Origin of the sequence: Mesorhizobium sp. B2-3-15 (assembly GCF_006442875.1) — a bacterium.
Classification (GTDB): Bacteria; Pseudomonadota; Alphaproteobacteria; order Rhizobiales; family Rhizobiaceae; genus Mesorhizobium; species Mesorhizobium australicum.
Map to the genome: position 1 here is coordinate 449979 of NZ_VFVO01000001.1, position 57671 is coordinate 507649.

49 protein-coding genes and 1 tRNA gene (2 of these 50 cut by a window edge) are annotated in these 57671 nt (G+C 65.4%); 15 read left to right on the forward strand and 35 right to left on the reverse strand.

What is annotated here, in order from left to right; genetic code table 11:
- Both nagA and FJ954_RS02240 read left to right on the forward strand, forming a co-directional pair.
- A protein-coding gene (nagA, locus tag FJ954_RS02235; RefSeq protein ID WP_015314657.1) for an N-acetylglucosamine-6-phosphate deacetylase crosses the window boundary here: on the forward strand, positions 1 to 533 show its final stretch. 640 nt of this gene lie to the left of the window's left edge; 533 of the gene's 1173 nt are visible here — the last part of the coding sequence; its start codon lies beyond the left edge, outside the window; its stop codon occupies positions 531 to 533.
- A gap of 10 nt (positions 534 to 543) precedes the next feature.
- Entirely contained in the window at positions 544 to 1656 is a 1113-nt protein-coding gene (locus tag FJ954_RS02240; RefSeq protein ID WP_140660279.1) for an NAD(P)/FAD-dependent oxidoreductase, read from the forward strand.
- 33 nt (positions 1657 to 1689) lie between these two features.
- On the opposite strand, the gene FJ954_RS02245 is transcribed toward FJ954_RS02240, so the two are convergent.
- The 5 genes from FJ954_RS02245 to FJ954_RS02265 all read right to left on the reverse strand — a co-directional run bounded on the left by FJ954_RS02245 (position 1690) and on the right by FJ954_RS02265 (position 11449).
- On the reverse strand, positions 1690 to 3216 hold the full coding sequence (locus FJ954_RS02245) for a malonyl-CoA synthase (RefSeq protein WP_140660280.1): 1527 nt from the start codon (positions 3214 to 3216) through the stop codon (positions 1690 to 1692).
- Between the two features lie 155 nt (positions 3217 to 3371).
- Positions 3372 to 4109: a GntR family transcriptional regulator gene (locus FJ954_RS02250; protein WP_015314660.1), complete on the reverse strand. Its 738-nt coding sequence runs from the start codon at positions 4107 to 4109 to the stop codon at positions 3372 to 3374.
- Between the two features lie 369 nt (positions 4110 to 4478).
- Positions 4479 to 5156, reverse strand: a complete 678-nt coding sequence (rpe, locus tag FJ954_RS02255; protein ID WP_140660281.1) for a ribulose-phosphate 3-epimerase — start codon at positions 5154 to 5156, stop codon at positions 4479 to 4481.
- Between the two features lie 220 nt (positions 5157 to 5376).
- Positions 5377 to 9225 carry a DUF11 domain-containing protein gene (locus FJ954_RS02260; protein ID WP_140660282.1) on the reverse strand — a complete coding sequence of 1283 codons (3849 nt, stop codon included), beginning with the start codon at positions 9223 to 9225 and terminating at the stop codon, positions 5377 to 5379.
- Positions 9226 to 9235: 10 nt separating this feature from the next.
- On the reverse strand, positions 9236 to 11449 hold the full coding sequence (locus FJ954_RS02265) for a hypothetical protein (protein WP_181177730.1): 2214 nt from the start codon (positions 11447 to 11449) through the stop codon (positions 9236 to 9238).
- Between the two features lie 241 nt (positions 11450 to 11690).
- On the opposite strand from FJ954_RS02265, the gene dnaK reads away from it, so the two are divergent.
- The 6 genes from dnaK (at position 11691) to FJ954_RS02295 (ending at position 17452) form a co-directional block, all read left to right on the forward strand.
- Positions 11691 to 13607, forward strand: a complete 1917-nt coding sequence (dnaK, locus tag FJ954_RS02270; protein ID WP_140619792.1) for a molecular chaperone DnaK — start codon at positions 11691 to 11693, stop codon at positions 13605 to 13607.
- A 222-nt stretch (positions 13608 to 13829) separates the two neighbouring features.
- Complete coding sequence (gene dnaJ / locus FJ954_RS02275) at positions 13830 to 14957, forward strand: molecular chaperone DnaJ (RefSeq protein ID WP_015314665.1); 1128 nt, start codon at positions 13830 to 13832, stop codon at positions 14955 to 14957.
- 104 nt (positions 14958 to 15061) lie between these two features.
- Positions 15062 to 15667, forward strand: coding sequence for a phospholipid N-methyltransferase PmtA (gene pmtA / locus FJ954_RS02280; RefSeq protein WP_140619794.1), 606 nt, complete (start codon positions 15062 to 15064; stop codon positions 15665 to 15667).
- Between the two features lie 174 nt (positions 15668 to 15841).
- On the forward strand, positions 15842 to 16438 hold the full coding sequence (locus FJ954_RS02285) for an NADPH-dependent FMN reductase (protein WP_140660284.1): 597 nt from the start codon (positions 15842 to 15844) through the stop codon (positions 16436 to 16438).
- Positions 16439 to 16464: 26 nt separating this feature from the next.
- Complete coding sequence (pyrF, locus tag FJ954_RS02290) at positions 16465 to 17148, forward strand: orotidine-5'-phosphate decarboxylase (protein ID WP_181177742.1); 684 nt, start codon at positions 16465 to 16467, stop codon at positions 17146 to 17148.
- Between the two features lie 16 nt (positions 17149 to 17164).
- Positions 17165 to 17452, forward strand: a complete 288-nt coding sequence (locus FJ954_RS02295) for a DUF1330 domain-containing protein (protein ID WP_023781950.1) — start codon at positions 17165 to 17167, stop codon at positions 17450 to 17452.
- Here FJ954_RS02295 and FJ954_RS02300 read toward each other — a convergent pair.
- The 8 genes from FJ954_RS02300 to FJ954_RS02335 all read right to left on the reverse strand — a co-directional run bounded on the left by FJ954_RS02300 (position 17449) and on the right by FJ954_RS02335 (position 27075).
- Positions 17449 to 18507, reverse strand: coding sequence for a D-alanine:D-lactate ligase-like protein (locus FJ954_RS02300; protein ID WP_140660285.1), 1059 nt, complete (start codon positions 18505 to 18507; stop codon positions 17449 to 17451). The two genes, FJ954_RS02295 and FJ954_RS02300, sit on opposite strands and share 4 nt — an antisense overlap.
- 138 nt (positions 18508 to 18645) lie before the next feature.
- Positions 18646 to 19527, reverse strand: a complete 882-nt coding sequence (locus FJ954_RS02305) for an SMP-30/gluconolactonase/LRE family protein (RefSeq protein WP_140619798.1) — start codon at positions 19525 to 19527, stop codon at positions 18646 to 18648.
- Complete coding sequence (locus FJ954_RS02310) at positions 19527 to 20165, reverse strand: 2-dehydro-3-deoxy-6-phosphogalactonate aldolase (RefSeq protein ID WP_140660286.1); 639 nt, start codon at positions 20163 to 20165, stop codon at positions 19527 to 19529. Before FJ954_RS02310 ends, FJ954_RS02305 begins: the two co-directional genes overlap by 1 nt.
- On the reverse strand, positions 20162 to 21121 hold the full coding sequence (locus FJ954_RS02315) for a 2-dehydro-3-deoxygalactonokinase (protein WP_140660287.1): 960 nt from the start codon (positions 21119 to 21121) through the stop codon (positions 20162 to 20164). The genes FJ954_RS02310 and FJ954_RS02315 overlap by 4 nt, the downstream gene beginning before the upstream one ends.
- A complete protein-coding gene (locus tag FJ954_RS02320; RefSeq protein WP_140660288.1) occupies positions 21118 to 21885 on the reverse strand; it encodes an SDR family oxidoreductase in 768 nt (255 codons plus the stop codon). The genes FJ954_RS02315 and FJ954_RS02320 overlap by 4 nt, the downstream gene beginning before the upstream one ends.
- A gap of 168 nt (positions 21886 to 22053) precedes the next feature.
- On the reverse strand, positions 22054 to 23403 hold the full coding sequence (locus tag FJ954_RS02325) for an EAL domain-containing protein (RefSeq protein WP_140660289.1): 1350 nt from the start codon (positions 23401 to 23403) through the stop codon (positions 22054 to 22056).
- 208 nt (positions 23404 to 23611) lie between these two features.
- Positions 23612 to 25843: a GtrA family protein gene (locus FJ954_RS02330; RefSeq protein ID WP_140660290.1), complete on the reverse strand. Its 2232-nt coding sequence runs from the start codon at positions 25841 to 25843 to the stop codon at positions 23612 to 23614.
- Positions 25840 to 27075: a glycosyltransferase family 2 protein gene (locus FJ954_RS02335; RefSeq protein WP_140660291.1), complete on the reverse strand. Its 1236-nt coding sequence runs from the start codon at positions 27073 to 27075 to the stop codon at positions 25840 to 25842. Before FJ954_RS02335 ends, FJ954_RS02330 begins: the two co-directional genes overlap by 4 nt.
- 219 nt (positions 27076 to 27294) lie before the next feature.
- Here FJ954_RS02335 and gshB point away from each other — a divergent pair, with 219 nt between their 5' ends.
- The gene (gshB, locus tag FJ954_RS02340) at positions 27295 to 28236 is read left to right on the forward strand and encodes a glutathione synthase (RefSeq protein WP_015314678.1); all 942 of its coding nucleotides are present in this window, start codon (positions 27295 to 27297) and stop codon (positions 28234 to 28236) included.
- Between the two features lie 355 nt (positions 28237 to 28591).
- On the forward strand, positions 28592 to 30124 hold the full coding sequence (locus tag FJ954_RS02345) for a YifB family Mg chelatase-like AAA ATPase (RefSeq protein ID WP_140660292.1): 1533 nt from the start codon (positions 28592 to 28594) through the stop codon (positions 30122 to 30124).
- A 25-nt stretch (positions 30125 to 30149) separates the two neighbouring features.
- Here the strand turns inward: FJ954_RS02345 and FJ954_RS02350 are convergent, their stop codons facing one another.
- The 6 genes from FJ954_RS02350 to FJ954_RS02375 form a co-directional block, all read right to left on the reverse strand.
- Complete coding sequence (locus FJ954_RS02350; RefSeq protein WP_140660293.1) at positions 30150 to 30770, reverse strand: class I SAM-dependent methyltransferase; 621 nt, start codon at positions 30768 to 30770, stop codon at positions 30150 to 30152.
- Between the two features lie 178 nt (positions 30771 to 30948).
- A complete protein-coding gene (locus FJ954_RS02355; RefSeq protein WP_140660294.1) occupies positions 30949 to 33117 on the reverse strand; it encodes a malate synthase G in 2169 nt (722 codons plus the stop codon).
- A 136-nt stretch (positions 33118 to 33253) separates the two neighbouring features.
- Entirely contained in the window at positions 33254 to 35296 is a 2043-nt protein-coding gene (locus FJ954_RS02360) for a hydantoinase/oxoprolinase family protein (RefSeq protein ID WP_140619815.1), read from the reverse strand.
- A 124-nt stretch (positions 35297 to 35420) separates the two neighbouring features.
- Positions 35421 to 36047 carry a CDGSH iron-sulfur domain-containing protein gene (locus FJ954_RS02365; RefSeq protein WP_015314696.1) on the reverse strand — a complete coding sequence of 209 codons (627 nt, stop codon included), beginning with the start codon at positions 36045 to 36047 and terminating at the stop codon, positions 35421 to 35423.
- Between the two features lie 173 nt (positions 36048 to 36220).
- Positions 36221 to 36592: a hypothetical protein gene (locus FJ954_RS02370; RefSeq protein ID WP_015314697.1), complete on the reverse strand. Its 372-nt coding sequence runs from the start codon at positions 36590 to 36592 to the stop codon at positions 36221 to 36223.
- 116 nt (positions 36593 to 36708) lie between these two features.
- Positions 36709 to 36945 carry a DUF1127 domain-containing protein gene (locus tag FJ954_RS02375; protein WP_015314698.1) on the reverse strand — a complete coding sequence of 79 codons (237 nt, stop codon included), beginning with the start codon at positions 36943 to 36945 and terminating at the stop codon, positions 36709 to 36711.
- Between the two features lie 235 nt (positions 36946 to 37180).
- Between FJ954_RS02375 and FJ954_RS02380 the strand changes: the two genes are divergently transcribed.
- Positions 37181 to 38701, forward strand: coding sequence for a winged helix-turn-helix domain-containing tetratricopeptide repeat protein (locus FJ954_RS02380; protein WP_140660295.1), 1521 nt, complete (start codon positions 37181 to 37183; stop codon positions 38699 to 38701).
- Between the two features lie 32 nt (positions 38702 to 38733).
- Here FJ954_RS02380 and FJ954_RS02385 read toward each other — a convergent pair whose 3' ends face one another.
- From FJ954_RS02385 to cysK, 3 genes are read right to left on the reverse strand one after another with little or no spacing between them, the layout of a single operon-like run.
- Positions 38734 to 39090, reverse strand: coding sequence for a hypothetical protein (locus FJ954_RS02385; RefSeq protein WP_023772047.1), 357 nt, complete (start codon positions 39088 to 39090; stop codon positions 38734 to 38736).
- A gap of 49 nt (positions 39091 to 39139) precedes the next feature.
- Positions 39140 to 40627, reverse strand: coding sequence for an aspartate aminotransferase family protein (locus FJ954_RS02390; RefSeq protein WP_140660296.1), 1488 nt, complete (start codon positions 40625 to 40627; stop codon positions 39140 to 39142).
- A 13-nt stretch (positions 40628 to 40640) separates the two neighbouring features.
- A complete protein-coding gene (gene cysK, locus FJ954_RS02395; protein ID WP_140660297.1) occupies positions 40641 to 41726 on the reverse strand; it encodes a cysteine synthase A in 1086 nt (361 codons plus the stop codon).
- Here cysK and FJ954_RS31430 point away from each other — a divergent pair.
- From FJ954_RS31430 to FJ954_RS02405, 3 genes are all read left to right on the forward strand, one after another.
- The gene (locus tag FJ954_RS31430) at positions 41668 to 41886 is read left to right on the forward strand and encodes a hypothetical protein (RefSeq protein WP_181172879.1); all 219 of its coding nucleotides are present in this window, start codon (positions 41668 to 41670) and stop codon (positions 41884 to 41886) included. The two genes, cysK and FJ954_RS31430, sit on opposite strands and share 59 nt — an antisense overlap.
- A gap of 36 nt (positions 41887 to 41922) precedes the next feature.
- The gene (locus tag FJ954_RS02400; protein WP_181177731.1) at positions 41923 to 43923 is read left to right on the forward strand and encodes a BTAD domain-containing putative transcriptional regulator; all 2001 of its coding nucleotides are present in this window, start codon (positions 41923 to 41925) and stop codon (positions 43921 to 43923) included.
- Positions 43924 to 44022: 99 nt separating this feature from the next.
- A complete protein-coding gene (locus FJ954_RS02405) occupies positions 44023 to 44199 on the forward strand; it encodes a hypothetical protein (RefSeq protein WP_023772044.1) in 177 nt (58 codons plus the stop codon).
- A 39-nt stretch (positions 44200 to 44238) separates the two neighbouring features.
- On the opposite strand, the gene FJ954_RS02410 is transcribed toward FJ954_RS02405, so the two are convergent.
- The 11 genes from FJ954_RS02410 to FJ954_RS02460 form a co-directional block, all read right to left on the reverse strand.
- The gene (locus FJ954_RS02410) at positions 44239 to 44547 is read right to left on the reverse strand and encodes a UBP-type zinc finger domain-containing protein (RefSeq protein ID WP_015314705.1); all 309 of its coding nucleotides are present in this window, start codon (positions 44545 to 44547) and stop codon (positions 44239 to 44241) included.
- 70 nt (positions 44548 to 44617) lie between these two features.
- On the reverse strand, positions 44618 to 46297 hold the full coding sequence (locus FJ954_RS02415; RefSeq protein WP_140660298.1) for an FAD-dependent oxidoreductase: 1680 nt from the start codon (positions 46295 to 46297) through the stop codon (positions 44618 to 44620).
- A 151-nt stretch (positions 46298 to 46448) separates the two neighbouring features.
- Positions 46449 to 46533 (reverse strand) — tRNA-Leu (locus FJ954_RS02420).
- Positions 46534 to 46606: 73 nt separating this feature from the next.
- A complete protein-coding gene (locus tag FJ954_RS02425) occupies positions 46607 to 47227 on the reverse strand; it encodes a 2,3-bisphosphoglycerate-dependent phosphoglycerate mutase (RefSeq protein WP_015314707.1) in 621 nt (206 codons plus the stop codon).
- 87 nt (positions 47228 to 47314) lie between these two features.
- On the reverse strand, positions 47315 to 48154 hold the full coding sequence (gene dapB / locus FJ954_RS02430) for a 4-hydroxy-tetrahydrodipicolinate reductase (RefSeq protein ID WP_140619833.1): 840 nt from the start codon (positions 48152 to 48154) through the stop codon (positions 47315 to 47317).
- Positions 48151 to 50010: an ABC transporter ATP-binding protein gene (locus tag FJ954_RS02435; RefSeq protein ID WP_140660299.1), complete on the reverse strand. Its 1860-nt coding sequence runs from the start codon at positions 50008 to 50010 to the stop codon at positions 48151 to 48153. Before FJ954_RS02435 ends, dapB begins: the two co-directional genes overlap by 4 nt.
- 77 nt (positions 50011 to 50087) lie before the next feature.
- On the reverse strand, positions 50088 to 51134 hold the full coding sequence (locus FJ954_RS02440) for a glucokinase (protein ID WP_140660300.1): 1047 nt from the start codon (positions 51132 to 51134) through the stop codon (positions 50088 to 50090).
- 183 nt (positions 51135 to 51317) lie between these two features.
- Positions 51318 to 52403, reverse strand: coding sequence for a penicillin-insensitive murein endopeptidase (mepA, locus tag FJ954_RS02445; RefSeq protein ID WP_140660301.1), 1086 nt, complete (start codon positions 52401 to 52403; stop codon positions 51318 to 51320).
- Positions 52404 to 52467: 64 nt separating this feature from the next.
- A complete protein-coding gene (locus FJ954_RS02450) occupies positions 52468 to 53376 on the reverse strand; it encodes an SDR family oxidoreductase (protein ID WP_140660302.1) in 909 nt (302 codons plus the stop codon).
- On the reverse strand, positions 53373 to 54527 hold the full coding sequence (queG, locus tag FJ954_RS02455) for a tRNA epoxyqueuosine(34) reductase QueG (RefSeq protein WP_140660303.1): 1155 nt from the start codon (positions 54525 to 54527) through the stop codon (positions 53373 to 53375). The genes FJ954_RS02450 and queG overlap by 4 nt, the downstream gene beginning before the upstream one ends.
- Positions 54508 to 55200 carry a glutathione S-transferase family protein gene (locus tag FJ954_RS02460; RefSeq protein ID WP_015314714.1) on the reverse strand — a complete coding sequence of 231 codons (693 nt, stop codon included), beginning with the start codon at positions 55198 to 55200 and terminating at the stop codon, positions 54508 to 54510. The genes queG and FJ954_RS02460 overlap by 20 nt, the downstream gene beginning before the upstream one ends.
- A gap of 232 nt (positions 55201 to 55432) precedes the next feature.
- On the opposite strand from FJ954_RS02460, the gene FJ954_RS02465 reads away from it, so the two are divergent.
- Positions 55433 to 56239 (forward strand): undecaprenyl-diphosphate phosphatase, encoded by an 807-nt coding sequence (locus tag FJ954_RS02465; RefSeq protein WP_015314715.1) that lies wholly within the window; start codon positions 55433 to 55435, stop codon positions 56237 to 56239.
- 118 nt (positions 56240 to 56357) lie between these two features.
- Here the strand turns inward: FJ954_RS02465 and FJ954_RS02470 are convergent, their stop codons facing one another.
- Both FJ954_RS02470 and rsmI read right to left on the reverse strand, forming a co-directional pair.
- Positions 56358 to 56735, reverse strand: a complete 378-nt coding sequence (locus tag FJ954_RS02470) for a YraN family protein (protein ID WP_015314716.1) — start codon at positions 56733 to 56735, stop codon at positions 56358 to 56360.
- An 81-nt stretch (positions 56736 to 56816) separates the two neighbouring features.
- Positions 56817 to 57671 carry the 3' portion of a 16S rRNA (cytidine(1402)-2'-O)-methyltransferase gene (rsmI, locus tag FJ954_RS02475; RefSeq protein ID WP_015314717.1) on the reverse strand. 42 nt of this gene lie beyond the right edge of the window, so only the last 855 of its 897 coding nucleotides appear in the window; the start codon falls outside the window, past its right edge; the stop codon is at positions 56817 to 56819.

Genomic DNA, 57671 nt, shown 5'->3' on the forward strand with positions numbered 1-57671 from the left:
GCGTCGTCACGCACCTGTTCAACGCGATGAGCCAGATCGGCAACCGCGAGCCCGGGCTGGCGGGCGCCGCCATCGACATCGGCGCCTTGTCGGCGGGGCTGATCGCCGACGGCATCCATGTCCACCCCGCCACGATCCGGATCGCGCTCGACGCCAAGCAGGGACCGGGCAGGATCGTGCTGGTCACCGACGCGATGGCGACGATCGGCACCGAGATGAGTTCGTTCACGCTCAACGGCCGCACCATCTACCGCAGGGATGGCAGCCTCAGGCTTGCCGACGGGACGCTGGCCGGTGCCGACCTCGACATGATCTCGGCCATCCGGTTCATGCACCGCACTGTCGGGCTCGAGCTGTCCGAAGTCTTGCGCATGGCCTCGCTCTACCCGGCCCAGGCGATCGGCCAGTCGCACCGGCTTGGCCGCTTCGCCAATGGCACGGCGGCGGACATCGTTGCGCTGTCGGACAATCTTGACATAGGAAGCGTCTGGATCGGCGGCGACAAGGTGTTCGAGGCTGCCGCTCCGCGCTGAGAGCGAGGCCATGCAGACAATCGATTGTGTCGTCGCCGGAGCAGGCGTCGTCGGGCTTGCCGTCGCCAGGGCACTTGCCTTGTCGGGCCGCGAGGTGGTGGTGATCGAAAAGGCCGACGCGATCGGCACCGTCACCAGCTCGCGCAATTCCGAAGTCATCCATGCCGGGCTCTATTATGCGCCCGGCAGCCTGAAGGCCCGGCTGTGCGTCGAAGGGCGCCGGCAGCTCTATGCATACTGCGCCGAACACACTGTCGGCCATCGCCGCGCCGGCAAGCTGATCGTCGCCAGCGAACCCGGCCAGACGCACGGGCTGCGGGCGATCGAGGTCAATGCGAAACGCTGCGGGGTCGACAATCTCCAGCTTTTGACACGCGCCGAGGCCGAAAGCCTGGAGCCGGCGCTGAGATGCGCCGGCGCGCTGCTGTCGCCATCGACGGGCATTGTCGACAGCCACGCGCTGATGCTGTCGCTGCGCGGTGACGCTGAAGCCGCAGGCGCGTCCTTCGCTTTCCTCACCTGCGTTGCCGGGGCGGCGATCGAAGCCGATGGGATCCGGATCGACACGCGTGACGCCAATGGCGAGACCTTCGCCGTGGAGGCAGGCGCTTTCGTCAATACAGCCGGCCTCGATGCGCAGGCGGTGGCCAGTCGGATCGAGGGTTTCCCAAGGGATCTCATCCCCCGGCAGTGGCTGGCGCGTGGCAATTATTTCGCGCTTCCCGGGCGGTCGCCGTTTTCGCGGCTGATCTATCCGGTTCCGGTCGAAGGGGGCCTCGGCGTCCACCTGACGCTCGACCTCGCCGGCAATGCGCGCTTTGGCCCCGATGTCGAATGGATCGACAGCGTGGATTACACTGTCGATCCCAGCCGAAGCGCCGTCTTCTACGAGGCGATCCGCCGCTATTGGCCCGATCTCGCGGATGGCGCCCTGCAGCCGGCCTATGCCGGCATCCGGCCGAAGCTCTCGGGCCCCGGACAGCCAGCGGCGGACTTCGTGATTCAGGGACCGGCCGATCACGGCGTGGGCCGGATCGTCAATCTGTTCGGCATCGAGAGCCCCGGTCTGACGGCGAGCCTGGCGATCGCCGACCATGTCGCCGAACTGTTGTACCCGACCTGAGCCAGCGTTCGCGCGCCGGAGCGCGACATCTGCTTAGCCGGCTTTATTTGAGACGTAGAGATCCTTGTAGCTGTCGCGCAAAAGGTTCTTCTGCACCTTGCCCATCGTGTTGCGCGGCAGGTCGTCGACGAAGATCACCCGTTTGGGATGCTTGTACTTCGCCATGCGGCCGGTGATGGCGTCGAGAATCTCGGCCGCGCTGATCCGCGACGCGGGCGAGCGTACGACGACCGCGGTGACGCCTTCGCCGAAGTCCGGATGGGCAAGGCCGATGACGGCGCTTTCCAGGACGCCGTCGAGCGCGTCGATCTCGCTTTCGAGCTCCTTCGGATAGACGTTGTAGCCGCCTGAGATGATCAGGTCCTTGCCGCGACCGACAATGTGGACATAGCCGTCGGCGTCGATCATGCCGAGGTCGCCGGTGATGAAGAAGCCGTCGGCGCGGAATTCCGCCTTGGTTTTTTCCGGCATGCGCCAGTAGCCGCCGAACACGTTCGGACCCTTGACCTCGATCATGCCGACCTCGCCCTGGGCGAGCGGCTTGCCGGAATCGGGATCGGCGATGCGCAGCGACACGCCGGGCAAGGGAAAGCCGACCGTGCCGGCGCGCCGCTCGCCCTCATAGGGGTTGGAGGTGTTCATGTTGGTCTCGGTCATGCCATAGCGCTCGAGGATGGCGTGACCGGTGCGCTCGCGCCAGGCGTTGTGCGTTTCGGCCAGCAGCGGCGCCGAACCAGACACGAACAGCCGGATGTTTTTCGCCGCCTCGCGATCCAGCCCGTCCTGCTGCAGCAGCCTGGTATAGAAGGTCGGCACGCCCATCAGCGCGGTGGCGCGCGGCAGCAGCGAGACGATGCGGCTCGCGTCGAATTTCTGCTCGAACAGCATCGAGGCGCCGGCCATCAGGGTGACGTTGGTGGCGACGAACAGGCCGTGGGTGTGGAAAATCGGCAGCGCGTGGATCAGCACGTCATCCCTGGTGAAACGCCATTGCTCGACCAGCACCCGCGCGTTCGAGGCGAGATTCTCATGGCTGAGCATGGCGCCTTTCGAACGGCCGGTCGTTCCCGACGTGTAGAGGATCGCCGCAAGGTCGTCCGCGCCGCGCTCCACATCGTGGAACTCGGAAGACTGACGCGATGCCTGGTCCGCGAGGGATCCCTGGCCACCGCGGTCGAGCGTGACCACGACGGCACCGGACGGCTCGACCATCCCACGGATGTCCGCCGACCGTGCCGGATCGCAGACGATCACCCGAGGTGCGGCATCCCCAAAGAAATAGCCGAGCTCGGCCAGCGTATAGGCGGTGTTGAGCGGCAGGAAGACGGCGCCGGCGCGCAAGCAGGCGAGATAGAGCAAAACCATCTCCGGGCTCTTCTCGACCTGCACGGCAACCCGGTCGCCGGGCGCGACATCCATTTGCAGGAGCGCATGCGCAAGCTGCGCCGACCGTGCCAGCATGTCGCCATAGGTGAGCGAGCGTCCATCATCGGTTTCCATCAACAGGCGCCCAGGCGCCGGCATCCGGGACCGGAACGCATCGAACAGATGATTGCTCATGAAATCTTCCCAGGTGACGCCGGCCGCGATCTTGGGCGGCACGCGACGAAGAGTTCGCGTTTCCCAGCCCTGCCGTCAAGGCCGCAGCCGGCTGCCCGGCGTCCACTGAAAAGATTCGAGGGATGGGACGGCAGAGAGCGCCGACCAAACAGCCGTCAACGCTGGGCGCGCTTACCCGGACCGGCGGGTGCCTCGCCTTGCCTGAAGCGTTCCATGCACATGGCGGCGGTCAGCTGGTAGTGATCGATCAGGGCCTGGACGGCACCATCCGCATTGCCGTCCAGCGCATTTTCAGCAATCAGCCGGTGTTCGGCGAAATCGTCGCGCTGGATGCTCTCCCCGTCATTGGCCATTTGCCTGTAGCGGTAGGCGTGATCGGAAAGCTGGTCGCAGAAACCAACCAGCCAGTGCGACCGGCACGCCGAGATCAGCACCCGATGGAAAGTGCGATGCACTTTCTCCCACTCCGGATTGAGCGACGAGCTACTTTGCGGTGAAAGCCGTGAGGCCCGCCCCAGGCGATGCAGCGCCAGCACCAATTGTTCTTCCCATTCGGCGGTGCGGTGGGCAATGGATTCGCGCAGCGCCCGCTCCTCGAGCCAGCAGCGCGTGCGCGTCAGTTCCTCGAGTTCCGTCGCGCTGACCGGCATGATGAAAAAGCCACGCTGGTCATGGCGGCCAAGGAGACCTTCGGAGGCAAGGCGATTGAGGGCTTCACGAACCGGAGAGGCACCGGCGCCATACTTGGAAACGACCCACTCGACGCGCAGCTTGCTTTCGGTTTCAAGAGCGCCGCTGAGAAGATCATCACGCAATTGGTGATAGACCGTGCTGGCAAGCGTGCTCTTGGCTCCTGTGCCGTCGTCGTTCAGATTGGCAGCTCCGTATGTCAAAAGCGACTCCTTGTCCCCTTACTGTCGTCCTGGGCAATTCGAGTCCGAGATTCTCTCTCCGTACGCGTACCATATAGCGTGACGCTTCCGGCACTCAAGCAGAAGATCGCGCTATTGTACTTTAGGACAATGGAATATACCCAATCCGCGGGGCCGATCGCGAGAATTCGAATATTTCTACAACCAGCAGAAGTTTAACGTGTTTTGTATGCACGCAGGATCATCTGTTTCTTGTGCTCCCATGCGAGCATCTTTTCTGTCGCGCGCAAAGACAGCGGACGACTGCCCGAATCAGATCGTCGCGCAACCTGATTCGGATGTACAACGACGCCGATCCGTAGCAATTGGTGCCGGAATGACCGCGCTGTGTCAGCCGGCGGCCTTGTCGGCCGCCGCCCTGATCGCTTCGATATTGGCGCGGTAGGCCTCGACACTGCCACCCCTGAAGATGGCAGCACCGGCCACCAGCACGTCGGCGCCGGCAGCGGTGACCAAGGGGGCGGTTTCCGGCGAGACGCCTCCGTCGATCTCGATGCGGATCGGCCGGTCACCGATCAGCGCCTTGATCCTTCTCACTTTGTCGACCATCGCCGGGATGAAGGCCTGCCCGCCGAAACCCGGATTGACGGTCATGATCAGGATCAGGTCGAGCCGGTCGAGCACATATTCGATCGCCGTTTCCGGCGTCGCCGGATTGAGCGACACGCCCGCCTTCTTGCCGAGGTTCCTGATTGTCTGCAGCGAGCGGTCGAGATGCGGCCCGGCCTCGGCATGCACCGTCATGCCGTCGCAGCCGGCTTCGGCAAAGGCGGCGAGGTAGGGATCGGCTGGCGCGATCATCAGGTGGCAGTCGAAAAAGGCCTTGGTGCGATTGCGGATCGCCTTGATGACAGGCGGGCCGAAGGTGATGTTTGGCACGAAATGCCCATCCATCACATCGAGATGGATCCAGTCGGCACCGGCCGCCACCACCGCCTCGACCTCGTCACCGAGCTTCGAGAAATCCGATGCCAGCACCGACGGTGCGATCAAGGTTTTTTTGCTCATCTCGCGGCCTTTCCGGGCGCCCTTTTGATACGATCGCTGCGTACCGACTGCCTAAAGCGCTCCCGCGGACTTGTCGAGGGCGCCAGTACAGCGGTTCCACAGGCAGGGGTAACGTCTCGGCGTTCCCGATCCCGTCGCCGCCAACCTCCGCCTGCCTGGATCATGAAGAAAGACCCGCCGGATTGCTCCAGCGGGTCTTCGTCTGGCGTCGCGCGGGTGCCTATTGCTGCTGAAGCTTCAGCACCCTGTTTGGCACCGGGTCCTGCTGCTGGTCGATCGGCTGCCTGCGCCGCGGCAGCAATTGCAGCAACTGCCCCGGATCGATTTCCAGCGATGGCTGCCCGCGCATCGGCCGGCAGTTCGGATACCGCCCGACCATGCCTTCCGGACAGTGTCGCCTGAAGATCGGCTGGCACTGGCCGTTGACCATCTGCGAGCCCGGCGCGCATTCGCTCTCTTGCCTGGGCTTGCGGCATGCGCCGTCGACCACCTCGGTCCCACGCGGGCAGACGCATTCGCCGCGCTTGTTGTGGACCTGGCCGCGTATGTCGCACTGCTCCAACTGCGGCTGCTTGCGCCGGCAGGCATTGCCTTGCACCTCGGTACCCCTCGGACAAACGCAATTGCCGTCGGAGTCATGGACCTGGCCACGGATGGTGCACTGGTCAGGCTTCGGCCTGATCGGCCGGCAGGCTCGGTCTCGCACCTCTGTGCCTTGCGGGCAGACGCAGTCCCCGTCCGCATTGTGGACCTGGCCACGGATGGTGCACTGCTCGGGCTTCGGCCGGACCGGACGGCAGGCGCCATTGCGCATCTCGGTGCCTTGCGGGCAGACGCAATCGCCATCGGCATTGCGGACCTGGCCAGGAATGCGGCACTGCTGCGGCTTTGGCCGGATCTGGCGGCAGGCCCGGTCTCGCACCTCGGTGCCTTGCGGGCAGACACAGTCCCCGTCCGCATTGTGGATCTGACCACGGATGGTGCACTGCTCGGGCTTGTCGGTCCCGACGCATTTTCCGTTCTCCAGCTCCGTGCCGCGCGGGCAGACGCAACGTCCGTCCTCGGTGCGGATCTGGCCTTCGAGCAGCACGCAGCGCGGCGGAGGTGGCAGCGGCAGAAGGTTGGTGCATTGCCCGTTGCGGAAGGTGGTGCCTTCCGGGCAGACGCAGCGGCCGGCATCGTTCATGACGAAGCCCGGCGAGCACTGGTTCTTCACCTCATGCGTGATGACGAAGGGATGGCACGCATAGGCCTTGCCGCGATCGCCCTGCACGTTGGTCGCGTCGTTGGACAGCACGTCGCCGCCGCCCTGCACCCGTGTGTCGGGAGAGAGCACGCCAACGCAGTTCCGGCCGTTGACGTTGCCCTGCAGGTTGGCAAGACGCCCATCGTCGGGGATGACCACGGTCACACGGTGCGAGCGGCTTTCGCCGGCGCCGAGCGTCAGGTTGGCGATGCAGGAGGCCGGCAAGGTCGTCGGTTCCGGCGAACAGCCGAAGGGCGGCTCGATCGAAGTGATCGCGACGCCTTCCAGCCGGCCAAGCCCATCGACGCCGATCGCATCGCCGATGCGGACCGGGCCCGAGAAGGGGCTCGTTCCGTCATTGGTGATGGTAATGTCGAACGAGCAGGGCTGGCCCAGCCTGCATTCGCGGTCGCCGGTCTTCTCGACACGGATGGTCGAGGAGCCGCCGCCCCTGGCGCAGGCTTGGCCGATCGGATAGACGACGTCGTCGCCCTGCGCCGGCCCATAGGAGCCGCGCGCGCAGTTCTCGAATTCGCCATTGGCCGAAACCGTCACGTCGAAGTGCCTGGAGGTTCCGGGCGTCATGACGGCGCCCGGTATCTGGCACGACAACGCATTGGCCGGAACCGGTCCGCATGCCCATTCCGCGCCGTCAGGGGTTACGGTCTGGATCTGGACAGGCGCTCCGCCCGACACCAGCGTGGCGGCATCGTTGACCCGCACCGGACCGGTGGGGGCAGCCGTGCCGACATTGGCGACGGTGATGCGGCAGGACACCAGCGCCGCGCCGGCCAGCGAACCGTTGCACACCTTGGTGATGCGCAAGGCCGGCTGGCCGCTGTTGGGATGGCGGATGCGTTCCTTGGCGCAGGCCTTGTTGTTGGTTAGATCGACCTCACCGGGGATGGCCTTCACCTCGGCGCAGTTCTCGACCGTGTCGGACCGGTAGCCGGCCGGCATGACCGCCTTGACGAAGATCGGTGTCGAGGCGCCCGCGGGCAGCGAGATGCCGGCATTGTCGCAGCGGAACTGGCCGGGGCCGTTAGGGCCGCATGTCCAGGGCGGGCTCGGGCCGAAGGTGGAGGACGCCGGCGCGCCGCCGGGGTAGTTGTCGATCACCGTCAGCGGCCCATTGTAGGTCGATGTGCCGTTGTTGATGATGTCGATGATGAAGGTGCAGACGCCATCGGCGGTGCAGACTTCGGTGCGGGCACGCTTCTTGAGGATCAGGTCGACCTTCTTCTCGACCGGCGGCTGGCAATCCGGATTGCGGTCGCCGCGCCGGCAGATCGGGATCGACGCGCAGCCCCGGTCATTGGCCTGGCTGCCGAACAGCGGCTTGCCGCTGGCGCCGTAATTGTAGGTGGCGCAGTTGCGCAGCGCGCTGCCTTGCCAGCCTCCGGCCGGCTTGAAGCCGAGCTTGAGGTCGACAAAGGCTCCCGGAGCGAGCGTGGTCACCGGGTAGGTGCACGTCATCGGGGTGGTTCCCGGCGCGCAGACCCAGGGCGGATTGGGCCCTGAACTCAGCGTCGAGCCGGCCGGCAGCGTCACCTCGTCGAGCACGATCTTACCGTTGTAAGGCGCTGTGCCGACATTGGTGACCCGGATAGTGAAGTCGCAGCCGCCGCCCATCGTGCAGCGTGTGACGTCGGCATGCTTTTCGACCTTGAGGTCCGGTTCCTTATCCCTGGGTGGGCACCTCTGGTCACGCGGGATGACGATGTCGATGGTTTGCGTGCAGCACAGGCCCCAGCCCTCCTTCGGTCCGGCATAGGTCTCGATACCGGTGACGATGAGGTGGATGACGTCGCCGGGTGACGCGCCGACGATCTTCCAGTTGAGCACGCCGCCGCCCGCCGGCACCTTCTGGGTGTCGGGGATGATGCTGATGCCTGGCGAGGTCGTCGACACCTGCACCCATTTGCCGCCCATCTCGGGGCCGACAGGCATGTGGTAGATGAAGGCACCGCCGCCGGGCACGCAGTCGACCGTGCCGCGTTCGACCTTGAAACACTCATGGTCGGTTGGAGGCGGAGGTTGCTTGTCGCATTTGGTGAGGTCGATCCGGATCGAGGTCTTTTCCCCGGTCGCGATGTTGCCGTCGTCCGGCTTGCCCGGATCCTGCGACGGGATGATGGTGCCCGTGCCGGTGCCGCCGGTGACCTTTATCATGCCCTGGTTGTCGACGTTGACCGGCGCTGGAAACGCGGCGTGGTCGATCTTGGCGGTGATGCGGAAGGTGATGACGCGTTCGTTCAGTGCGCCCGAGCCATCGAGATCGCTGGCGGAAATCCGGAAATCGGAAACCGTTGCCGTGTCGTTGGGGCCGGCCGAATTGCTTACGACAGCGCCCGGCAAGGCCCCACCCGATGCATCGGTGCCGTCGCCGGAGACTGTCACATTGACGATCGAAAGACCGTGCGGAAGCTGGTCCTTGAAGTCGAGCTTGGCTTTCTTCAGCGCCGCCTCGAGGGCAGGATTGGCAAAGCCTTGCGGATTGCCGCGCAGTCCGAAGGTCAAGGTATAGAAGACATAGTCGCAACTGCGCTGGCCACCGGTCTTGGTGAAGAACGGCACGACACGTCCGGATTCCGGGTTGATGATGCGCGGATTGTCGAGCTGCAGCGGCTGCACATCCTGGCTGGTGACAGCCTGGACGGCCTGGGCGGCGGATGCCGGCAGTGCGGGCGCAAGGGCGACCGCGATCCCGGCCGCCATCAGCCAGCGCGCGCCGCGCCTGGCGAGTGACAGGGGTTTCATGATCGTCTCCATGACGGCTTTTGGGGATTTGGCCGCGAGCGGGGATGGGGCAAGACTGTTCATCTTTGCCTCCTCAACGTTCGCAGCTGACGGCTGGGGTCCGGAGCGGCAAGGTCATCTTGCAGCAAGGGTAGTAGCCACCCTTGTCCTTGTCGGACTTCCTGTAGAAGCAAAGTCCAACATCCACTCTGTCGCCCGGATAGTGGCCGGTGATGTCGATCGTGTAAGGCTTGCCCGGTGCATGCGACATAGGTGAGGTCACCGCGACGCCTGGCGTCCTGGATTGGGCCTTGATCGAATCGCCGCCGAAGCCGGCATGGTCATGGAGATAGAGATCGGCCTCGAGACCGCGCGGCGTGCAGTAATACTGCACGTCCTCGACATCGAGACACGGAGGCAGATTGCCCGGCGGCAGGAAATCCGGCGGGTAGAAGGGGGGCTCATAGCCGCCCGGTATGTCCTCATAATAGCCGGCCCGGCCCTCGCAGGGATGCCAGACGGCGACGTCGCCGACATGGCCTTCCACTTCGGGATCCTCGAAATAGCCGTCGAAATCGACGAACCAGGAGCCGAAGGGCGGCACGTTGGCCGGCTTGACCAGCTCCTTGGGCGTGATCTGCACGCCGTGCACGGCAAGCGGCCCGCCCGCGGCGAGCTTTTCGGCGAACTCGGGGTTGTCGCGCAGTTTGTCGCCTGTGTTGACCAAGGTCTGGGTGCAGACCGAGGTGTCGAGATTGCCGTCGGCATCGTAGCCATATTGCAGGTCGACGCCGCCGGCCGACTGCCTGTTGCCTTGCGGGAAGCCGACCGCATATTCCTGCGGCGCTTCCACCCAGACCGATTCCGTCGAGGGATCGTCGGGATTTTCCCTGAAGTAGCGGATGACCTCGCCTTTGCCGGAATCGGCGAAGCGGCTGTAATCATAGCGGTTTTCGATCGGGCCGCGCTGGGCGAGATACATGAAGCCGCTGTTGTCGAAGGCGATGTCGGTGACGGCGTAGTCCTTGTCGGCCCTCACAGTCAGTTCCCAGCGGGGATCGCCGGCGAAGGTGCCGTCGCGGGCAATGCCCACCGACCAGATTTCCGACTTTTCGCCAACCGAATAATAGAGCCGGCCGCCATGATAGGAGACGGCCCAGACGCGGCGCTCGTCCTGGGTGTAGCCCCAGCTGTCGGGGTCCTCGGTATCGAAGGCCGCGCCCTGTACGTCCATCACCGCGCCATCGTCGGCGACCGGGGCCAGCCCATGCGCCGGCCGGCCGGCGCCGCCATGGTCGAACGTGTCGACCAGTCTGCCGTCGGCGTCGATGCGATGGATCAGGCCGGTGTCGGGATCGGAGGCAAAGAACTGGCGGTGGGCGGGATCGAAGGTGATATTGCCGATGCCAGGTCCGCTGTTGGTGTCGATGTCGGCGAATTTGGCGACCTGGCCGGTGATGCCGTCGATCTTCCAGATGGTGCCCGGCCCGCCGCCGTTTTCGGTGCCGAACTGGCCCTCCATGAAGGTGGCGCCCGCCGTGCCGCGGCGCTGCCGCTCCGGCCTGCCGTCCTTGTCTGCGTCCGGCGTGACGATCTCAATGCCATGCAGCGAGGTGGCGGCGGCATAGAGGTTGGGAACGCCAGACGGCACACCGTCGCGCACGCCGTCATCATAGGTGAGGCCGAACACCTCACCGATCTGGCCTGCTGTCACCTCGAAAGGCGGCGGCGTGAAGACGAGCTGGCCCGAAGCCGGACCACCCAGGTGTGAAACGTCGAAGACGCGCAAGGTGGCGCGCGAGATGTCGATGAAGGTCTCGTCGACCGGATCGACGCCGGGCGGCAACCCCTCGTCGACATTGGGGATGATGGTGCCGGGAAAGCCGGTGACCGCCATCGAGCCTGGATAGATGATCTGGGTTTCCTGCGCTTGGGCGGCCGCGCCCAGCCACTGGCTGGCGGCAAGCGCCAGAGCCAGCAGGCCGGCGGCCTGCAATGCACCGCGCAAGCGGTTGTCGAACTCAAGAAAAGGCACGAACGCGCCGCGGATGCGAGACATGACACTACCCCCGTAGTCCAGCGGAGAGACGCCCGGACTTGCCGCGCAAATCAGGGCAAGGCGCGGTGGTCCGGCTCGTTCTTCCCTGATCGAATTGTCTGCTTTCCTCATAGTGACGATACGCCTGCTCCTGCGCAGGGTCAACGGAATCAGCGGGAAGCCCAGCGCATCGACCCCGTCCCGAAGGCGGTGGTCGCGCCGAGCTCCTGTTGGTCCCGGAGACCATGGAGTCTCTGGGTTGCTGGTCATGGGGGGCTTCCTTTCCGGGGCCGCACCATGCGGCACCTGGACATCAGTCGCGGGCCGGCGCGGAAAGGTTCATGGAAGCGTTGCGCAGAATGCTTGCGCGCGATGCCGCCTGTTCTTATATACGCGCCAAGCCGTGCGGCGCCGGAGAACCGGTGGGCGGACGGTATTTCTTGTGAACAGGGGCTTTCGTCGGAACGCCTTACCGGGTCCTGAGAGCCTGCTTAGCGGAGAGACTAGAAAAATGGCAAAAGTAATCGGTATCGATCTCGGCACCACCAACTCGTGCATCGCCATCATGGATGGCAAGGAGCCGAAGGTAATCGAGAATGCGGAAGGCGCGCGCACGACGCCTTCCATCGTCGCCATCTCGGGCGACGGCGAACGTCTCGTTGGCCAGCCGGCCAAGCGCCAGGCGGTCACCAATCCTGAAAACACCATCTTCGCGGTCAAGCGCCTGATCGGCCGCCGCTATGACGATCCGGTGACGGAGAAGGACAAGAAGCTTGTCCCCTACAAGATCGTCAAGGGCGACAATGGCGATGCCTGGGTCGAGGCCGGCGGCAAGAAGCAGTCGCCCTCGCAGATCTCGGCCATGATCCTGCAGAAGATGAAGGAAACGGCGGAAGCCTATCTCGGCGAGAAGGTCGAGAAGGCGGTCATCACCGTTCCGGCCTATTTCAACGACGCCCAGCGCCAGGCCACCAAGGACGCCGGCAAGATCGCCGGCCTGGAAGTGCTGCGCATCATCAACGAGCCGACAGCGGCAGCGCTCGCCTATGGCCTCGACAAGAAGGAAGGCAAGACCATTGCCGTCTACGACCTTGGCGGCGGCACCTTCGACATTTCGGTGCTCGAAATCGGCGACGGCGTGTTCGAGGTGAAGTCGACCAATGGCGACACGTTCCTCGGCGGCGAGGACTTCGACATGCGCCTGGTCGAGTATCTGGCGGCCGAGTTCAAGAAGGAACAGGGCATCGACCTGAAGAACGACAAGCTCGCCCTGCAGCGCCTCAAGGAGGCGGCTGAAAAGGCCAAGATCGAGCTGTCGTCGACGACGCAGACCGAAATCAACCTGCCCTTCATCACCGCCGACGCGACCGGACCGAAGCACCTGACGCTGAAGCTGACACGCGCCAAGTTCGAAAGCCTGGTCGAAGACCTCGTCCAGCGCACCATCGAGCCCTGCAAGGCGGCGCTCAAGGATGCCGGCCTGAAGGCTGGCGAGATCGACGAAGTGGTCCTGGTCGGCGGCATGACCCGCATGCCCAAGATCCAGGAGATCGTGAAGCAGTTCTTCGGCAAGGAGCCGCACAAGGGCGTCAACCCGGATGAGGTCGTCGCACTCGGTGCCGCCATCCAGGCCGGCGTGCTGCAGGGCGACGTCAAGGACGTGCTGTTGCTCGACGTGACGCCGCTTTCGCTCGGCATCGAAACGCTGGGCGGCGTGTTCACCCGGCTGATCGAGCGCAACACGACGATCCCGACCAAGAAGAGCCAGGTGTTCTCGACGGCCGAAGACAGCCAGTCCGCCGTGACCATCCGCGTCTTCCAGGGCGAGCGCGAAATGGCCGCCGACAACAAGGCGCTTGGTCAGTTCGACCTGGTCGGCATTCCGCCGGCGCCGCGCGGCGTGCCGCAGATCGAGGTCACGTTCGACATCGACGCCAACGGCATCGTCAACGTCTCGGCCAAGGACAAAGGCACCGGCAAGGAGCACCAGATCCGCATCCAGGCGTCGGGTGGACTTTCCGACGCCGACATCGAGAAGATGGTCAAGGATGCCGAGGCCAATGCCGATACCGACAAGAAGCGTCGCGCCGTGGTCGAGGCCCGCAATCAGGCCGAAGCGCTGGTGCATTCGTCGGAGAAGTCGCTGAAGGAATATGGCGACAAGGTCTCGGAGACCGAGCGCACGGCGATTTCGGACGCGATCGCGGCGCTGAAGGCCGCTGCCGAGGGCGACGATCCGGCCGACATCGAGGCCAAGAGCCAGGTGCTTGCCGAAGCTTCCATGAAGCTTGGCCAGGCCATGTACGAGGCCTCGCAGAAGGAAGCGGCGGAAGCCGACGCCAAGGCGGATGCCGCCAAGGACTCTGACGTGGTCGACGCCGATTTCGAAGAAATCGACGAAGACGACGACAAGAAGAAGTCGGCCTGAGCGGCTTGACGGCAAGATAATGCGAAAAGCCCGGCGCAAGGCCGGGCTTTTTTGCAACCCTCGCTGAAAAAGTGCGAGCACTGCCGAAAAAATCACTGAAAACCACGGACAAGTTCGCGCCGGCCCTAGCATACGGGCAGCACCGCTCCTAAATCGAAACAACGTGCCGGCAACCGACGCAACATTGCATCAAGACGTTGAATATCCGGACTGCGGGAAAAAATGAAAGCTGATTTCTACGAAACGCTGGGCGTGCAGAAGGGCGCCGACGAGAAGGAGCTCAAGAGCGCTTTTCGCAAGCTGGCCATGCAATTCCATCCCGACCGCAACCCCGGCGATCATTCCTGCGAGCACAAGTTCAAGGAAATCAACGAAGCCTACGAGACGCTGAAGGACCCGCAGAAGCGCGCGGCCTATGACCGTTTCGGCCATGCCGCCTTCGAGCAGGGTGGGATGAATGGCGCGCAGGGCTTTGGCGCCGGCGGCTTCGCCGACATCTTCGAGGACATTTTCGGCGACATGATGGGCGGCCGCCAGCGCCGCTCTTCCGGTGGCCGCGAGCGCGGCGCAGACCTGCGCTACAACATGGAAATCTCGCTGGAGGAAGCCTTCGCGGGAAAGACCGCGCAAATCCGCGTGCCGGCTTCGATCTCCTGCACGGAATGCTCCGGCAGCGGCGCCAAGCCGGGCACCCAGCCGGTCACCTGCTCGATGTGCAACGGCCACGGCAAGGTGCGCGCCACGCAAGGGTTTTTCTCGATCGAGCGGACCTGCCCGCAATGCCAGGGCCGCGGCCAGACAATCAAGGATCCTTGCCCGAAATGCGCCGGCCAGGGCCGTGTCACCGAGGAGCGTTCGCTGTCGGTCAACATCCCGGCCGGCATCGAGGACGGTACCCGCATCCGCTTGGCCAATGAGGGTGAGGCCGGGCTGCGCGGCGGGCCATCGGGCGACCTCTATATCTTTCTGGCGGTCAAGCCGCACGAATTCTTCCAGCGCGACGGCGCCGATCTTTATTGCAAGGTGCCGATCTCGATGACCACCGCTGCCCTTGGCGGCTCCTTCGAGGTGACGACGCTCGACGGCACGCAGACCAAGGTGAAGGTGACCGAAGGTACGCAGAACGGACGCCAGTTCAGGCTCAAGGGCAAGGGCATGCCGGTGCTGCGCCAGCCCAATGTCGGCGACCTCTACATCCAGACCGCGGTCGAGACGCCGCAGAACCTGTCGCGTCGCCAGCGCGAATTGCTGGAAGAGTTCGAACAGCTTTCCTCGCAGGACAATTCGCCCCAATCGAGCGGCTTTTTCGCCCGCATGAAGGACTTTTTCGAGTCTTTCGGCGAGCGTTGAGACGCGACGAAAACTATCTTATCCACGCCATAGGCAAGGCCGCGCCTTGCCTTGCGTCATCCAGATGTTAAGTAGTTTCAAGGGGCGCGCTGAGGAGAGCTTGCATGGCACGTGGTCACGGACTGCGGAAGGCGTTTGCCGAGAAGTTCGACGATGAACTCAAATTCTTCAAGGGCTGGATCGACAAGCCGAAGACGGTCGGCTCGATCGTTCCGACCAGCTCGATCACCGCGCGCAAGATGGCCTCGATCGTCAATCCCAAGTCCGGCCTGCCGGTGCTCGAGGTCGGCCCCGGCACCGGTGTCATCACCCGCGCCATCCTCGCCCAGGGCGTGCGGCCCGAAAACCTCTACGCGATCGAATATTCCACCGATTTCGTGCGCCACCTGCGCCAGCTCTACCCCGGCGTCAACGTCATCGAGGGCGATGCCTTCAACCTCAACGCCACGCTTGGCGAGAGGAGCGGGATGATCTTCGACAGCGTCGTTTCCGGCGTGCCGCTGCTCAATTTCCCGGTCGCCCAGCGCATCGCCTATATCGAGAGCCTGCTCGACCGCATTCCGGTCGGAAGGCCGATCGTGCAGCTGACCTATGGTCCGATGTCGCCGATCCCGGCCGGCCGCGGCGACTACACGGTGAAGCATTTCGACTTCATCTTCCGCAACATCCCGCCGACGCAGCTGTGGATCTACCGGCGCGAGGCGCATTAGAAGAGAAGGCAGTAGGGGAGTAGGGGGAAAAGATTGGCCAGGGAACCATTCCTACTGCCCTACTGCCCTACTGCCCTACTGCCCTACTGCCCTACTGCCCTACTGCCTTTCCCCCCATCCAGCCGTTGATTTGATCGAACCTTGGCTGTACGTGTCCCAGAACAAGGGTGGCCAATGGCAGTGATCCCGAAAATCCTCGTCTTCGCCGGCTCGGTGCGCAGCGGCGCCTATAGCGGCAGGACCGCCGACCTGGCGCAGAAGGAACTTGCGGTGCAAGGTGCCGAGGTGACCCGTATTTCGCTCGCCGATTACCCCTTGCCGATCCTCGACGAGGACCTGGAAAAGGAAAACGGCGTTCCTGAAAACGCCCAGAGGCTGGCGCGGCTGATATCAGCCCATGACGGGCTGCTGATCGCCACGCCCGAATATAACGGTTCGATCCCGCCGCTGCTCAAGAACACGATCGACTGGGTGAGCCGGGTGCGACGGGATGGCGGCCGGTCGGTCAGGCCGCTTGCCGGCAAGGTCGCCGGCCTCTGCTCGTCCTCCAACGGGCACTTCGCCGGCATCCGCTGCATCAACCATTTGCGTGCCGTGCTGGTGCGCTGCCAGATGGAAGTGGTGACACCGGAATGCTCGGTGCCGGAGGGTGGCGACGCCTTCGACGGGGACGGCCATTTCCGTGACGAAAGACTGCACAAATCGATGGAGCACCTATGCCGCACGCTGATCGAAACCTCGCGCATGCTGTCGACCAGGGTCGAGGCGTGACCGCCGCACCCCTGCAGCCTCATTCCATGCAGGAGCGATTGATCGTCGGCCTCGACGTGCCGACCGTGAAAGAGGCCGAGCAGGCGGTGCGCGAGCTCGACGGCGTCGTCTCCTTCTACAAGATCGGCTATCAGCTGGCTTTTGCCGGCGGCCTCGACTTCGCCAGGGAGCTGGCCAGCGGCGGAACGAAAATCTTCCTCGACATGAAGCTGCTCGACATCGACCACACGGTGGCCAAGGGCGTCGAGAACATCGTCAGGATGGGTATGACCATGCTGACCATCCACGCCTATCCCAAGGCGATGCAGGCGGCGGTGGAGGCCGCGCGCGGCAGCGAGCTTTGCCTGCTCGCCGTCAGCGTGCTGACCTCGATGGACGAGCAGGACATGATCGATGTCGGCTATGAATACGACCCGCACACGCTGGTGCTGCGGCGGTCCGAACAGGCTCTGCATGCCGGCATGGGCGGCATCGTCTGCTCGGCCGCGGAAGCCGAAGCGGTGCGCCGCATCGTCGGCCCTGACATGGCGGTGGTGACGCCGGGCATCCGGCCGCCCGGCAGCGACCATGGCGACCAGAAGCGCGTGGTGACGCCGGCGCAAGCGGTCCGCAACGGCGCCAGCCATCTTGTGGTGGGCCGCCCGATCATCGCGGCAAACGACCGCCGCGCGGCAGCGCAGGCGATCCTCGACGAAATGCGCTCCGCGTAGAATAAGGGAGAGAACAATGCCGAAGGGATACTGGATCGCCCGCGTCGATGTGCGCGACGCCGAAGGCTACAAGGATTACGTCGCGGCGGCAAAACCAGCTTTCGAGCGCTTCGGCGCGAAATTCCTGGCCCGCGGCGGCGAGCATGAGAAAGCCGAGGGCCCAGGGCGGGCGCGCAATGTGCTCATCGAGTTCGAATCGCTCGCCGCCGCGCATGACTGCTACCACTCGCCGGAATATCAGCGCGCGGTGGCCATCCGCCAGAAGGTCGCCGACGGCGAGATCGTCTTGGTCGAGGGTATCTAGCGCAAAAGCCTGTTCGCCGCGGTTTCAGCCATCGCGTCGGCCAAGCTCAACCCCCATTGCTGGCGGCAATAGGCGCGGAAGTCGAAGCAGGGCAGGCCGGGACAGACCTCGAATTCGATCAGGTGAACCGTGTCGTCGGCCTCGACGCGCAGGTCCATGGAAAACACATCGCGCAGGCCGAGCCCGGTGATCAGCCGTTCGGCGATCCCCCTGATCCTCGCATCGGCCACCGGCTGGCTGTCCGCGACCGCAGCGAGTTCGGGTTCGGCGTATTGCCCGGCAGCCTTCGCCGCCTCGCCGGTCTCGCCATAGAGCGCCAAACTGTCTTCCATGGTCTGGAAATCACCTCCCGACTCGACAAAGGCGACGCCGAGCGCTTCGACCCCGGTATCCGGCATCAGCCCAAGGAAGCTGGCGCGGACGTTGCGGCCGGCGACATAGGGCTGGACGACGACATCGTCGCGATAACAGGCGAAAACACGCCGGCTAAGCTCCAGCGCGTGAGCGAGATCGGTTACGCGCGAATCCGGCCAGATGCCGATCTTGGCGCCGAGGCGGTTGGGCTTGACGAACCAGCCGGCGGCGGAGGCCGGCGCCTCGACCAGCCATTTGCCATCCCGCGCGAGACCGGCCTGCGGCACCGGCAGGTCGAGCGCGCCAAGCACGGCGCCGGAGCGGAACTTGTCCTGGCAGAGCGCGAACAGCGAATCGTCGGCGCCGATGGTGTTGAAACCGCTCAGTCTTGCCAAAGCGGGTGCCGCGCCGCCACGGAAATAGGCGACGCCGTCGGTCAGCGTCCAGACCAGCGCGCTTCGCGGATCCTCCCCGTCGAGCACCTTGGCCGCATCGTCGAGCACCACCGGCGCAAAGGACAGGCCGCGCGCCTCGCAGGCGGCGGCCAGCGCATCGAATTCGAGAGCGAGATCGGTCGACTGCGCCAGATAGGACGAGATTTCGGCGGCACGCCGCGATGCATGACCGTCGGCGAGCAAGCGGTCGAAACAAGCCTTTTCAGGCTCGTGGACAAGGACCAGTTTCGGCTTGTGCGTTGGCATGATGTGGCGGTTCCCGACGGTGCGATGACCTACCATCGCACGGTCCGCACAATCGGCTTTCGCGAAATCGACGCGCCCCGGGCGCCTGTGTGACAGCGCCAGGATTGCGACCGTAGCCCGGGTCCGCGTCCGGCGATGTCAGGCGATCAGCACGCGCGGTTCCAGGCGGCCATTGACAGGAATGTCGAGCAGGAAGGTCATGCCGCCCTGCAGGTCGAGCAGACGCTGCTTTTCGTTCTTGCCCGACCAGGCCGAGGTCACGGCCAGCCGATCGGCATTCCTGCCGACGAAGGCCGGGCAGGATGGCTGCGTCACCGGCATGGCGACCGTGCGGACGAGCTCGCCGTCCGGCCCATAGGCCTCGATGACGCTGCCACCCCAGACGGCGTTCCACAGGATGCCGTCGCGGTCGAGCACCGAACCGTCGATATAGCCCTTGGCCGAGCGGTGATCGACGAAGATCTTCGGCTCGCCGACGGGCAGGCCGGTCGCCGGATCGCAGGCAACGCGCATCAGCAATCCGGTCGAGGTGTCGGTGTAGTAAGCAAGCGTGCCGTCTGATGAAAAGCAGATCGAGTTCGAGACGGTGATATCCGAAAACAGGCGGCGCAGTTCGCCTTTGAAAAACCAGTAGATCGAGCCCGCGCCCTTCTCCTCGCCCTTGCCCATGGTACCGACCCACAAGGCACCGCAGGGATGGACGCGGGAATCGTTGGAACGGGTGACCGGGTTGTCGGCCTCGATGGCGGTGTGCAGCGTCATTCCGCCGGTGGCGACGTCGCGGACAAAAAGCCCGGTTTCGGTGGCGATCAGCTGTCGCTTGTCATCGATGATGGCGATCGCGCTTGCCATCTGGCCAAGCTCGTGGATTTTCAGCGCGCCGCCTGCCAAGGGCTTTTCCAGGAGCTGGCTGTTGACGATGTCGAACCAGAATAGCGCATCCGTGCCGGGATCGTAACTTGGCCCTTCGCCGAGTTGGCAGACATGATCGGAAAAGACGGAAACGATCGGTTCACTCATCATGCTTCTCCGAATACCGCATCCCAGGCAGCGACGGCTGCGTAGGCGCGCGCCGCCACATCATCGACGCTCATGCCTGGCTTGAACAGGCTGGAGCCGAGCCCGAAGACCGTCACGCCAACCGCCTTGTAGCCGGCAAAGTCCTTTTCCGAAACGCCACCGACCGCGCCGACCAGAGTCTGCGCCGGCAGCACGGCCCGGATCGCGGAAATGCCCGATGCGCCGAGCACGCTGGCGGGGAAGAATTTCAGCGCCGAGGCGCCGAGCCGGATCGCCTGGAAGGCCTCGGTGGGGGTGAACACGCCGGGCATGGTGACCATGCCGTAGTGCGCGGCGCGGCCCATCACCTCGGCATCGATGTTGGGGCTGACCAGCAGTCGTCCGCCGGCCGCGTGAAGACTATCGACGTCGGCCGCGGTCAGCACCGTGCCGGCGCCGACCAAAGCTGTCTTCGGCAGCACTTGAACAAGCCTGGCGATCGACGAAAACGGCTGGGGCGAATTGAGCGGCACCTCGATAGCCTCAATGCCGGCATCGAACACCGCCTGGCCGATGGCGATCGCCTCGCTTGCCTTGAGGCCGCGCAGGATGGCGACCAGACCGCGCTTAAGTTTTGGAAAGGGTGCGGTCTCGGTCATATGGCGGCTCCACTTCTGGCAATCATGCCATTCTCCCGCGCGGCCTCGATGAGACCGGCGCGTACAGCCTCGTCCGCGTCGACTGTCCGCACACCAAGCCCGGCAAGGCCGAGGGCGGCCTGGTAGAGCCCGGCCAGCGCGCCCGAGGCAATCAGCACGACCGATGTCGCGCCGGCGCCATGCCGGCGCCGGGCCGATGCGATCTCGCCGCCGATCAGCAGGCCGGACAGGCAGGCGGCGGCATCATCGGCCTCGAGGTCCTGGAGCAGGCCGGCGGCGCGGATGGCAAACAGCCGAGAGGTGACGTCACCGCCATCGCCTAGCGCTGTTTCGCACCAGTGGCGGAAGAACGGATTGTCTGGAGCAACCGGGCTTGGATGTTCACCCAGCGAATGGCGCAGGATCGAGTGCGCGGCAAGCACGGAAAACAGCTCGCCCGTCGGCCAGGTGCCGAAGCCGGCGACGGCGCCGTCCTCCACCAGCACCCATTTCGAATGCGTGCCGGGCATGCAGACCAGTTCGCGGCCCCTGGCGGGCAGGCCGGCGCCGGCAAGCTGCGTCTCCTCGCCGCGCATGACATCGGGCGCGTCGGCCAGGCGCTGGGCAAGGCCGGGAATGATGCGGATGTCGCGCTTCTGCCCGGGCACCCTAGCGGCGCCGCCGAGAATGGCACCGAGCGGCGACGGAACGCCGACATAGGGCGCCTCCAGCCAGCCCTGGCGGGAGCCGGCCATGCCGCAGATGATGACTGGCAATTCCTCCGGCGCGCCCATCGCTGCCAGATGGCCCTCCAGAACGTTGGCGAAGCCCTTTTCGCGCGCGGTGATCAGGCCATCGTCGCCGCGCCGCTCGGCAAGCACCTTGCCGCCGCCATCGATCAGCCAGGCCCGAAGCCGGGTCGTGCCCCAATCGAGCGCCGCGACTGCCGGCACGCTGCTGGCAAACCCCGGGCTCACAGGAAACCTCCATCGACGATCAGCATCTGCGCGGTCAGCATGCGCGAGGCATCCGAGGCCAGGAACAGCACCGTGCCGACCATGTCGTCCGGCCGCATGACGTCCCTGATGCACTGCTTGGCGACATGGGCGGCAAGCGCCTGTTCGGTGACCCAGCGCTGCTGCTGCCGCTCGGTGATCACCCAGCCGGGCGCGACGGCGTTGACGCGGATGCGGTCGGGCCCGAGCTTGCCGGCCAACCCCTTGGTGAGGCCGAGGATGCCGGCCTTGGCGGCGGTGTAGGCCGGCAGGTCGGGATGATTGATCAGATAGGACGTCGAGGTGAAATTGATGATTGAGCCGCCGCCGGCGCGCTTCATGCCCGGCGCCACCGCCTGCGCGGTGAAGAAATGCGGCCGCAGGTTGATCGCCTGGTTATTGTCCCAGAACTCCACCGTCACGTCTTCGACGGCGTGGCGTTCGTCCCAGGCGGCGTTGTTGACCAGCACGGTGACGTCGCCATGCGCTTCGGCCGCCTTCGCGGCGGACGCCCGCAGTGCTTCGATATCGCGCAGATCGGTCCTGAGATAGAGCGGCCGACGGCCGAGCTCTTCCTCGATACGGTCGGCGAGTGCGATGCTGGGCTTGTCGGCGATGTCGATGAAGGCGACCTTGGCGCCCTGGCGCATGAACCCTTCGGTCAATGCCGCGCCGATGCCGGAGCCGCCGCCGGTGATCAGCACCGAAGCGCCTTCGAGGTCGACAAAACGCGCCGATGGCATCATGATTTTTCGTCTCCCGGGTCAACCGGCGCGCATCCTAGCCAGACACGTCCGGCGGGCAAGGGCGAAAAGACCGATTTCGGGGCTTATGTCTGACAAAAAGGCGATCGCGCCCCTGCGCGACCCGCCAAGCGGCATCGCCGCATCGCGGGCAGGGCCGAAACCCGCCGCTCAGATCGCCTTGGCGCGCAAGGCGCCACGGAAGGAATCACGGAGGTAGCCCAATGTCGCGTCGGCATCGGCCGGCTTGCCGAACAGATAGCCCTGCCCGCCGGCGCAACCGAACTGGACCAGGCGATCGGCCTGCGCCTCCTCTTCGATGCCTTCGGCGACCACGTCCATGCCAAGCCCTTCGCACATGGCGAGGATGGCGCGGATGATGTGTTCGGACGGCCGGTCGTCGAGAATGGAGGAGACGAAGGCGCGGTCGATCTTGAGCTTGTCGAAATGGAATTCGCGCAGGCGGCCGAGCGAGGACTGGCCGGTGCCGAAATCGTCGAGCGAGACACGGATGCCGACGCGGCGCAGATCCTCGACGATCTGCGCGGCCGAGGCCGGGTCGTTCATCAGGCCGGTCTCGGTGATCTCGATCTCCAGCCGGCGCGGGTCGAAGCCGGTACGGTCGAGGATCGCCAGTATGTGCAGGCCGGTGTTCTGGTCGACGAGCTGCGAGGGCGACAGGTTGAAGGACAGGAACAGGTCTTTCGGCCAGCTCCTGGCGGCCTCCGTGGCCTTACGCAGCACAAGCTGCGACAACGGGCCGATAATGCCGCGCTCCTCGGCGATGGGGATGAAGACGGTCGGCGGCACCGAGCCGAGGTCGCGGTCTGTCCAGCGCGCCAGCGTCTCGAAGCCGATGGTGCGGCGCGTGGTGAGATCGACGATCGGCTGGAAATGCGGCTCCACCTCGCCGGCCGAGACGGCGCGGCGCAGCGCCTGTTCGATGCGGGTGACGCGCTTGGCGGCCTCCTCCATCTCGCGGGTGTAGACGACGACGCGGCCGCGGCCGGAACGCTTGGCATGGTAGAGCGCCGTTTCGGCCTTGTTGATGAGTATCTCGGTGGTCTCGTCGCCGGAATAGAACAATGAGCAGCCGACCGAGGCCGAGAGCCTGGCGGTGCGTTCGCCGACATCGTAGGGCGCCGACAGGATCTCGATCAGCATGCGGGATTTTTCCGCCGCCGCCTCCTCCGAGAACAACAGCGGGTAGAGGAAGGCGAATTCGTCGGCGCCGATGCGGCAGACCGTCGAATGGCCGTCCATCGAGGCGCGCAGCCGCATCGCGACCTGGATCAGGATGTCGTCGCCGGCCTTGTGGCCGAACAGGTCGTTGATCGGCTTGAAACCATCGAGGTCGAGAATGCCGACCGTGAAGGGCGCGGGATCGTCGGAACGGTCGCTGATCAGGCGATCGACCTTGTCGAAGAAGCGGCGATGATTGCCAAGCCCGGTCAACGGATCGGTGAACGCCAGATCCGTGCTTTCCCTGTTTGCCTGACCGGTGCCAAACGGAGTTTGCATCGGTGTCCCTGTTCGTCCCTGCTTTTGTCGTCGGAATTTATTTTCCAGACTGGCAGCAAACCCTTTAGGAAACGTATCCCACTGACCGATTTTTGTGGCCGGAGCATGATCCCGAAAAGGGGTCCGGCTTTCGCCGTGAGCCGTGCCCAAACAGGAAGCCGGATAGCTTCGTGAAGCCGGCTATAGGATCCGTCAAGCGCTTGGATTTTCAGCCGTTTGGCTTGACGCGATACAGTTCCAGGGGTCTTCCCTTGGTCTCCGCCACCGGCTCCAGCCAGACCGGCACGTCCCCGCTCATCAACCTGGCCAGGAAACCGTCCGGTGCCCTGGCCATGAGCAGGCGGCTTTCCGCATTGCCACGGCAGAGTGCGACAAGGCCGACATGATGCCTTTCGACAACGGTTCTGGCGTCGGCATCCGAGCCCAGCAAGGCATCGAGCGCGACCAGATTTCCGGCGACGTTGCGGTGGTAGAGTCCGGCCAGCACGCGGTGACCGGTAAAGTCCAGTATCGGCGAGCCAAGATTCGAGAGCGAAAGCACGGTTGTGGCCGGCATCCGGCCGAGCGCCGCGAACGATGCCTTGCCGAGGCAAGCCGTGTCTGCGGCCTTGGCACCGGTGGCAGCCGCGTCGGTTTGGAAAGCGCTCGACGCCGCCCCGGCAGCGCCTGCCCAGATTGCATTTACCGATATCAGCCAGGCCGCGGCCATCCTGAGTGCGGCGCTGTTGGACGGACTGGTTTGCGCACGCTGCCGCCAGCAGGCGATCCATACCGCAAGCGGGATCACCGCGAAGGCGATGGAGAAGGTCGAGCCGCGAACTTCCCAGGCGCTGACCAGGAACGCCATAACCAGCAGCGAGCCGACAAGGCTGTCCTGCCGACGCCAGCCATGGCCGACGCGGAGCGCCATCAGGATGATGGCCACCAACGGCGTGGCAAACCGTGCCACCGCTCTGGCCGGATCATTGGTGACGATCTGGAACAGCGGCTGCGCCTCGTCGATATGGCTGAGCCACATCTCCTTCAGGCGCGGATCGAGGTTGGCATAGGGCGAGGCCAGGCATTGCGGGAACAGGAATACAACCACAGCCGCAAGAGCTAGCCCAAGCAGGCCGAGCGAGGCCAGGCGGCCGGCGACGGTGGCACTGGCGGCCTTCCACGAGGCGATGGCCGCCAGCCCCGCGCCGGCAAGTCCGGCGACGGCGAACTGCACAATCGAAAATGTGTCGCACTGTGCCTGGGTCCATGCGGATGCCGGGACGGTGGCGACGAAGACGAGAGCCGAAACAGCGGCGACGCCCAGGCCAAAGTCCCTCGCGGTCAGCCTTTCCCGAGCACCATTGCCAAGGAACAGCAGCGCGACAGCGGCGCCAAGGGTTCCGGCGTAGGGAGCGCTTTCCATGCCGATGGCCACGCTCAGCGTGGCGCAGATGCCCGAAAGCAAGGCGGCCGGCCGCAGCAAGGGAGCCTCGAGCAGCAAGGCAAGGCTCGCCAGGATCAGCATCAGCTGCACATTGTGATGATCCAGCGAACCTGGGGAGAAAATGCCGAGGTAATAGAGCGCGGCGCCACCGACGACGGCGGCGGGCAGGACAGCGTGGCCGCCGGCGAAAGCGCGCGCGGCGCGGATAATGAAGAAGACCGCCAGCCAGAACAGCAGGGCAGGCCAGGCCACCTGCACGACCTGTTCAGCCAGGGCGACGTTGCCCGTCAGGGCCGATACGGCAAGGACGCCAAGGGCCAGTGGCGCGTCGAGCAGCCGCGACCAATGCATGACGAAGCCGCCGTCCAGTCCCATCCTGTACTGGTGCAGGTCGAACCAGCCCTGGCCGGCCAGAAGATCGCGGACCTCGACCAGTTGCAGCAGGCTGTCATTGTCGCCCGCCGGGTTGGCCAGTTGCGGAAATCCGGTCACGGCATAGACCGTGAGCGGCACCAGGGCCGCGAGCAGCGCCGCCAGCATGTCCGCCCGCCAGGAGGGACGGGCGGTTTCCTTGGAAGGCATCGCGGCATGGCCAGCGGTCATTTTCCCGGGATAGCTGTGGCCGCGCGCCGGAAACACCCAAAGCCTCGAGACCAGATAACTGATGGTGCTTGTCACGACCATCGTCAGCGCCGACATCGCGACGGGCGACAGGCCGAAATGCGTTACCGCCACCTGCGAGACGAGGCCGGCAAAAGCGGCGCATCCGGCTTGCAGGGTAAGATAGCGCGGGAATGCGACCTTGTGATCGTGTTCCGCACCGAACGTCCAGCCCCGTTGCGCCCGATAGGCAATGACGAACGCCGTCGCATAAGCCATGGCACTACCGGCGAACGGCGGAACGCCCAGCGAAACCAGCAGCCAGGAGAGCGTGAAAAACAATCCCGCCGCACCGATGCCCACCACCACGAAGCGGAACGGGCGCGCCTGGACAAGCGCCGGCAGCACGTCGGTCATTGTTGCTCGCGTGCCGTCGTTTCCCGCGACAGCCCGGCCTTCAGCCGCTTGACAGGTATCTCCAGCACACCGAGCAGGAATGCCGAAAAGAAGACCTGGAACGAAATGACGATCAGGCTCAAGCCCAGCACGACGATGCGCGGAATTTCGGAATCGTTCAGCGGACCGAAGCCGAGATGGGCCCAGCGCGCCACGGCATAGAGGCAGAACAGGAAGCCGGCGGCAAAGCAGATGCCGGCATTGGCGGCGAGACGGTCGGTGCTGATGGTCCTGGTCAGCCAGTCCGACCCGCGGCTTGGCGGCAGGATGCCGGTAATTTCGGCGTAGTATCGCGAAATGGCACCGAAGGTGATGAGCTGGATGCCGGTGACGATCATGAAACAGGCGGCGACGAAGGTGTTGAGATCGAGCGAAAGATTGTCGACCACCCGCAAGGGGCCGAACACCAGCAGCGCCGCGAACAGCGTGCCGAGGCCGGAAAGCACCGCCCCTGGAATGAAGAACATCCAGCGCGGATTGTAGACCAGCAGGAATTTGAGATGCCGCCAGCCGTCGCGCCAGGTCCTGAGATGCGGCGGCCTGCTGCGGCCGTCGGGCTTGAGCGTGGTCGGCACTTCCTCGATGCGCAGCCCGGCAAGCGCGCTGCGCACCACCATTTCGCTGGCGAATTCCATCCCGGTGGTCTGCAGATCGAGCTTCCTGATGCTGCCGGCGTTGAAGCCGCGCAGGCCGCAGTGGAAGTCGCCGGTCTTGATGCGGAAGAACAGGCGGCCGACGAAGCTCAGCACCGGATTGCCGAGATAGCGATGCAGAGCCGGCATGGCGCCAGCCTCTATGCCGCCGTGGAAGCGGTTGCCCATGACCAGGTCGGCGCCGCCGCGCAGCCGCGCCACGAATGCCTCCAGTGCACCGAAATCATAGCTGTCATCGGCATCGCCCATGATGATGAAGCGTCCCCTGGCGGCAGCGATGCCGCCCAGAAGGGCCGCGCCATAGCCCTTCTGCGCCACCGGGACGACACGAGCACCGCCTTGCGCTGCGATCTCCCGCGAGCCGTCGGTGCTGCCATTGTCTGCGATCAGCACCTCGCCCGCTATGCCGGATTGGTCGAGAAAGGCCTTGGCCTTGCCGATGCAGACGGCGAGCGTCTCGGCCTCGTTGAGGCATGGCATCAGGATGGTGAGTTCGAGCTGCTGGGTTGAGGCTGCGCGGACGGCAGTGAGCGCGTTCATGATCGTCGTTCCATCGGGTGCCCGGCGCTGCGTCAGGTCGGCCGGCTGCATTCGGAGCTTACCGTCGCACGGCAAGGCTTAAGAAAGCGATGATGTCAGTCCTCGTCTTGTCTGCAACCGGCAGGCGCGCCTTGCTGATCCCAATGTTCAAAAGGTCGCGATTGGCAGAACGCGCCGCGACGCTTATATCGCTTGCGTCGACTATGCTGGGGACCTGCCATGAAGTTGAAAATCGCCGTCCAGATGGACCATGTCTCCACCGTGTCGATCGCCGGCGACACCTCGTTCGCCCTGTCGCTGGAGGCGCAGCGGCGCGGTCACCAGCTGTTCCACTACACGCCCGACCGGCTGTCGATGCGCGACGGCAAGGTGTTTGCCCGCGTCGAGGAGATGACGGTGCGCGACGAAAAGGGCAGCCACTATTCGCTGGGCGAAAAGGTGCGCACCGACTTGTCCGAAATGGACGTCGTCCTGCTGCGCCAGGACCCGCCCTTCGACATGAACTACATCACCACGACCCACATCCTCGAGCGCATCCATCCAAAGACGCTGGTCGTCAACGACCCGGCCTGGGTGCGCAACAGCCCGGAAAAGATTTTCGTCACCGAGTTCCCTGACCTGATGCCGGACACGCTGATCACCAAGGATCCGCTCGAAGTCGCCGCCTTCCGCAAGGAATTCGGCGACATCATCGTCAAGCCGCTCTACGGCAATGGCGGCGCCGGCATCTTCCACATGCTGGAAGCCGACCGCAATCTCGCCTCGCTGCTCGAAATGTTCGGCCAGATGTTTCGCGAGCCCTATATCGTGCAGCGTTACCTGAAGGATGTGCGCAAGGGCGACAAACGCATCATTCTGATCGACGGCGAGCCGGTCGGCGCCATCAACCGGGTGCCGGCCGAGCACGACTCCCGCTCCAACATGCATGTCGGCGGCCGCGCCGAGAAGACCGAGTTGACGACACGCGAGCGCGAAATCTGTGCCCGCATCGGGCCGTCGCTGAAAGAGCGCGGCTTCATCCTGGTCGGCATCGACGTCATCGGCGACTACATGACCGAGATCAACGTCACCTCGCCGACCGGCGTGCGCGAGGTCAAGCGTTTCGGCGGCGCCGACATCGCCAGCCTGTTCTGGGACGCGGTGGAGGGGAAGCGGACATAATTTGTTTTCAGTTTGTGTTAACCATGTTCCGCTTTTGCAGCCGGGCACAACCGGCGCGCAACCTGGGCGGCTACCGGTTGCGCCAATGTTCCCGATTTGATCAAGGGTGGCGCCTCAAAGCCGGCGCTGTTCGCGCTCTCCCTGACGTCAGCCGTCTGGGACCCAATCTCGGAACAGCTTGATCTTAGGCGTGTTGCGGGGGCTTTCGGAATGCACCAGCCAGTAGTCGCTCCATGCGCTCACCTCACTTGTTCCTGTAATGTTCTTGCCCTGGGCTGAAATCTGTGGTTGTCTTGCGTTGACGTCGCTCGCGGCCCATTAAGGGGCAAGGGCGAGCCGGCATCGGGGGCAGACAATGGTGGCGCGGGTTCGTACGGTCGCTTTCCAGGGCATCGAGGCAGTGCCGGTCGACGTGCAGGTGATGATCGCGCCCGGCAAGGTCAACATGCATATCGTCGGCCTGCCAGACAAGGCGGTGGCGGAAAGCCGCGAGCGGGTGCAGGCGGCATTGCATGCGTCGGGCCTGTCGATGCCGTCAAAGAAGGTGACCGTCAACCTGGCGCCCGCCGATCTGCCGAAGGAAGGCAGCCACTACGATCTGCCGATCGCGCTCGGCTTGATGGCAGCCCTTGGCGCCATTCCGGGCGACATGCTGGCTGGCTATGTCGTGCTGGGCGAGCTGTCGCTCGACGGTACGATCACCGCCGTTGCCGGTGCCTTGCCGGCGGCGATCGGCGCCAATGCCGAAGGCAAAGGGCTGATCTGTCCCTTCGCTTGCGGGCCGGAAGCGGCCTGGGCGGGGCGGGAATTCGACATTCTCGCGCCGCGCAGCCTGATTGCGATCGCCAATCATTTCCGCGGCACACAGGTGCTGTCGCGCCCGGAGGCCGGCATCCGCGCGGCGGCGCGCGACCTGCCCGACCTTGCCGACATCAAGGGCCAGGAGACGGCGAAGCGGGCGCTGGAAGTGGCGGCCGCCGGCGGACACAATCTGCTGATGATCGGTCCGCCAGGCTCAGGCAAATCGATGCTAGCGCAGCGCCTGCCGTCGATCCTGCCGCCACTGGCGCCGAAGGAACTGCTCGAAGTCTCGATGATCGCCTCGGTGGCTGGCGAGCTCGGCGAAGGCAAGCTGACCGACCGGCGGCCGTTCCGCGCCCCGCACCATTCGGCCTCGATGGCGGCGATGGTGGGCGGCGGCCTGCGCGCGCGGCCGGGCGAGGTGTCGCTCGCTCATCACGGCGTGCTGTTCCTCGACGAGTTCCCCGAATTCACGCCGCAGACGCTCGATGCGCTGCGCCAGCCGCTTGAAACCGGCGACTGCATGATCGCACGGGCCAACCATCGCGTCACCTATCCGGCCCGCATCCAGCTGGTGGCGGCGATGAACCCGTGCCGCTGCGGCATGGCCGGCGAACCGGGTTATCGCTGCCTGCGCGGCGATCGTTGCCGCACCGATTACCAGGCGCGCATTTCAGGTCCGCTGCTCGACCGCATCGATTTCAGGATCGAAGTGCCGGCGGTCTCGGCCAGCGACCTGATCCGGCCGGACCGGGCGGAAAAGAGCGCCGACGTGGCGTTGCGCGTGGCGCGTGCCCGCACCATCCAGCGCGAGCGTTTCGAGCGGCTCGGCGTCAACAGCGCCACCACCAACGCGCATTGTTCTCCTGCCATCATCGAGACGATCGCCATGCCGGACGCCGCAGGCCTGTCGCTGCTCAAGGATGCCAGCGAAAAACTCGCCTTTTCGGCGCGGGCCTACCACCGGGTGCTCAAAGTGGCGCGCACGCTCGCCGACCTCGACGCCAGCGAATGTGTCGGCCGCATCCATCTGGCCGAGGCGATTTCCTATCGCATGAGTTCGGAGCGCATGGCGCAGGCGGCGTAGCCGCGTTCCGCGCAGCTCCGGTTAGCTATCGCAAGGTCGCGATGAAATGCAGGCGACGGTCGAAAAACACGCTGGCCGGGAACGGATAGAGCGACAGCTTCTCACGCCAGGTGCGGGGTGTGATGCCCGCGGCGGCAAAAATGGCGTCCCACTCGGCCTTCGAGAGATAGTTGTAAGGCAGGCGCACGTTGTGCCCCTTGTTGCCCACCCAATCCATGAAACGAAGCGTCTGGTAGGCCGCGAAGCCTTCGCGCGAGTGATCCTTGATGACAACGCCCTTGCGCGCCACGCGGGCCGCCTCGCGCACGAGATGACCCGGGTCGTCGGCATGATGCAGCACATCGACAATCGTCACCCAGTCATAGGAGCCATTCGCGGCGGGAATGGTGCTGCCATCGAACAGTTCTACCGGGATATGGGTTTGCGGCCTGATCAGCACGTCGATGCCGCGAAACGTCAGCCCCGGCTTTTTTTCCATGATCGCCTTGGCGATGGAGCCGTCGCCGCAGCCGAGATCGAGAACGGTGCCGGCCGGGCCCAGTTCGTCGGCCAGCCGGTCGGACAGGATGCGCACGCGGCGCTGGAAAACTGCCCGGTCATGGACGGAATTCAACAGTTTCTTTTCGATCGCCATCGTGTTGGCCATGCCAATGCTCCGGAGCCCTCCAGCCAGCACTAACTGAAAAAAGCAAAGGAACCGTATCCAGCCATAAGAGCCTGCCGCCTTCGGCACGACATTGCCGCTGGGCTGACGCCGCCGTCTTCGCCGGCGCGGACCGGCGACATCCAGTCGGCGCTCCAAACCCTTTCAACGCGATATCGTCCTACCCTTGATTGGCCTTCAGCTCCAGCCTGCGCTTGTGCAGCACAGGCTCGGTGTAGCCGTTGGGCTGGCTTGTTCCCTTGAGCACCAGGTCGCAGGCGGCCTGGAAGGCGATCGACTTTTCGAAGTCGGCGGCCATCGGCCGGTAGAGCGGGTCGCCGACATTCTGCAGATCGACAATTGCCGCCATGCGCCGCAAGGAATCCATCACCTGGATTTCCGAGCAGACCTTGTGGCGCAGCCAGTTGGCAATGTGCTGCGAGGAGATGCGCAGCGTGGCGCGGTCTTCCATCAGGCCGACATCGTTGATGTCGGGAACCTTGGAGCAGCCGACGCCCTGGCCGATCCAGCGCACGACATAGCCCAGAATGCCTTGCGCGTTGTTGTCGAGTTCGCGCTGGATCTCGTCGGGCGTCCAGTTCGGCCGCACGGCCACCGGCACCGACAATATGTCGTCGAGCTTGGCCTTGGGCCGGCTCTTCAGCGCCGCCTGGACCGCATGGACATCGACCTTGTGATAGTGCGTGGCGTGCAGCGTCGCCGCCGTTGGCGATGGCACCCAGGCGGTGTTGGCGCCGGCCTTGGGGTGGGCGATCTTCTCGGCCAGCATCGCGGCCATCAAGTCGGGCATCGCCCACATGCCCTTGCCGATCTGGGCGTGGCCGGCGAGCCCGCATTCCAAGCCCGTGTCGACGTTCCATGCCTCATAGGCGGAAATCCAGGCGGCCTGCTTCATGTCACCCTTGCGGATCATCGGGCCGGCTTCCATCGAGGTGTGGATCTCGTCGCCGGTGCGGTCGAGGAAGCCGGTGTTGATGAACACCACGCGCTCCCTCGCGGCGCGGATCGCCTCCTTGAGGTTGATTGTGGTGCGCCGCTCCTCGTCCATGATGCCCATCTTGATGGTGTTCCGGGCCATGCCGAGCAGGGCTTCGACACGGTCGAACATCTCGACCGCGAAGGCGACTTCCTCCGGGCCATGCATCTTGGGTTTCACGACATACATCGAGCCGGCGCGGGAGTTCATCCGCCGTCCCTTCGGCCCGACATCGTGCAGCGCGATCAGGGCCGTCATCGCCGCGTCCATGATGCCTTCCGGCACCTCGTTGCCGTCGCGGTCCAGGATTGCCGGATTGGTCATCAGGTGGCCGACATTGCGCACCAGCATCAACGAGCGGCCAGGCACGGTCACCGTGCCGCCGGCAGGGGCGATGTAGGCGCGGTCGGGGTTGAGCTTGCGGACGAAACTCTTGCCGCCCTTGCTGATTTCTTCGGCGAGGTCGCCCTTCATCAGGCCGAGCCAATTGCGGTAGACGACGACCTTGTCCTCGGCATCCACGGCCGCTACCGAATCCTCGCAGTCCTGGATGGTGGTCAGCGCCGATTCCAGGATGACGTCGGCAATGCCAGCCGGATCGGTGCGGCCGATCTGGTTGTCGCGGTCGATGACGATCTCGACATGCAGCCCGTTTTTCACCAGGAGCACGGCTTGCGGATTGGCGGCGTCGCCGCGATAGCCGACGAATTGTCTGGGATCGGCCAGCGTCGTCGAGCCGGCGCCGGCGCTGAGCTTCAGGGCGGCGTTGGCAATCGACAGGCCGTTGACCCCTGCCCATTTGCCCGAGGTGAGCGGCACCGACTGGTCGAGAAAGTCCTTGGCCCAGGCGATGACCTTGGCGCCGCGCGCCGGGTTGAAGCCCTTGCCCTTCTCAGCGCCATCCGTTTCGGGGATGGCGTCCGTGCCATAGAGCGCGTCATAGAGCGAGCCCCAGCGTGCATTGGCGGCGTTGAGCGCATAGCGCGCGTTCATCACCGGCACCACCAGCTGCGGTCCGGCCACGACCGCGATTTCCGGGTCGACATTGTCGGTCGAGACGCTGAAGGCCGGCCCTTCCGGCACGAGATAACCGATCTCCTTCAGGAACGCCTTGTAAGCGTTCATGTCGATGGGCGCGCCATTGTCGCGATACCAGCCATCGAGCTTTTCCTGCATGGCATCGCGTTTTGCCAGCAGCGCCCGGTTCTTGGGCGCCAGATCATGGACGATGACCGAGAACCCGTCCCAGAAACGCGCCGCTTCGATGTCGAGGCCGGGCAAAGCTTGGTCGACGACGAAGTCATGCAGCTCGCGGGCAATGCGCAATCCGGCGATCTCGATGCGATCGGTCATCAGGCTACTCCAGATGAAAGGCTTTGCGGGCGTTTGGCATGTCAGGGGTGCAGGGTCAATTCAGCTTAGGGTGTAGGTGGGGCATTTTGGGCGGTTGGCCAATCTCCCCGAGGAGGGCGGAGATGGCTCTTCTTCCTCAAACCGCGATCCTCGGCCTGCCCGAGGCCACCGCCACGATATGCGCTTCGATGAACATGCGCTGCGCTTCGACAGTCGAGACCCGGAACTCCGTCGCCACATCGATCTCGGCGCTGTCGGTACCGGCATCGAGAGCCCGCTGGGCGACAATGGCCCGGACATCGGCCTCGGCGGCCGCGATCGCCGCCGCCTCGTCGAGGAAATCGCGCACCATCTCACCCGAGGCAAGCCGGAACAGGCCTTCCTTGGGCTGGCTGACGCGGGCCTCCGCCGAAACCCTGACCTGGCCGACGACGGCGCCGAGCGCGTTGGCGACGTCGGTATCCCGGGGCACGACGCAGTCATTGCCGACCAAGGGCGCCAGGCCGGCATAGTGCAGCGGCGCCGAAGCGCCGAGCCCGATGACCGGCCGGTCGAGCGCGACGCTGAGGCGGGCGATGCCGGGGTGGGCATCGACGGCGCGCTGCACCAGCGCATGCGCCACCGTCGCCGCGCCGTCGAGCCCGTCCTCGGCAAAGGCTGTCTCCAGGATGTATTCGGCCGACCAGCGCGTCAGGGTCAAGAGCACCCGTTCAGAGATCGCTTCCGGGGAGGCCGCGATGGCCTGGCCACGGCCGTCGCGCCTGCGGGCGAACAGTTCGGCGCCAAGGCGGGCGGCGGCGGCATCCCAGTTCGCCTGTTTGCCAAGCACGTGCGCGGCGTCCGACGGGGTGAAGCCCGAGATATGCACCAGCCCGCGCGAGACCAGCCGGTTCAGCGTGGCATTCTGGGCATTCGAGGTCAGCAGCCTGTCGAGGGCAAGCGGCGTCGCGCCGATCGCTTCGTAGAGCTTTGCCTCGGGGGCGGTCAGCCCTGCGGCAAGCCTGTCGGGCACGCCGGTGCGGACCGCGAAGCGGCCATCCATGCGGCCTGTGTTGGGCGCGCGCAACTGGCGTTCGAGTTCTGCGGTCACCGCCTCGCCATGCGCCATGCCGGACAGCGCCAGCGGCACCAGGCGGCGCGGCCCGAGCAGGATTTTCGGATTGAGCGCGCCGTCCTCGAGCATCACTTCGGAATCGCCGCCGAGGCCGAAAGTGCGCATCGCGACCGCCTCGACCATGGTGCGGAAACCGCCGACGGTGGCGCCTTCCGGATCGAGCCGCGGCCGGCCGCCATCGAGCACGGCAACGTCGGTGGTGGTGCCGCCAATGTCGGAGACCACCGCGTTGTCGAGCCCGGTCATGTGGCGGGCGCCGACCAGGCTGGCGGCGGGGCCGGAGAGGATCGTCTCGATCGGCCGCTGGCGGGCAAACGCCGCCGAAACCAGCGCGCCATCGCCGCGCACCACCATCAACGGAGCGGCGATGTTGCGGGCCTGAAGGAACCCCTCGGTCGCCGCCACCAGCCGGTCGATCATCGAGATCAGCCTTGCATTGAGCAGCGTGGTGAGCGCCCGGCGCGGACCGCCGAGCTTGGCCGACAGCTCATGGCTCGCCGTAACCGGGAGGCCGGTCCTGTCGCGGATCAGCTCGCGGGCGGCGATCTCGTGCGCGGGATTGCGGGTGGCAAAATAGGCACAGACGGCAAAGCCGGACACCGACACGCCGAGTTCCGGCAGCATCGCCTCCAGCCCGGACAGGTCGAGCTTGGCGGCATTGCCATGCACATCATGGCCGCCCGCGCAAAACACCACCGGGTCGGTGCCGAGTGCCGTCTTCAAACCATCGCGAGCAAGATCGGCCTCGGAAAAGCCGATCATGACCAGCGCCACGCGGCCGCCCTGGCCCTCGACCAGCGCATTGGTGGCGAGCGTCGTCGACATCGAGACCAGTTTGATATCGGCCGGATTGGTGCCCGCCTTTTCCAGCACAGCATCGACGGCGCCCGAAATGCCGACGGCCAGATCATGCCGCGTGGTCAGCGCCTTGGCCTTGGCCAGCACCTTGCCCTTGTTCGGCCCCTCCCGCGGACCCTCGGTCTCGGACCACAACACGGCATCGGTGTAGGTGCCGCCGGTGTCGATGCCGAGGAAGAGAGGGGCAGACTTGGTCTTGGCGGTCATTTTGGGCGAAAGTCCGGGCAGATTGTTTGGTTGCCTGCCCTTAGCCGATACCGGCTTGCGGATAAAGCCGGGAGAGATAGGCCACAAGCGATCTCCCCCCTCGTGGGGGAGATCGGCTACCCATCTATCCCACAAACCCAACCTTCTTGTGGCTGCCATCGCAGAACGGCTTGTTGGCCGAGTGGCCGCAGCGGCACAGGAAGACCTTTGTGGTGCGGTCGATCGTGTGGCCGGTGCCGGTGACGATCTCGACATTGCCTTCGAGCTTGAGCGGGCCGTTCGTGGTCGGCGTCGCCTGCAGCGGTCCGTCGCGGACCTCCAGCGCCGGCGTGTCCTTCAGCGCCGGTTCTCCGGTGGCGGCAAAGCCCGCCTTGATATGGCTGTTGTCGCAGAACGGCTTGTTCTGGGAGGCGCCGCAGCGGCAAAGCGTGGCGCGGAAAAACGTCTCGGCGCCAAGCACGATCTCGGCATGCACCGCCAGCGGGCCGTTTTCGCGCAGCCGCACGGTGTTGACCACGGGCGGCTTTTCCGGCGGGCCGCCATCCTTGCGCGCATAGGTGATCGCGCCCGAGGGGCAGTTCTCGGCCAGTGCGACGATCTTCTCGACGCTGGCCGCCTCGGGATGGATCCACTGGCCCGGCGCGTTGGGCACGAAGACATGCGGGTCGCCGAGCACGCAATTGCGCGAATGGATGCAGCGCTTGCCGGAAAACCCGACGTCGATTTTTTCGCCCTCGACCGTGCCGGCCATCGCGGTGCTCCTGTTGCCTGGAGTACGCCGCTCCTGAATGCACAGGCGCGGCGTGCCCTTGGTATGGTCTTGTTTCGACGCATGTCGTCGCGCCAAAACCGGAAGCCGGTTTTGGGCGGCATGCATGGCCAAGCTATGGCTCGAACAGGAAAACCGTCAAGCTGGCAAACCGGTCAGGGGACCAGGTCGATCTCCTCGGTCTCGCCGCCGCTGCAGGTGTAGCAGCAATCCTCGCATTTTTCCTTGTTGCCGGGGCCGACGCCCCAATATGTACCCTCGTCGCCATCGACCCAGGCCCCGTAGCAGATCGATTCGCCTTCGTTGCAGGAAATCGGCAGCTGCTTGGTCTCGCCGTCGTCGAGATAGAAATCCTTGCCACTGCCGGGCCAGACATAGTCGCGGTCCTGGCTATAGAGTTCCAGACGCATGGCATTGGGATGGCTGTTCTTGACAGCGAAGGTGACGTCGCCGGCCTGGGCGGCTGGTACAAACAGGACAGCAAGCGAAAACGCGGCGGCGAGCCGGCGCACGGATGTGAACGACATGGAAACCCCCGATGTAGAATCGGCCCCCACGGCCGATAGGGGATCATGGCACGACACGGCCCGCCGCTAAAGGGATGATGCCGGCGATTGTTTCCAGATTGTCGCGGCATTTCGCCTTAGCGCTGCCAGAATGGCAGCTTGGCGATCTCAGCCTTGGCCTGCAATTGCGTCAGGCCAATATCGTCGATCAGATGCGGACTGACCTCGGACATTCGCTTGAGGTCCCAGCGAAAGCGTGTCCGCTCGCGCCAGCTTGCCACCATGCTTCGCAGGGAGCGCGGATGCGACGATCGTTGGACGGGCACACCCGGCCGCACTGCCCGATGCTGGACCGATGCGATTGTATTGTTCATGGCAACCTCCATTGGGTTTGGCGGCCCACACCGTTGGGAACCGTGGACCTCACCCGGAAAGAGATTGAATTCTGCAGGATACGAGCGGCGCCGTAATTAAGCCCTCCCAAATAGTTCTCAAAAGTTCCAAACTTGCGCTAACTCTTTGTTTTGACGCCACTCTCGGGAGGGCTAGCCACGCGTTTCCCGGCAAAACCGCTTCGCACTTTTCCCGGAATTGTCTATAGATGCGCCAATGCAGGGAGAGCGCTTCGCCTTTGGTCCGTTCGTGCTTGATCCGGGTGCGGGAACGCTGCTTCGGAACGACGATCCCGTTGCCGTTGGCTATCGCGGGCTGAAGCTGCTTGCGGCGCTCGTGGCAAAACCCGGCGAAATTTTGGGAAAGGCCGAACTGATGGACGCGGCGTGGCCGGGCACGGCCGTCGAGGAAGGCAACCTCACCGTCCAGATCGCGCAGCTGCGCAAGCTGCTCGGCCCGCCTGGCATTATGGGTGAAGGGGGCGGGGAATGGATCACGACCGTTCCGCGCGTCGGCTATCGTTTCACGGGGGCCGTGAAACAGCTCGCCGGCGCCAAGCCAAAACCCTTGCCGCTGCCGGACAAGCCTTCGATAGCGGTGCTGCCCTTCGTCAATTTCGGCAACGATGCCGGGCAGGACTCTTTCTGCGACGGCTTGACCGAAGACCTGATCACCGACCTGTCCAGGATCTCCGGCCTGTTCGTCATCGCGCGCAATTCGACTTTTGCCTACAAGGGAAAGGCAATGGACGTGCGCGAGATCGCCAGGGAACTCGGCGTTCGTTATCTGCTGGAGGGCAGCGCGCGGCGCGATGCGGGGCGGGTGCGCATCAACGCGCAGCTGGTCGACGCGGCGAGCGGCGACCATCTATGGGCGGAACGCTTCGACCGCGGCCTGGACGATATCTTTGCCGTCCAGGACGAGGTGACCGCCAAGATCGTGGAGGCGCTGCTCGGCCGGCTGCGCGCACCGCCGCCACGCAACCGGCCCACCAATCTCGACGCCTACGACCTGTGCGTGCGGGCGCGCAAGCTGATCGATGATTCGCCGCAGACCGCACGGGAAGCGCATCTGATGCTGACGCGCGCGGTTGCGCTCGATCCCCACTACGCGGAGGCCTATCGCTGGCTTGCCATGAACCACTGGATGGGATGGGTGCATTGGGGCGAGCCTATCGACCCTAACCGCCGCATTGCCCTGGAGCTGGCGCGCAAGGCGGTCGCGATCGATCCCAACGATGCCGGGTGCCACTGGGTGCTCGGCAATTTGCTTGCCTATGAGCATGAGTTCGCCGAGTCGGAGGCCGAATTCGCCAGGGCGTTCGAACTCGACCCGAACGAGGCCGATGCGTGGGCGACATTGTCCGACATAACGACCCTGGCCGGGCGGGTCGAGGAGGCCCTGGAGCAAATCCGCAAGGCGTTCCGGCTGAACCCGTTTCCACCGAGCTGGTACTATCTGACGCTCGGCCAGGCGCAATATGCGGCGCGCGACTACGCAGGCGCCGTCGAGACGCTGCGCCGGGACGAGACCTACCGCACCAGCTCACGCCGCTTCCTGGCGGCAAGCCTTGCGCAACTTGGCCGGCTCGAGGAGGCGCGCACGGAGGTGGAACTGTTCCTCGTCGGCAATCCGCATTTCACGACCCGCCATTGGGTCTGGACGGAGCCCTTCCGCGACGACGCGACGCGCGAGCACTTCGTCGATGGCTTTGGCAAGGCCGGCCTTCCCGACTGACGCGCCGGGGTGGCTCCTGCACCGAAGCGCCGCTACGGCACCAGGTCGATGGTTTCGGTCGTGTGCTCCACGCAGATGAAGCAGCAGGTATCGCAAGGCTGGTCGTTGTCTGGCCCGACGCCGGCGGAAATCTTGTCATTGCCATCGACCCAGGCGCCATAGCAGATGCGTTCGCCCTGATTGCAGGAGATCGGCACTGATTTCCGCGAGCCCGGATCGACAAGGAACACCTTGTCGTTGCCCGGCCAGACGGTCTCGCGATCGCGGCTGAACAGCTCGACCGCGACCCCCTCCTTGCGCAGGTTCTTGACGAAAAAGGCCATGTCGGCGGCCTCGGCCGAATTGGCCAGGACCAGTGCCGCCAGCGCAAGCATGCGAAACAGCGTCACCGCCGACCTCCCCGAATCACCGCGGGCAGGTTCGCACGGCGGCCCGGAACTAGGAAGACACGTGGCCCTGCGCGGTGATCTCACGTCCCAGCCTCACCACTTCACGCACCAGCAGATCGAGATCGTCGCGTCGGGTGCGATGGTTGGTGATCGCCACACGCAGCCAGTGCCCGCCATGCACGGTGGTGTCGGAGAGTGCAGCGATGCCTTGCTCCTGCAGCCGCAACATGATCTCGGTGTTGAGCGCCTTCAGCGCTTCGCCCGCCAAACCGGGCTGATAGCGGAAGCAGACGATGTTGATGGTCGGCGCCGCCGCAAGCTCCAGCGAAGGCTCGGCCTCGATCAGCCCGGCCAGATAGGAGACCTGCGCGATGTTCTGGTCGATCAGGCGGCCGAATTTTTCGACGCCATGTTCCTTCAGTGCCATCCACACTTTCAAGGCACGAAAGCCGCGCGACGTCTGCAGACCATAATCGTGCAACCATTCGCCGGAAGCGAGGCCGCGCGGCGTCGATTCCAGATATTCCGGCGTCACCGCGAAGGTCCGGCGGTGCGCGGCGGCGTCCCTGACCAGGGCACAGCCGACCTCGAACGGCGAATGCAGCCATTTGTGGGGATCGAGCGCGACCGAATCGGCCCATTCGATGCCGGCGACGCGGTGGGCGTTTTGCGGGGCGATGGCGATCAGCGCGCCGATGCAGCCATCGACATGGAACCAGAGGCCTTCCTCGTGAGCGAGTTTGGCAAGCGCCCGCAGGTCGTCGATCGCCCCAGTGTTGACCGTGCCGGCATTGCCGACGACGCAGGCCGGTTTGAAGCCGGCTGCCCGGTCCTCGACGATCGCCGCGCGCAACGCGTCGATATTGATCCGCAGCCCGGCATCTGTCGGGATGCGGCGCAGCGCCCGATTGCCGAGGCCAAGTGCCTCCATGGCCTTGCGGTGGCAGGCGTGGATCTGATCCGAGCCATAGAAGCGCAGCGGCTTCTCGATGGCTGAAACGCCGTGCTCGCGCACGTCGACGCCCGCCTTGACGTTGCGCGCCACCGTCAGCCCGATGATGTTGGCCATCGAGCCGCCGCTGACCAGCGTGCCGGAGGCCGAGGCCGGAAAGCCCAGCATCTCCTTGCACCAGTTCACCACCTGGCTGTCCATCAGCCCGGCGGCATGGTTGCCGCCGCCGAGGTTGGAGCCCTGGATCGCCGCCAGGAAATCGCCGAGCGCGCCGGTGAAGTTGCTGGATCCCATATACCACGACCAGAAGCGTGGATGGATGTTGCCCATCGGATAGGACATCACGGTGCGGGAGACCTCGCCATAAACGGCGGCAAGTGGCGTCGGCGAGCGCGGCAAGGGCGCGCGGAACATGCCTCTCACATCCGCCGGCATTTCCCGCCAGACCGGACGGTCTCGCACGTCGCGCAGATAGTTGACGGCTTCATCGACGGCCCGGCGCGACAGGGCCTGCACTTCGGCCCAGTCAGGCGGATCAAGCGTTTCCTCGGCCACCATGCCAGCAGATTCCCGCGCGACGTCCATGGCGATCCCCCTATCAAGCCGGGAACTGGCAGCCGGGCGTCGAGCGCGAGAGCGCCAGCTCATCGGCATCCATTTCAGCCTCGACGCCGTCGAACAGCGGCGTCGACATGTAGCGCTCGCCCGTGTCGGGCAGCATGCACAGGATCACCGATCCGGCCGCCGCCTTCTCGGCGACCTGGCGCGCGACGGCGAAGGTGGCGCCGCCGGAAATGCCGGTGAAGATGCCTTCCTTCCGCGCCAGCGCCCGCGCCCATTTGATGCCCTCCGGACCGGCGATCGGCATCACCTCGTCATAGAGACTGGCGTCGATCGCCTCCTGCAGCACGTTGGGGATGAAGTCCGGCGTCCAGCCCTGGACGGGATGCGGCTCGAAGGCCGGGTGGCTGGCGGCTGGCGCGCCATCGGCACCGCGCTGCTGCGCCTTGCCGCTGCCGATCAGTTGCGCGTTGGCCGGTTCCGAGAGCACGATGCGGGTGTCGGGCCGTTCGCGGCGCAAGACCCGCGCCACGCCGACGACCGTGCCGCCGGTGCCATAGCCGGTGACGAAGCAGTCGAGCCGCGAGCCGGCGAAATCGTTTATAATTTCGCGCGCGGTCGTCGACTCGTGGATGGCGGCGTTGGCGGCGGTCTCGAACTGGCGGGCGAGGAACCAGCCATTGGCCTCGGCCAGCTCGACCGCCTTCTTGTACATGCCAAAACCTTTTTCGGCGCGTGGCGTCAGCACCACCTTGGCGCCCAGCATGCGCATGAGCTTGCGGCGCTCGACGGAAAAGCTGTCGGCCATGGTGACGACCAGCGGATAGCCTTTCTGCGCGCAGACCATGGCAAGCCCGATGCCGGTGTTGCCGCTGGTCGCCTCGACCACGGTCTGGCCGGGCTTCAGCGCGCCGCTGCGTTCGCCCTCTTCGATGATGTTGAGCGCCAGCCGATCCTTCACCGAGGCGCCCGGGTTGAAGAACTCGGCCTTGACGTAGATGGTCGCATGGGCCGGCGCGAGATTGTTGATGCGCACCACCGGCGTGTCGCCGACGGTGTCCAGGATGCTGTCGAACAATCGGCCGCGCCCCGCGGTGGTTCTGATTTGTTGTTTGTTCAACATCGTCGATCTCCTCGATCGTGTTCTCACGGGCCGGTTACAAACCGGCGGCCTGGGCGGCGAGGTTTCGACACCTTGCCGCGATATGACGTGCCGCTCATACGGCAAAGGTGACATCGGGCGCGAAAGCATCGCCACCGGATGCGCCGTGTCGGGTCTGTGATAGAGTAAGGGCCGACAGACCAACGTGGGAACAGGCGTGGAAACCGACGTGGAAACCGCACAGGCGAGGCGGGACGGCAGGGCAACGGCCCCGTCCGTGCGCCTGCTCGGAGCGCTGGCGATCACACGCGACCAAGTGCCAGCCACCCTGCCGGGCTCGCGCAAGCTGCGGGCGCTGTTGGGTTATCTGGCGCTGGCGCCGCACCCCGTCGGCCGCTCCCGCCTGTGCGAGCTTTTGTGGGATGTGCCCAACGATCCGCGTGGCGAGCTGCGCTGGTGCCTGAGTAAGTTGCGCACCGCTCTGGACGGGCCGGAACGGGGTCGGGTCGTCACACAAGGCGATACGGTGGCGCTCGATCTCGAGGATTGCCCTGTCGATGCGCTGGAGGTCAGCCGCGCCGGCTTCGAAGGCATCGCAACGCTTGGTGTCGAGCGCCTGCGGGCGCTGGCGAAATTGTTCGCCGGCGAGTTCCTTGACGGCCTGGAGCTCGAGCGGACCCCGCTTTTCAACAGCTGGCTGACGGCACAACGCCGTCGCTTCGGTGCCTGGCACGTGGCCGTGCTGGAAAGACTCGTCGAAACCCTGCCGGCGGATTGCGACGAAGCGGTCGCTCATCTCGACAGATGGCTGGAACTGTCGCCGTTCGAAGAGCGCGCGCACCGGGCGCTGCTGGCCGGTCTGGCGCGGCGTGGCGCCGTCGGCGCGGCCGAGCAACATCTGGCGGCGGCCGAGCAGCTGTTCGGGTCGGAAGAACTGGATTTCGCGCCGCTGCGCGCGGCCTGGCAAGCGATCCGCGAGCGGCCGGCCGGCTTGTCCATGGTGTCGCAGCCGGTGGCCGGGCCGACCGTCGCCGAGACCGCCGAGCCGAGCCACGCTTCGCTGGCGGTGATGCCGTTTGCCGGAGAGGCGCGCGGTGGACCGGCCGACGGTTTCACACACGACATCATCACCCGGCTGGCCAAGCTGCGGGATTTCTTCGTCATCGCGCGCGGGTCGGTGTTTGCGTTGGCCGAGGAAGCCATCGCGCCCGAGGAGGCGGGCCGCCGGCTGAATGTCGACTATGTTGCCACCGGTGCGGTGCGCAACCTGACCGGCAGGCTGGTCGTCAACGTCGAGCTGATCGAGGTGCGCACGGCCAGGATCGTCTGGGCCGAAACCTTCGAGCGGCGGTCGGACGATATCTTCACCGTGCTCGACGAGATCGGCGACAGCATCGTGTCGTCGATCTCGTCCGAGATCGAGACGGTCGAACGCAACCGCGCCCTGCTCAAGGCTCCCAACTCGCTCAATGCCTGGGAGGCCTACCACCGTGGCCTCTGGCACATGTACCGTTTCACGCAGGCCGAGAACGAAACGGCGCGGCACTTCTTTGCCAGCGCCCTGCGGCTTGATCCGACCTTCGCCCGCGCCTATGCCGGCCTGTCCTTCACCCATTGGCAGAACGCCTTCCAGCGCTGGGGCGACCGCGATCGCGAAAGCGCGCTGGCCTTCGAGAGTGCCGGGCAGAGTTTGCTGGTCGATGACCACAATCCGGCCGCGCACTGGGCGATGGGGCGGGCGCTGTGGCTGCGCGGCGAACAGGACGGCGCGCTCGGCGAACTGGAACAGGCGGTCAAACTCAGCCCCAATTTCGCGCTCGGCCATTATGCGCTGTCCTTCGTCCATTCGCAGTCGGGCGACCCGCGGGCGGCGATCGGCTCCTCCGACCATTCGCGCCATCTGAGCCCTTTCGATCCGCTGCTGTTCGGCATGCTGGGGGCGCGGGCCATGGCGCACGTCCGGCTCGGCCAGTTCGAGGAGGCGGCCGGATGGGCGCTGAAGGCAGCCGCCCGGCCAAACGCGCACGCCATCATCCTGGCGATCGCGGCACATTGCCTGGCGCTGGCGGGGCGGCTCGAAGAGGCGCGCGGCTTTGCCGCCGCCATCCGCAAGACGTTGCCGGACTACCGCGCCGACGATTTCATCGCCACGTTCCGCTTCGAGCCCGATGCCGAGGCGTTGTTTCGGCAAGGCGCCAGGCGGATCGGGCTCGGCTGAATTTCGTGCTCGAACCCTGCGTTAACGAAGTCGGAAGGAGTTGTTTAACCGTTGACGGCTATGTGACCTCGCGGGGGGGTCCATGGCAAAGTGAGTATGATGAGCGACAGCCCCGACAAGCGCAGCGAATGGCGCGCCATCCTTCATGTACAGGCCCGCATCGCCGTGCTGTTCGTTCCGGTCGTGGCCAGCCTGCTGCTCATCGCTGCCCTTGCCGGCAACGATCGCAAGTCCGTTCCGGATGTCGACCGAACTGTTACGGGCTCGGTGCGATAAATCAGGCCGAACCCGCTTTCCCCCTGCTCTTCGCAGCATTCAATAGAAGCGCGGGATCGGGCCGTTCTGCGGGGTGGTGCGGTCGCCGAGGTCCAGAAAAACCTCGTCGACGTAGCACCAGCCCCAGCCTTCCGGCGGGTCGTAACCCTCTATGACGGGATGGCTGGTGGCGTGAAAATGCTTGGTGGCGTGGCGGTTGGGGGAGTCGTCGCAGCAGCCGACATGGCCGCAGGTGCGGCAGAGCCGCAGATGCACCCACCACGAGCCGCTCTTCAGGCACTCCTCGCAGCCGAGCGCGCTCGGCGTCACGTCCTTGATCCCAGCGGCGTGCTTGCATTCATCCGCCATCACACTCTCCCGACCTATCTCTCATTCGAAGCATGATCTTTTCCGAAAACCGGTTTCCCACTTTTCGGGATCATACTTGAGGCGCGCCGGCCTGGCTGCCGTCCCGCGCAAGAAATGCATGCAGCGCCGCCACCACCTGGGCGCCCTCGCCGACAGCCGCCGCGACGCGTTTGACCGAGCCGGAGCGCACGTCGCCGATGGCGAACACGCCGCTGCGGCTGGTCTCCATCACGCCATGGGCCGATGCTATGTCCGATCCGGTGCGGATGAAACCCCTGGCATCCAGCGCCACGTCGGATTGGGCGAGCCAATCGGTGTTCGGGTCGGCGCCGATGAACAGGAAGAGATGGCGGATCGGCCGCGTCGTCGAGGCGCCGCTCGAGCGGTCGCGCCAGCGTACCGTGGCGAGATTGCCTGCCTCGCCGTCCAGCGCCTCGATTTCGGCGCCGGTCAGCACCTCGATGTTCGGCTGCGCCCTGATGCGCTCGACGAGGTAACGCGACATCGAGGCCTCGAGGCTGCCGCCACGCGCCAGCAGCGCTACTTTCCTGACCTGGCTGGCCAGGTAGACGGCCGCCTGGCCGGCCGAATTGCCGGCGCCGACCAGCGCCACTTCCTGGCCGCCGCAAAGCCGTGCTTCGATGGGCGAGGCCCAATAATGCACGCAGGTGCCCTCGAACTCGGCGAGATTGGCGACATCGAGGCGGCGATAGCGCGCGCCGCTGGCGATCACCACCGAGCGCGTGCGCACCGTCTCGCCGTCGCCGACCGCGAGCTGGTAGCGCGCGCCGTCGGTGGCGGCACCGAGCAGCTTCACCTCGTCGGGGATGACCATCTCGACGCCGAATTTCTGCGCCTGGTTGTAGGCGCGCGCCATCAGCGCCATGCCGGTAATGCCGGTGGGGAAGCCGAGATAGTTCTCGATGCGCGCTGAGGCGCCGGCCTGGCCGCCGAAGGCACGGCAATCGAGCACGATGGTCGACAGCCCTTCGGAGGCCGCGTAGACCGCCGCCGCCAGACCAGCCGGTCCTGCGCCGACTATGGCGACGTCATAGACCTTGCTGGCGTCGACCGGCCGCAGCAGGCCAATGCAGCGGGCGAGGTCTTTCTCCGCCGGATTGAGCAGCAGCCTGCCATTCGGGCACAGCACGACCGGCAGGTGGTGGGGATCGACCTGGAAGTGCTCGAACAGCGTCTTCGCGCAAGGATCGGTTTTGGAATCGAGCACGCGGTGGGGCTGGCCGCTGCGGGCGAGAAAGCCTTGCAGGCGAAGGACGTCGCCATTGTCGGCAGGTCCGACGATGATGGGACCGATCGTGCCGCTCTCGAGCAGCCCGACGCGGCGCAGGATCAGCGCCCGCATGATGCGCTCGCCGAGATTGGCCTCCTGCACCATCAGGTCGCGCAGTCGCTGCGACGGGATGACGAACGCCTCGACCGGCTCGGCCGCCTGCGCATTGACCAGCGAGGGACGGGCCGAAAGCTGCGCCAGCTCGCCGGCGAAGCTGCCCGGGCCATGCGTGACGATCGTCTCGCGCCGGCCAAATTTGCCGTCCTGGGTGATATCGACCTTGCCCGCCAGCACCACGATCAGTCCCGGGGACACATCGCCGGCCTCGAAAATGTGCTCGCCGGCGGCATAGGCACTGGCCTCGCCGAACCGGCGCATGCGCTCGATGTCCGCCTCGGCGAGGACGGGAAAAGCCTGGTCGCGGCGGGCGCCGAAGATCGCGGTGCTGGATTGAGACATGGTCGCGAGCGTAGCGAAGGGGGCGCGCGGTTTGAAGCGGTTTGTTCGGGGACTGGCCAGGAGGGCAGGTCATCGGGCAAGAAAAAAGCCCGGACGAACCGGGCTTTTTCTCAGGGTTTCTGAACCGATCGAATGGTTCAAAACGGGAATTTGGTGCCCAGAAGAGGACTCGAACCTCCACTCCTTGCGGAACACGGACCTGAACCGTGCGCGTCTACCAATTCCGCCATCTGGGCTGGTGCGGGCTCAATAAGCGGGCAAGCGATTGCTGTCAACGCGCTTTTTTAAACCCGCTGCTCGCTTGCCGGCTTAGCCTTCCAGCACTTCCTTCGAAGCCACGGTCGAATCGGCGTTGAGCTGGTAGATCACCGGCACGCCGGTGCCGAGTTCCAGCTTGACGATCTCCTCGCCCGACTTGCCGTCCAGCGCCATGATCAGCGCGCGCAGCGAATTGCCGTGGGCGGCGACCAGCACCGTGCCGCCGCGCAGCACATGCGGTTGCAGATCGTGCAGGTAATAGGGCCAGACGCGGGCGCCGGTGTCCTTCAGGCTTTCGCCGGCGGGCGGCGGCACATCATAGGAGCGGCGCCAGACATGCACCTGCTCCTCGCCCCATTTCTGGCGCGCGTCGTCCTTGTTGAGGCCGGAGAGGTCGCCATAGTCGCGCTCGTTCAGCGCTTGGTCGCGAACGGTCTGCAAGTCGCTCTGGCCGACCGCGTCGAGAATGTGCTGGCAGGTTTTTTGCGCCCGGGTCAGCGCCGAGGTGAAGGCGATATCGAACTTCAGGCCGCGCGCCTTGAGTTTTTGGCCGGCGGCCTTGGCCTCGGCATGGCCCTGCTCCGTCAGGTCGACGTCGCGCCAGCCGGTGAACAGGTTCTTCAGGTTCCATTCGCTCTGGCCGTGGCGCACGAGCACGAGGGTTCTCGACATTTTTGCTCCTCTGGGGTCTGAGCATTCCAGGAAAAGTGTGTAGCGGTTTTCCGTCCTGCGTAAGAACGAAGATGGTTCAGGGTCGTTTCAGGCAAGCCCAAGCACGTCCCGCATCGAATACAGTCCCGGCTTCTGGCCATGCGCCCAAAGTGCGGCCTTGACGGCACCGCGGGCGAAGATGGCGCGGTCCTCGGCATGGTGCGACAGCGTGATGCGCTCGCCGGTGCCGGCCAGGATCACGCTGTGGTCGCCAACCACCGAGCCACCGCGCAGCGTGGCAAAACCGATCGAGCCGGTTTGTCGCACACCCGTATGGCCGTCGCGCGAACGCACATCATTGCCGGCCAGCGCGATGCCGCGCCCGGCGGCGGCCGCTTCGCCGAGCAGAAGCGCCGTGCCCGAAGGCGCGTCGACCTTGTGCCTGTGGTGCATTTCGAGGATCTCGATGTCGAAATCGTCGGCGTCGAGCGCGCGTGCCGCCTGTTCGACCAGCACCGCCAGCAGATTGACGCCGAGGCTCATATTGCCCGACTTGACGATGGTCGCGTGGCGGGCGGCGGCAGCGATTTTCGCGTTGTCGTCGGCCGAACAGCCTGTCGTGCCGATGACATGGACGATGCGCGCCTGCGCCGCGTAACCGGCGAACTCGACCGTCGAGGCCGGGGTGGTGAAATCGAGCACGCCGTCGGCCCTGGCGAAGACCGGCAACGGATCGCTGCCGATCGCCACGTCGATGCGGCCGACGCCGGCGAGTTCCCCCGCATCCTTGCCCAGGTGAGGCGAATCCGGGCGCTCGACCGCGCCGATGACGCGGGCGCCCGGAATGGCGTGGATGGCGCGGATCAGCGTCTGGCCCATGCGGCCGGCCGCGCCGGCCACCACAAGGCCCATATCGCCGGCCGGCTCGCCTGATGTGGTCTCGCTCATGGCGTGCTCCCGGCGATGTCCTGGGTCTCTAGTTCCTGAACCGAACTCTCGGCCGGGGCGCTGTCGTCGACAAGCCCCAGGCCCTTGACGCCCTGTATCCGGTGGAAACGGGCATAGACGCTGTGCGGGTCGGCCATCAGCGAGGCATGCGTGCCCTCTTCGACCAGATGGCCCTGTTCCAGCACGATGATGTGGTCGGCATTGACCACGGTGGACAGGCGGTGCGCAATGACGATGGTGGTGCGCCCTTCCATGACCTTGGTGAGCGCCTGCTGGACGCGCGCTTCGGCCTCGTTGTCGAGCGCCGATGTCGCCTCGTCGAGCAGCAGGATCGGCGCCTGGCGCACAATGGCGCGGGCAATCGACACGCGCTGGCGCTGGCCGCCGGAAAGCGTGGCGCCATTCTCGCCGACCGGCGTGTCATACCCTTGCGGCTGCTGGCGGATGAACTCGTCGGCCGCGGCCAGTCGCGCGGCCTGCTCGATCTCGGCATCGGTGGCCGAGGGGCGGCCATAGCGGATGTTGTCGCGGATGGTGCCCTCGAACAGATAGGGCGCCTGCGAGACATAGGCTATCGAGCCGCGCAGCGACTGTTTGGTGACCTTGGAAATGTCCTGGCCATCGATCTCGATCGTACCGCTCTCGACGTCGTAGAAGCGCTGCAGCAGCGCCACCAGTGTGGTCTTGCCGGCACCGGAGGCGCCGATGACGGCGGTCATCTTGCCGGCGGCGGCGACAAAGCTGAGGTCCTGAAGGACAGGCGTCTCTTCGACATAGCGGAAGGACACGTTGTTGAAGCGCACTTCGCCCGTGGTGAAGTTTGCCTTGGTAGCGCCAGGCGCGTCGCCCTGCTTCGGCTCGAGGTCGAGCAGTTCGTAGATCATGCGTGCATTGACCAGAGCCCGTTCCATGCCGACCTGCATGCGTGCCAAGCGGCGCGCCGGATCATAGGCCAGGATCAGCGCCGTGATGAAGGAGAAGACCGCGCCAGGCGGCTGCCCGAGAACCAGAGCCCGGTAACCGGAATAGGCGATGACGGAGGTGACGGCGAAGCCGGCCAGCATGTCGGAAATCGGCGACAGCCGTTCGGAGACGCGGGCAATCTTGTTCGAGCGCTGTTCGGCGTCGCTGGCGAGCTTGCCGATGCGGCTGGACAGTTCGTCCTCCATGGTGAAGGCCTTGACGATGGCGATGCCTTGCGTGGCTTCCTGCACGGCGCCGATCAGGCGCGAATTGATCAGCACGGATTCGCGGGTAATGCGCCGCACGCGACGGGTGAGGTAGACGACGGCCCAGATCAGCGGCGGTCCGATCAGCAGCGAACTGAGCGACAGGACCGGATCCTGGTAGACCATGACGCCGAGCAGGCCGATCAGCGTCACCGCGTCGCGGGTGATCGAGGTCAGCGTCAACGACAGGAGGTCGCGGATGCCGCCGACGTTTTCGTTGACCTGCGCCGCCAGCCGGCCGGAGCGTGTATCATTGAAGAAGCCGACGCCGAGCTTCATCAGGTGATCGAAAATGCGCTTCTGGTAGCGCGCCACCAGATTGTTGCCGATCTTGGCCAGCGCCACCGCCTGGCCATAGCCGGCAAAGCCGCGCAGCAGGAAGGCCGCCATGAAGCCTGCGCAGATCCACACGATCGCGTCGCCACGCCGTTCGTAGAAGATCTGGTTGACCATCGGGGCCATGATCCAGGCCGTGAAGGCGGTCGTGCCCGAAACGATCAGCGAGCAGGTGATGACCATCACATAAGTCCAGCGATAGTCGTGGCTGTTCTCAGCGAGAATGCGGCGCAGCACCGCTGTGACCTCGCCGGGCCGGGCTTTCAGCTTGTTTGGAGTTTGAAGTGTCAAATCAGAGGGCTTTGTCGGTTTCGCTTCCCGTGGCCGGGCAATTCGGCACCCCTATTACCGCCAAGCAGCCGGCTTGCCTATGCCTTGGGGTGACTAACTTCGTCGCGCCAGCGCCGGCCCGATGTCTGGACGCCGAACAGCGAGGGGTTCCTGGCATAGGCGGCAAGGCCGAGAAGGGCAGCCAGCGGATGGGTGATGACATAGACCGGCATGGTGCGCATCAGCGCGCTGTGCGGCGCCTTGTCCTCGAAGGCGGCGCGGAAATTGCCTTGCTTCAGCGCCGGCACGATCTTTTGCGCGATGCCGCCGGTTAGGAACACGCCGCCCCGGCTCATGAACACCAGCGCCAGGTCGCCGGCGGTGCGGCCGAGGCAGGTGACGAAGGTCTCGAGGGCTTCCTGCGCCACCGGATCGGTCTTGGCCAGCGCCGCACCGGTGACTTCGGCCGGCGTGGTGAAGGGCGACGGCTTTCCATCCGCCCTGGCCACCGCCCGGTAGACGTTGACGAGACCGCGTCCGCACAGGATCTGTTCGCCCGAAATGCGGCCCTCGAGCTTCTCGATATGCGGGAAGACCTCGAAATCGCGCGGCGTGCGCGGCCCGATGTCCATATGGCCGCCTTCGCCGGGCACCGGGATCCAGTGATGCAGCGCGTGGACCAGCCCGGCGACACCGAGCCCGGTCCCGGGGCCAAGCACGACGCGGCCGGCATTGGGCTCCGGCGTGCCGCCGCCGATCTTTTCCATATGCTCTTCGCCAAGCGCCACGACGGCCAGCGCCTGCGCCTCGAAATCGTTGAGCACGACGATGTCGCTCAGCCCAAGATTGGCGAACATCTGCCTCGGCTTGACCACCCAGGGACAGTTGGTGAGCTCGATCTCATCGCCGTCGACCGGGCCGGCCACGGCCAGCACCGCCGAATTTGGCCGGACCGACGAGCGGTCGAGCACCGCCGCCTGGATCGCCTCGTCGATGGTGTTGTAATTGGCGGTCTGGACGATGATCGGCTCGCCGGCCTCGGAATTGGCGTCGAGCACGATCGAAAACCGCGCATTGGTGCCGCCGATATCGCCGATCAGGATCGGAAACCGCAGCAAAGTCTCGTCATCGCCCGTGCTTGGCATGCTCTCGTCCGTCCCCGGCGCCCGCGACGGCGTTTCGCCGTTCCTGCGTTGACTAGCGCATGAGTTTGAAAAGGGAAACGGTTTTCGGGCCTGGTGGCGCGCAGGGAGAGGTTCTGCGGCCAAACGGCCACTGTTTCATGAAAACGGGGGCTAAACCGATTGAGCCTGCGGGTGGCGCGCCAATCACTTCGCTGGCGGCCGTGGCCGCGGCACCGGTACGCCGACCTCGGGCGTCGCGGTGAAGGCGTTCACCGCGCTTGGCAGGCCGGCGGTGCCGCTTGCCGTGACGGCGGGCAGCGACGGCGCTTCCGGCTCAGGCACCGCCACCGCGACCGGCACGGCGTCGCCGTGATAGGTCGCGGCCTCGGCCGAGGCAGGCCCCGGCGCGTCGAGCACCGCGCGGCATTCCTTGGGCAGGTTGGCCATCGTCATCAGGTCACGTGCCTTGGGCGCATCCGGGTTCTTGTTCGGCCGCCACGGCTCCTGCGTGAACCACCAGGCCAGCGGCTTGCCGCAGCCATCATCCTCCGGCGTTGCTTCCTGCGCCTTGCAATTGGGCGAGCCCGGCTGGCAGCCGATGCGCATGTGGAAATGGTAGTCGTGGCCCCAGAACGGCCTGATCTTGCGTAGCCACGAGCGGTCACCCTTGACCGTGTCGCAGAGCTTTTTCTTGATGCCGGGATTGACCAGGATGCGCTCGACCTCCGGATAGCTCGCCGCGCGCTTCAAAAGCCGCGTGTGCGCCGGCGTCCAAAGCGCGTCTTTCACAAGATGCGTCTTGTCGTCGACCATCAAGGTGGCGCTCATGGTCTCGCGCTGCGCCCTGGTCATGGTGCGGTCGGGCATCGGCGTCAGCCAGATGTCGGCGTCGAGCCCGATCTGGTGCGAGGCATGACCTGATAGCATCGGGCCGCCGCGTGGCTGCGCGATGTCGCCGATCAACAGGCCCGGCCAACCGTCGGCGACGGCGTCGCGCGACAATCTCTCGATCAGCGCGATCATCGCCGGATGGCCCCAGCGGCGGTTGCGCGAAGGCCGCATCACCTGCCAGGTCGGACCATCCATGGGAATGGCGACGCCGCCGGCAAAACAGCCCTTGGAATAGAAGCCGAAGGATTGCGGGGCGGTGGCCGTCGGCAGCTTCTCGGCGCCGAACAGGTCTTTCGCCCGTTCCTCGGCCGCTGCCGGCTGCGCGGCCAGGCCTGCCAGAGCCAGCGCTGCCGCCAATACCGCATTTCTGGCGCCAAGCGGCCGCATCGATGATTTCATGAACCGCACCCCCGTGCCTGCAATCGCCGAATCATACCACGCCAAGCGCCACGCTTCGATCATCCTATCCCTTCACGCCGCTCATCGGGCTGCGCGGTGCACCGTCACGCCAGTCGCCGCTTGCCCACATATGGTCGAAAGCGGCGCGATAGTCGGGAAAGCGAAACCGATAGCCCGCCGCCTTGATCGCCGCATTGGCGACCCGCTTGTTCTCGCCATAGAAGGATCGCGCCATGGGCGAAAGTTGGGCGCTGTCGAAGGGAATTTCGGGCGGCGGCTCAACGCTCATCAGATGTGCGGCGTAGGCGACGACATCCTGCGGCGGCGCCGGCTCATCGTCGGTGACGTTGAAGATGCCGCCTCTATTGCCGCTGATCAGATGCCACAGCGCGCCTGATATGTCGTCGCAATGGATGCGGTTGAACACCTGGTCCGGCTTGACCAGCCGCCTGGCAGTGCCGTTCTCCAGATTGACCAGCGCGTTGCGGCCGGGACCGTAAATGCCGGACAGCCGCAGGATCGCCACTGGGCGCCCGATGTCCTCGCCAAGCCTCTGCCAGGCCCGCTCGGCCTCGACCCGCATGACCGAGCGCTTCGACACCGGCCGGCAGGCGGCCGTCTCGTCGACCCAGGCGCCGCCATGATCCCCATAGACGCCAACGGTCGAGAGATAGCCTATCCATTCCAGCGCCGGCATCCCTGCGATTGCCTGGCGAGCGGCATTCAACACCGGATCGCCGGCTTCTTCCGGACCGACCGAAACCACCAGATGCGTGGTTTTCTCCAGCGCAGCGCCGATTTCGTTCGTCAACTTGCCGTCGAACAGCAGTGGGACGATGCCGGCCTGGCGCAGCGCTTCGAATTTTTCCTCGGAGCGTGTCGTGCCGAAGATGCTGGCGGTTCCCCTATTGGCGCGGGCAAATGCCTTTCCGGAATAACCGGCACCGAAAATGAAGACCTGTTTTCCGCTCATGCATGTGCCCTGCTTGGCCGCGCCAGGCGCCATTCCTCGCGCACCGCCGCGTCGTCCTCACTGTTCAAGCCGTTCGCGGCCCGTTCGGCATATTCGGTTTCCGGCACCAGCCGCGCCAGCGCCCATATTGCCGCGCCCCGCACCAGGGGAGAAGCATCGCCGAGCAGGTCCCGGACGACGCCGGCAAGCGCGCCATCGCCGGAATTGCCGGCGGCGATCAGCACGTTGCGGACGAAACGGTCGCGGCCGATGCGTTTGATCGGCGAACCGGAGAAGAAGGCGCGGAAGCCAGCATCATCGAGGGCCAAGAGATCGGCGAGCGGCGGCTCGCGCAGATCGTCGCGCGCGGCGAGCTTGGCCTCGGACGCGGTGCGGGCGAATTTGTTCCAAGGACAGGCGGCGAGGCAGTCGTCGCAGCCATAGATGCGGTTGCCGATCTTTTCCCGAAATTCATGCGGGATCGGCCCCTTGTTCTCGATGGTGAGATAGGAGATGCAGCGCCGCGCATCGAGCCTGTAGGGCGCGGGGAACGCGTCGGTCGGGCAGGCGTCGAGGCAGGCGCGGCAGGAGCCGCAATGGTCGATCTCGGGTTTGTCCGGTTCCAGTTCGGCCGTGGTGAAGATGGTGCCGAGGAACAGCCAGGAGCCGTGCTCGCGGCTGACCAGGTTGGTGTGCTTGCCTTGCCAGCCCAGCCCCGCTGCTTCCGCCAGCGGCTTTTCCATCACGGGCGCCGTGTCGACGAAGACCTTCACGTCGCCGCCGGCGCGCGCGACGATCTTGCCGGCGATCTCCTTCAGCCGGCCCTTCATGACCTCGTGATAATCGCGGTTTTTCGCGTAGACCGAGATCGCGCCGCGATCGCGCCTGGCCAGCACGTCGCGCGGATCATGATCCGGTCCGTAATTCATCGCCAGCACGATGATCGAGCGCACGTCGGGCCACAGCGTGGATGGCTCGCCGCGGCGCGCAATCGTCTCGGCGATCCAGTCCATCGAGCCGTGAAAGCCGTCGGCGACGAATTCGGCCAGGCGCGCCGGCGCCAGCGGGATGGCATCCGGGGTGGTGACGGCGACCGCGTCGAAGCCGGCGCGCCGCGCCTCCGCGTCGATCAGCGCGCGCAGTTTCGACGCGTCAGAAGTCGAGATCCGCATAGTGCGATACCGGCGACAGGCCGCGCACGCGGTCGGTCAGGAGCGGCCGGAAGGAGGGCCGCGACTTCACCCGCGTGTACCATTCGCGCGCGGCGGGGTGTTCGCGCCAGTCGATCTCGCCGAGATAGTCGAGCACCGACAGCGTCGCGGCGGCCGCCAGATCGGCATAGGTGACCCTGCCGCCGGCCAGCCAATGACGGGTGCCCGCCAGCCAGTTGGTGTATTTCATGTGCTGGCGGATGTTGGCGCGCGCGGCGCGGATGGCGCCTGAATCGGGCGAGCCGCCGCCCGCCGTTTCCGGCATCACCGGCTTCAGCACGCGTTCGCGCACCAGATGGCGCGTCACTTCGCTTTCGGCCTTGTTGAGATACCAGTCGATCAGCCGGCGGATTTCGGCGCGCTGCATCGGATCCTCGGCGAACAGCCGCTTGTCGCGCTTGAGCACGCCGCGCGTCTCGTCGAGATATTCGGAAATCACCGTCGCGCCGATGATCGGCACGTCACCTTCGGCCAGCAGGATCGGCAGTGTGCCGGCCGGGTTCAGCGCCAAGAACTCCTTGCGCCGCGTCCACGGCTTTTCCTCGATCAGCGCCAGCTCCTCGCCATACTCGCCAAAGGCGAGGCGGACGAAGCGGCAGGTAGCGAACATGGGATGGTGGAAAAGCGTCAGCATGGTTCCGCGATGATAAAGCGCACTGGTGTCGTTCAGAATCCGGAATTCGCGCGTCGCGCTCGTTCCAGGTATGGCGAATTCCGGATTGCCACACTGGCGAATCGCAGGGCGCACCGGTAAGTCTTGGCCGCCCGGCTAGCGGGCCGTCAGGGGTGTTGCGACCTATAGGGGGACTTCGGCGCCATGACAAGCAAGCCATTCTGTTAGCCGTCACGCCAACGCCGAGGTAGAAATGGAAAGCCAGACCATCGTCGAAGCCCTGCTGCTTGGCCTGCTGGAGGGATTGACCGAATTCATCCCGGTGTCCTCGACCGGCCACATCCTGCTCGCCGGCCATTTCCTCGGGTTCCAGTCGACCGGCAAGGCCTTCGAGATCCTGATCCAGCTCGGCGCCATCCTGGCCATCCTCAGCGTCTATTTCCGGCGCCTGTGGCAGATGCTGCTCGATCTGCCGCATGACCGGCTGACGCGGCATTTCGTCATCGGCATCCTCATCGCCTTCCTGCCGGCGGCGATCATCGGCGCGCTGGCGCATGATTTCATCAAGACGGTGCTGTTCGAATCACCCCGACTGATCTGCATCATGCTGATCATCGGCGGCGTCGTGCTGCTGGTCGTCGACCGCATGAACCTCAAGCCGGTCTATCGCGACGTCGAGCGGTTCCCGACCAGACTCTACCTGCAGATCGGCCTGTTCCAGTGCCTGTCGCTGATCCCCGGCACGTCGCGTTCGGGTTCGACCATCGTCGGCGCGCTGCTTCTGGGTGTAGACAAGCGGGCGGCGGCGGAATTTTCCTTCTTCCTCGCCATCCCGACCATGGTCGGCGCCTTCGCCTTCGACCTGTTCAAGAACCGCAACGTGCTGACCTCGGCCGATCTGCCGATCATCGCCATCGGCTTCGTCGCCGCTTTCGTCACGGCCTTGGTCGTGGTGCGCTACCTGCTCGACTACGTCTCGCGCAACGGCTACTCGCTGTTCGGCTGGTGGCGCCTGGTGGTGGGGATCGTCGGGCTGGTGGCGTTGATGATCTGGGGCTGAACGTGCGTTGTTGCAGGCCCCTCACCGGGATTGCCAACCGAATTGAGAGGGGCAATTCGGGGCAACCCGACCTCTCCCCTAGCGGCCGGATGAGGGGGCTGCCTCGCACGGATTTCTGTCAACTCCTTCCGTAAAACGCATTCGGGACATGCACCGGCCAGCGCCACGGCAGCACGGCGACCATGTCGAAGCGCATCGACAGCCTGCCATAGTCGGGCTGGCGGGACAGCCAAATATCGGCAGCACCCTCGATGCGGCGCTCCGATTCGTGACCGATCGCCTCCATGGCCTCTATCAGCGTGCGGCGCGCCTTGACCTCGACGAACAGGACGAGGTCGCCGCGCCGCGCAATCAGGTCGATCTCGCCGAAGCGGGTGCGGTGGCGGCGCGCGAGAATCCGGTAGCCCTTCAACATCAGCGCGGCCGCCGCCAGCCATTCGCCGCGATGGCCGCGCCGGTAGGCCTTTTGGCGGCTGGCGCTCGGGCGCTCAGCCACCGCTGGTTTCTCGTTGCTCGGCCATGACTTTTGGACAAACGGAACCGTTTGTCCGAGAAAACCGGTTTCCGCTTTTCGCGATCATGGTCTGTCCTTGAGCTCGAGCAGCCGCCGATATAGCGCCTGCTTCTGGCCGCCGGTCATTTTCGCCGCTTCCGCCGCCGCCTTGGAGGCGGGCATTTCAGCGGCGAGCGACAAGAGCAGGCGATCGATGTCTTCAGGTTCGTCGGCCTTGGCCTCGGCGGCGCCGACGCAGACGACGATCTCGCCCCTGGGCGTATCGGCCCCCGCGTAGTGGTCGGCGAGCGCCCGCAGCGTGCCGGTGCGCATCTCCTCGAACGTCTTGGTCAATTCGCGGCCAATGGCGGCCTTGCGCTCGCCGCCGAGCGCCTCGACCATGGCGCCGAGCGACTCGGCCAGCCGGCGCGGCGATTCGAAGAAGATCAGCGTCGCCGGCACGGCTCTCAGGGCCTCCAGCCGGGCCAGCCGTTGTCCCGATTTAACGGGCAGGAAGCCGGCGAACAGGAAAGCGTCCGACGGCAGGCCCGACGCCGTCAGGGCGGCAAGCGGCGCCGAGGGGCCGGGGATCGGCACGACGCGGATGCCGTGGTCGAGCGCCTCGCCGACCAGCCGGTAGCCGGGATCGGAGACCAGCGGCGTGCCGGCATCCGAGATCAGCGCCACGCTCTGGCCGGCTTCGAGTGCGGCGATCAGCTTCGGCCCGGCCTCGCCCGCATTGTGTTCATGATAGGCCGTGGTGCGCCGGCGGATGCCGTAGCGGTCGAGCAGCACGCGCGACACGCGCGTGTCCTCGCAGGCGACGATGTCGGCGGCGGCCAGCGTCTCCAGCGCGCGCAGCGTGATGTCGGCGAGGTTGCCGATAGGCGTCGCCACCAGATAGAGCGCCGGATCGAGCGGACGGGCCGCGATCTCGGT

Bases quoted from the DNA above. Each gene is read 5' to 3' on its own strand.
- FJ954_RS02240 (WP_140660279.1), top strand. From the start codon at position 544: ATGCAGACAATCGATTGTGTCGTCGCCGGAGCAGGCGTCGTCGGGCTT.
- FJ954_RS02245 (WP_140660280.1), bottom strand. From the start codon at position 3,216: ATGAGCAATCATCTGTTCGATGCGTTCCGGTCCCGGATGCCGGCGCCT.
- rpe (WP_140660281.1), bottom strand. From the start codon at position 5,156: ATGAGCAAAAAAACCTTGATCGCACCGTCGGTGCTGGCATCGGATTTC.
- FJ954_RS02260 (WP_140660282.1), bottom strand. From the start codon at position 9,225: ATGAACAGTCTTGCCCCATCCCCGCTCGCGGCCAAATCCCCAAAAGCC.
- FJ954_RS02265 (WP_181177730.1), bottom strand. From the start codon at position 11,449: ATGACCAGCAACCCAGAGACTCCATGGTCTCCGGGACCAACAGGAGCT.
- dnaK (WP_140619792.1), top strand. From the start codon at position 11,691: ATGGCAAAAGTAATCGGTATCGATCTCGGCACCACCAACTCGTGCATC.
- dnaJ (WP_015314665.1), top strand. From the start codon at position 13,830: ATGAAAGCTGATTTCTACGAAACGCTGGGCGTGCAGAAGGGCGCCGAC.
- pmtA (WP_140619794.1), top strand. From the start codon at position 15,062: ATGGCACGTGGTCACGGACTGCGGAAGGCGTTTGCCGAGAAGTTCGAC.
- FJ954_RS02285 (WP_140660284.1), top strand. From the start codon at position 15,842: ATGGCAGTGATCCCGAAAATCCTCGTCTTCGCCGGCTCGGTGCGCAGC.
- pyrF (WP_181177742.1), top strand. From the start codon at position 16,465: ATGCAGGAGCGATTGATCGTCGGCCTCGACGTGCCGACCGTGAAAGAG.
- FJ954_RS02295 (WP_023781950.1), top strand. From the start codon at position 17,165: ATGCCGAAGGGATACTGGATCGCCCGCGTCGATGTGCGCGACGCCGAA.
- FJ954_RS02300 (WP_140660285.1), bottom strand. From the start codon at position 18,507: ATGCCAACGCACAAGCCGAAACTGGTCCTTGTCCACGAGCCTGAAAAG.
- FJ954_RS02305 (WP_140619798.1), bottom strand. From the start codon at position 19,527: ATGAGTGAACCGATCGTTTCCGTCTTTTCCGATCATGTCTGCCAACTC.
- FJ954_RS02310 (WP_140660286.1), bottom strand. From the start codon at position 20,165: ATGACCGAGACCGCACCCTTTCCAAAACTTAAGCGCGGTCTGGTCGCC.
- FJ954_RS02320 (WP_140660288.1), bottom strand. From the start codon at position 21,885: ATGATGCCATCGGCGCGTTTTGTCGACCTCGAAGGCGCTTCGGTGCTG.
- FJ954_RS02325 (WP_140660289.1), bottom strand. From the start codon at position 23,403: ATGCAAACTCCGTTTGGCACCGGTCAGGCAAACAGGGAAAGCACGGAT.
- FJ954_RS02330 (WP_140660290.1), bottom strand. From the start codon at position 25,843: ATGACCGACGTGCTGCCGGCGCTTGTCCAGGCGCGCCCGTTCCGCTTC.
- FJ954_RS02335 (WP_140660291.1), bottom strand. From the start codon at position 27,075: ATGAACGCGCTCACTGCCGTCCGCGCAGCCTCAACCCAGCAGCTCGAA.
- gshB (WP_015314678.1), top strand. From the start codon at position 27,295: ATGAAGTTGAAAATCGCCGTCCAGATGGACCATGTCTCCACCGTGTCG.
- FJ954_RS02345 (WP_140660292.1), top strand. From the start codon at position 28,592: ATGGTGGCGCGGGTTCGTACGGTCGCTTTCCAGGGCATCGAGGCAGTG.
- FJ954_RS02350 (WP_140660293.1), bottom strand. From the start codon at position 30,770: ATGGCCAACACGATGGCGATCGAAAAGAAACTGTTGAATTCCGTCCAT.
- FJ954_RS02355 (WP_140660294.1), bottom strand. From the start codon at position 33,117: ATGACCGATCGCATCGAGATCGCCGGATTGCGCATTGCCCGCGAGCTG.
- FJ954_RS02360 (WP_140619815.1), bottom strand. From the start codon at position 35,296: ATGACCGCCAAGACCAAGTCTGCCCCTCTCTTCCTCGGCATCGACACC.
- FJ954_RS02365 (WP_015314696.1), bottom strand. From the start codon at position 36,047: ATGGCCGGCACGGTCGAGGGCGAAAAAATCGACGTCGGGTTTTCCGGC.
- FJ954_RS02370 (WP_015314697.1), bottom strand. From the start codon at position 36,592: ATGTCGTTCACATCCGTGCGCCGGCTCGCCGCCGCGTTTTCGCTTGCT.
- FJ954_RS02375 (WP_015314698.1), bottom strand. From the start codon at position 36,945: ATGAACAATACAATCGCATCGGTCCAGCATCGGGCAGTGCGGCCGGGT.
- FJ954_RS02380 (WP_140660295.1), top strand. From the start codon at position 37,181: ATGCAGGGAGAGCGCTTCGCCTTTGGTCCGTTCGTGCTTGATCCGGGT.
- FJ954_RS02390 (WP_140660296.1), bottom strand. From the start codon at position 40,627: ATGGACGTCGCGCGGGAATCTGCTGGCATGGTGGCCGAGGAAACGCTT.
- FJ954_RS31430 (WP_181172879.1), top strand. From the start codon at position 41,668: ATGCTGTCGAACAATCGGCCGCGCCCCGCGGTGGTTCTGATTTGTTGT.
- cysK (WP_140660297.1), bottom strand. From the start codon at position 41,726: ATGTTGAACAAACAACAAATCAGAACCACCGCGGGGCGCGGCCGATTG.
- FJ954_RS02405 (WP_023772044.1), top strand. From the start codon at position 44,023: ATGAGCGACAGCCCCGACAAGCGCAGCGAATGGCGCGCCATCCTTCAT.
- FJ954_RS02410 (WP_015314705.1), bottom strand. From the start codon at position 44,547: ATGGCGGATGAATGCAAGCACGCCGCTGGGATCAAGGACGTGACGCCG.
- FJ954_RS02415 (WP_140660298.1), bottom strand. From the start codon at position 46,297: ATGTCTCAATCCAGCACCGCGATCTTCGGCGCCCGCCGCGACCAGGCT.
- FJ954_RS02425 (WP_015314707.1), bottom strand. From the start codon at position 47,227: ATGTCGAGAACCCTCGTGCTCGTGCGCCACGGCCAGAGCGAATGGAAC.
- dapB (WP_140619833.1), bottom strand. From the start codon at position 48,154: ATGAGCGAGACCACATCAGGCGAGCCGGCCGGCGATATGGGCCTTGTG.
- FJ954_RS02440 (WP_140660300.1), bottom strand. From the start codon at position 51,134: ATGCCAAGCACGGGCGATGACGAGACTTTGCTGCGGTTTCCGATCCTG.
- mepA (WP_140660301.1), bottom strand. From the start codon at position 52,403: ATGAAATCATCGATGCGGCCGCTTGGCGCCAGAAATGCGGTATTGGCG.
- FJ954_RS02450 (WP_140660302.1), bottom strand. From the start codon at position 53,376: ATGAGCGGAAAACAGGTCTTCATTTTCGGTGCCGGTTATTCCGGAAAG.
- queG (WP_140660303.1), bottom strand. From the start codon at position 54,527: ATGCGGATCTCGACTTCTGACGCGTCGAAACTGCGCGCGCTGATCGAC.
- FJ954_RS02460 (WP_015314714.1), bottom strand. From the start codon at position 55,200: ATGCTGACGCTTTTCCACCATCCCATGTTCGCTACCTGCCGCTTCGTC.
- FJ954_RS02465 (WP_015314715.1), top strand. From the start codon at position 55,433: ATGGAAAGCCAGACCATCGTCGAAGCCCTGCTGCTTGGCCTGCTGGAG.